The 56,897-nt window shown below is 59.5% G+C and carries 52 protein-coding genes and 1 tRNA gene; 35 read left to right on the top strand and 18 right to left on the bottom strand.

What is annotated here, in order from left to right:
- Nucleotides 1–41: 41 nt before the first annotated feature.
- Complete coding sequence (eat, locus tag VD17_RS05990; RefSeq protein ID WP_033055766.1) at nucleotides 42–1,406, bottom strand: ethanolamine permease; 1,365 nt, start codon at nucleotides 1,404–1,406, stop codon at nucleotides 42–44.
- A 405-nt stretch (nucleotides 1,407–1,811) separates the two neighbouring features.
- Between eat and kdpF the strand changes: the two genes are divergently transcribed.
- The 6 genes from kdpF (at nucleotide 1,812) to VD17_RS06015 (ending at nucleotide 10,014) form a co-directional block, all read left to right on the top strand.
- Complete coding sequence (kdpF, locus tag VD17_RS31465; protein ID WP_007899818.1) at nucleotides 1,812–1,901, top strand: K(+)-transporting ATPase subunit F; 90 nt, start codon at nucleotides 1,812–1,814, stop codon at nucleotides 1,899–1,901.
- 8 nt (nucleotides 1,902–1,909) lie between these two features.
- On the top strand, nucleotides 1,910–3,613 hold the full coding sequence (kdpA, locus tag VD17_RS05995) for a potassium-transporting ATPase subunit KdpA (protein ID WP_046053106.1): 1,704 nt from the start codon (nucleotides 1,910–1,912) through the stop codon (nucleotides 3,611–3,613).
- A gap of 18 nt (nucleotides 3,614–3,631) precedes the next feature.
- Nucleotides 3,632–5,689, top strand: coding sequence for a potassium-transporting ATPase subunit KdpB (gene kdpB / locus VD17_RS06000; protein ID WP_046053107.1), 2,058 nt, complete (start codon nucleotides 3,632–3,634; stop codon nucleotides 5,687–5,689).
- Nucleotides 5,690–5,915: 226 nt separating this feature from the next.
- Complete coding sequence (kdpC, locus tag VD17_RS06005) at nucleotides 5,916–6,461, top strand: potassium-transporting ATPase subunit KdpC (RefSeq protein ID WP_046053108.1); 546 nt, start codon at nucleotides 5,916–5,918, stop codon at nucleotides 6,459–6,461.
- Nucleotides 6,462–6,601: 140 nt separating this feature from the next.
- On the top strand, nucleotides 6,602–9,247 hold the full coding sequence (locus tag VD17_RS06010; protein WP_046053109.1) for a sensor histidine kinase: 2,646 nt from the start codon (nucleotides 6,602–6,604) through the stop codon (nucleotides 9,245–9,247).
- 68 nt (nucleotides 9,248–9,315) lie between these two features.
- The gene (locus VD17_RS06015; RefSeq protein ID WP_046053110.1) at nucleotides 9,316–10,014 is read left to right on the top strand and encodes a response regulator; all 699 of its coding nucleotides are present in this window, start codon (nucleotides 9,316–9,318) and stop codon (nucleotides 10,012–10,014) included.
- 217 nt (nucleotides 10,015–10,231) lie between these two features.
- Here the strand turns inward: VD17_RS06015 and VD17_RS06020 are convergent, their stop codons facing one another.
- Nucleotides 10,232–11,272 carry a patatin-like phospholipase family protein gene (locus VD17_RS06020; RefSeq protein ID WP_046053111.1) on the bottom strand — a complete coding sequence of 347 codons (1,041 nt, stop codon included), beginning with the start codon at nucleotides 11,270–11,272 and terminating at the stop codon, nucleotides 10,232–10,234.
- Nucleotides 11,273–11,494: 222 nt separating this feature from the next.
- Here VD17_RS06020 and VD17_RS06025 point away from each other — a divergent pair, with 222 nt between their 5' ends.
- The 3 genes from VD17_RS06025 to VD17_RS06035 all read left to right on the top strand — a co-directional run bounded on the left by VD17_RS06025 (nucleotide 11,495) and on the right by VD17_RS06035 (nucleotide 13,569).
- Complete coding sequence (locus VD17_RS06025; protein WP_033055755.1) at nucleotides 11,495–11,773, top strand: hypothetical protein; 279 nt, start codon at nucleotides 11,495–11,497, stop codon at nucleotides 11,771–11,773.
- Nucleotides 11,774–11,861: 88 nt separating this feature from the next.
- The gene (locus VD17_RS06030; RefSeq protein WP_046053112.1) at nucleotides 11,862–12,620 is read left to right on the top strand and encodes a CHAD domain-containing protein; all 759 of its coding nucleotides are present in this window, start codon (nucleotides 11,862–11,864) and stop codon (nucleotides 12,618–12,620) included.
- A 151-nt stretch (nucleotides 12,621–12,771) separates the two neighbouring features.
- Nucleotides 12,772–13,569 carry an acyl-CoA thioesterase gene (locus tag VD17_RS06035; RefSeq protein WP_046053113.1) on the top strand — a complete coding sequence of 266 codons (798 nt, stop codon included), beginning with the start codon at nucleotides 12,772–12,774 and terminating at the stop codon, nucleotides 13,567–13,569.
- Here the strand turns inward: VD17_RS06035 and VD17_RS06040 are convergent, their stop codons facing one another.
- Together VD17_RS06040 and VD17_RS06045 are read right to left on the bottom strand one after the other, a co-directional pair.
- Nucleotides 13,570–13,935 (bottom strand): Mpo1-like protein, encoded by a 366-nt coding sequence (locus VD17_RS06040; protein ID WP_046053114.1) that lies wholly within the window; start codon nucleotides 13,933–13,935, stop codon nucleotides 13,570–13,572.
- 357 nt (nucleotides 13,936–14,292) lie between these two features.
- Nucleotides 14,293–15,774 carry a methyl-accepting chemotaxis protein gene (locus tag VD17_RS06045; RefSeq protein ID WP_046053115.1) on the bottom strand — a complete coding sequence of 494 codons (1,482 nt, stop codon included), beginning with the start codon at nucleotides 15,772–15,774 and terminating at the stop codon, nucleotides 14,293–14,295.
- 177 nt (nucleotides 15,775–15,951) lie between these two features.
- On the opposite strand from VD17_RS06045, the gene VD17_RS06050 reads away from it, so the two are divergent.
- The 8 genes from VD17_RS06050 (at nucleotide 15,952) to VD17_RS06085 (ending at nucleotide 22,489) form a co-directional block, all read left to right on the top strand.
- Nucleotides 15,952–16,482 (top strand): hypothetical protein, encoded by a 531-nt coding sequence (locus VD17_RS06050; protein ID WP_046053116.1) that lies wholly within the window; start codon nucleotides 15,952–15,954, stop codon nucleotides 16,480–16,482.
- Between the two features lie 64 nt (nucleotides 16,483–16,546).
- Nucleotides 16,547–16,738 carry a PLDc N-terminal domain-containing protein gene (locus VD17_RS06055; protein ID WP_033055745.1) on the top strand — a complete coding sequence of 64 codons (192 nt, stop codon included), beginning with the start codon at nucleotides 16,547–16,549 and terminating at the stop codon, nucleotides 16,736–16,738.
- Nucleotides 16,739–17,013: 275 nt separating this feature from the next.
- A complete protein-coding gene (speE, locus tag VD17_RS06060; RefSeq protein WP_046053117.1) occupies nucleotides 17,014–17,889 on the top strand; it encodes a polyamine aminopropyltransferase in 876 nt (291 codons plus the stop codon).
- Between the two features lie 163 nt (nucleotides 17,890–18,052).
- Nucleotides 18,053–18,286, top strand: coding sequence for a hypothetical protein (locus tag VD17_RS06065; RefSeq protein ID WP_033055743.1), 234 nt, complete (start codon nucleotides 18,053–18,055; stop codon nucleotides 18,284–18,286).
- 214 nt (nucleotides 18,287–18,500) lie between these two features.
- Nucleotides 18,501–18,842, top strand: coding sequence for a ribonuclease E inhibitor RraB (locus VD17_RS06070; RefSeq protein WP_008148805.1), 342 nt, complete (start codon nucleotides 18,501–18,503; stop codon nucleotides 18,840–18,842).
- Between the two features lie 468 nt (nucleotides 18,843–19,310).
- Complete coding sequence (locus VD17_RS06075; protein WP_046053118.1) at nucleotides 19,311–20,720, top strand: circularly permuted type 2 ATP-grasp protein; 1,410 nt, start codon at nucleotides 19,311–19,313, stop codon at nucleotides 20,718–20,720.
- A 12-nt stretch (nucleotides 20,721–20,732) separates the two neighbouring features.
- Nucleotides 20,733–21,683 carry an alpha-E domain-containing protein gene (locus VD17_RS06080; RefSeq protein ID WP_008148807.1) on the top strand — a complete coding sequence of 317 codons (951 nt, stop codon included), beginning with the start codon at nucleotides 20,733–20,735 and terminating at the stop codon, nucleotides 21,681–21,683.
- Nucleotides 21,680–22,489, top strand: coding sequence for a transglutaminase family protein (locus VD17_RS06085; RefSeq protein WP_046053119.1), 810 nt, complete (start codon nucleotides 21,680–21,682; stop codon nucleotides 22,487–22,489). Before VD17_RS06080 ends, VD17_RS06085 begins: the two co-directional genes overlap by 4 nt.
- 123 nt (nucleotides 22,490–22,612) lie before the next feature.
- Here the strand turns inward: VD17_RS06085 and VD17_RS06090 are convergent, their stop codons facing one another.
- Nucleotides 22,613–23,434, bottom strand: a complete 822-nt coding sequence (locus tag VD17_RS06090) for a c-type cytochrome (protein WP_046053120.1) — start codon at nucleotides 23,432–23,434, stop codon at nucleotides 22,613–22,615.
- A 678-nt stretch (nucleotides 23,435–24,112) separates the two neighbouring features.
- Between VD17_RS06090 and VD17_RS06095 the strand changes: the two genes are divergently transcribed.
- The 3 genes from VD17_RS06095 (at nucleotide 24,113) to VD17_RS06105 (ending at nucleotide 28,320) form a co-directional block, all read left to right on the top strand.
- A complete protein-coding gene (locus tag VD17_RS06095; protein ID WP_046053121.1) occupies nucleotides 24,113–25,318 on the top strand; it encodes an acetyl-CoA C-acetyltransferase in 1,206 nt (401 codons plus the stop codon).
- Nucleotides 25,319–25,351: 33 nt separating this feature from the next.
- A complete protein-coding gene (locus tag VD17_RS06100) occupies nucleotides 25,352–27,496 on the top strand; it encodes a 3-hydroxyacyl-CoA dehydrogenase NAD-binding domain-containing protein (protein WP_046053122.1) in 2,145 nt (714 codons plus the stop codon).
- Between the two features lie 95 nt (nucleotides 27,497–27,591).
- Nucleotides 27,592–28,320 (top strand): amidotransferase, encoded by a 729-nt coding sequence (locus VD17_RS06105; RefSeq protein ID WP_046053123.1) that lies wholly within the window; start codon nucleotides 27,592–27,594, stop codon nucleotides 28,318–28,320.
- A gap of 133 nt (nucleotides 28,321–28,453) precedes the next feature.
- On the opposite strand, the gene VD17_RS06110 is transcribed toward VD17_RS06105, so the two are convergent.
- From VD17_RS06110 to VD17_RS06120, 3 genes are all read right to left on the bottom strand, one after another.
- The gene (locus VD17_RS06110; protein WP_046053124.1) at nucleotides 28,454–29,425 is read right to left on the bottom strand and encodes a magnesium and cobalt transport protein CorA; all 972 of its coding nucleotides are present in this window, start codon (nucleotides 29,423–29,425) and stop codon (nucleotides 28,454–28,456) included.
- Nucleotides 29,426–29,587: 162 nt separating this feature from the next.
- Nucleotides 29,588–30,310: a 1-acylglycerol-3-phosphate O-acyltransferase gene (locus tag VD17_RS06115; protein WP_046053125.1), complete on the bottom strand. Its 723-nt coding sequence runs from the start codon at nucleotides 30,308–30,310 to the stop codon at nucleotides 29,588–29,590.
- A gap of 212 nt (nucleotides 30,311–30,522) precedes the next feature.
- Complete coding sequence (locus VD17_RS06120) at nucleotides 30,523–31,212, bottom strand: crotonase/enoyl-CoA hydratase family protein (RefSeq protein WP_046053126.1); 690 nt, start codon at nucleotides 31,210–31,212, stop codon at nucleotides 30,523–30,525.
- Nucleotides 31,213–31,276: 64 nt separating this feature from the next.
- Between VD17_RS06120 and VD17_RS32125 the strand changes: the two genes are divergently transcribed.
- The 9 genes from VD17_RS32125 (at nucleotide 31,277) to VD17_RS06165 (ending at nucleotide 36,142) form a co-directional block, all read left to right on the top strand.
- Nucleotides 31,277–31,426, top strand: a complete 150-nt coding sequence (locus tag VD17_RS32125; protein ID WP_165353268.1) for a hypothetical protein — start codon at nucleotides 31,277–31,279, stop codon at nucleotides 31,424–31,426.
- Nucleotides 31,427–31,519: 93 nt separating this feature from the next.
- Nucleotides 31,520–31,609, top strand: a tRNA-Ser gene (locus VD17_RS06125).
- A 328-nt stretch (nucleotides 31,610–31,937) separates the two neighbouring features.
- Nucleotides 31,938–32,120: a hypothetical protein gene (locus tag VD17_RS06130; RefSeq protein ID WP_080931976.1), complete on the top strand. Its 183-nt coding sequence runs from the start codon at nucleotides 31,938–31,940 to the stop codon at nucleotides 32,118–32,120.
- Nucleotides 32,121–32,161: 41 nt separating this feature from the next.
- A complete protein-coding gene (locus tag VD17_RS06135) occupies nucleotides 32,162–33,499 on the top strand; it encodes a serine hydrolase domain-containing protein (RefSeq protein ID WP_046053128.1) in 1,338 nt (445 codons plus the stop codon).
- A gap of 34 nt (nucleotides 33,500–33,533) precedes the next feature.
- A complete protein-coding gene (locus VD17_RS06140) occupies nucleotides 33,534–33,854 on the top strand; it encodes a YbjQ family protein (protein WP_046053129.1) in 321 nt (106 codons plus the stop codon).
- A gap of 666 nt (nucleotides 33,855–34,520) precedes the next feature.
- Nucleotides 34,521–34,892 (top strand): hypothetical protein, encoded by a 372-nt coding sequence (locus tag VD17_RS06150; protein WP_046053131.1) that lies wholly within the window; start codon nucleotides 34,521–34,523, stop codon nucleotides 34,890–34,892.
- A 183-nt stretch (nucleotides 34,893–35,075) separates the two neighbouring features.
- A complete protein-coding gene (locus VD17_RS06155; RefSeq protein ID WP_046053132.1) occupies nucleotides 35,076–35,504 on the top strand; it encodes a glycine zipper domain-containing protein in 429 nt (142 codons plus the stop codon).
- Between the two features lie 128 nt (nucleotides 35,505–35,632).
- Complete coding sequence (locus VD17_RS06160; RefSeq protein ID WP_046047922.1) at nucleotides 35,633–35,821, top strand: hypothetical protein; 189 nt, start codon at nucleotides 35,633–35,635, stop codon at nucleotides 35,819–35,821.
- Nucleotides 35,822–35,929: 108 nt separating this feature from the next.
- Nucleotides 35,930–36,142: a hypothetical protein gene (locus VD17_RS06165; protein WP_046053133.1), complete on the top strand. Its 213-nt coding sequence runs from the start codon at nucleotides 35,930–35,932 to the stop codon at nucleotides 36,140–36,142.
- 130 nt (nucleotides 36,143–36,272) lie between these two features.
- Here the strand turns inward: VD17_RS06165 and VD17_RS06170 are convergent, their stop codons facing one another.
- Together VD17_RS06170 and VD17_RS06175 are read right to left on the bottom strand one after the other, a co-directional pair.
- Entirely contained in the window at nucleotides 36,273–36,665 is a 393-nt protein-coding gene (locus tag VD17_RS06170) for a hypothetical protein (protein ID WP_046053134.1), read from the bottom strand.
- A gap of 2 nt (nucleotides 36,666–36,667) precedes the next feature.
- Nucleotides 36,668–41,536 carry an RHS repeat-associated core domain-containing protein gene (locus tag VD17_RS06175; protein ID WP_046053135.1) on the bottom strand — a complete coding sequence of 1,623 codons (4,869 nt, stop codon included), beginning with the start codon at nucleotides 41,534–41,536 and terminating at the stop codon, nucleotides 36,668–36,670.
- A 263-nt stretch (nucleotides 41,537–41,799) separates the two neighbouring features.
- On the opposite strand from VD17_RS06175, the gene VD17_RS06180 reads away from it, so the two are divergent.
- Entirely contained in the window at nucleotides 41,800–42,495 is a 696-nt protein-coding gene (locus tag VD17_RS06180) for an HAD-IA family hydrolase (RefSeq protein WP_046053136.1), read from the top strand.
- A 125-nt stretch (nucleotides 42,496–42,620) separates the two neighbouring features.
- On the opposite strand, the gene VD17_RS06185 is transcribed toward VD17_RS06180, so the two are convergent.
- A complete protein-coding gene (locus tag VD17_RS06185) occupies nucleotides 42,621–43,367 on the bottom strand; it encodes a 3-oxoacyl-ACP reductase family protein (RefSeq protein ID WP_046053137.1) in 747 nt (248 codons plus the stop codon).
- Between the two features lie 125 nt (nucleotides 43,368–43,492).
- Here VD17_RS06185 and VD17_RS06190 point away from each other — a divergent pair, with 125 nt between their 5' ends.
- The gene (locus VD17_RS06190; RefSeq protein WP_046053138.1) at nucleotides 43,493–44,416 is read left to right on the top strand and encodes a LysR family transcriptional regulator; all 924 of its coding nucleotides are present in this window, start codon (nucleotides 43,493–43,495) and stop codon (nucleotides 44,414–44,416) included.
- Nucleotides 44,417–44,531: 115 nt separating this feature from the next.
- Here the strand turns inward: VD17_RS06190 and VD17_RS06195 are convergent, their stop codons facing one another.
- The 3 genes from VD17_RS06195 to VD17_RS06205 all read right to left on the bottom strand — a co-directional run bounded on the left by VD17_RS06195 (nucleotide 44,532) and on the right by VD17_RS06205 (nucleotide 48,105).
- Nucleotides 44,532–45,260, bottom strand: coding sequence for an aspartate/glutamate racemase family protein (locus VD17_RS06195; protein ID WP_033055712.1), 729 nt, complete (start codon nucleotides 45,258–45,260; stop codon nucleotides 44,532–44,534).
- A 56-nt stretch (nucleotides 45,261–45,316) separates the two neighbouring features.
- Nucleotides 45,317–46,858 (bottom strand): NCS1 family nucleobase:cation symporter-1, encoded by a 1,542-nt coding sequence (locus VD17_RS06200; protein WP_046053139.1) that lies wholly within the window; start codon nucleotides 46,856–46,858, stop codon nucleotides 45,317–45,319.
- A 506-nt stretch (nucleotides 46,859–47,364) separates the two neighbouring features.
- The gene (locus VD17_RS06205; protein WP_008027340.1) at nucleotides 47,365–48,105 is read right to left on the bottom strand and encodes a phosphoadenylyl-sulfate reductase; all 741 of its coding nucleotides are present in this window, start codon (nucleotides 48,103–48,105) and stop codon (nucleotides 47,365–47,367) included.
- A gap of 173 nt (nucleotides 48,106–48,278) precedes the next feature.
- Between VD17_RS06205 and thrH the strand changes: the two genes are divergently transcribed.
- Entirely contained in the window at nucleotides 48,279–48,896 is a 618-nt protein-coding gene (gene thrH, locus VD17_RS06210; protein ID WP_046053140.1) for a bifunctional phosphoserine phosphatase/homoserine phosphotransferase ThrH, read from the top strand.
- 87 nt (nucleotides 48,897–48,983) lie between these two features.
- Here thrH and pabB read toward each other — a convergent pair whose 3' ends face one another.
- From pabB to rloA, 4 genes are all read right to left on the bottom strand, one after another.
- Nucleotides 48,984–50,321 carry an aminodeoxychorismate synthase component I gene (gene pabB / locus VD17_RS06215; protein WP_046053141.1) on the bottom strand — a complete coding sequence of 446 codons (1,338 nt, stop codon included), beginning with the start codon at nucleotides 50,319–50,321 and terminating at the stop codon, nucleotides 48,984–48,986.
- 215 nt (nucleotides 50,322–50,536) lie between these two features.
- Nucleotides 50,537–51,523, bottom strand: a complete 987-nt coding sequence (locus VD17_RS06220; protein ID WP_046053142.1) for an alpha-L-glutamate ligase-like protein — start codon at nucleotides 51,521–51,523, stop codon at nucleotides 50,537–50,539.
- Nucleotides 51,523–53,058 (bottom strand): osmotic stress tolerance membrane protein RloB, encoded by a 1,536-nt coding sequence (rloB, locus tag VD17_RS06225; protein ID WP_046053143.1) that lies wholly within the window; start codon nucleotides 53,056–53,058, stop codon nucleotides 51,523–51,525. Before rloB ends, VD17_RS06220 begins: the two co-directional genes overlap by 1 nt.
- Before the next feature lie 5 nt (nucleotides 53,059–53,063).
- On the bottom strand, nucleotides 53,064–53,600 hold the full coding sequence (rloA, locus tag VD17_RS06230; protein WP_008146333.1) for a retropepsin-like aspartic peptidase RloA: 537 nt from the start codon (nucleotides 53,598–53,600) through the stop codon (nucleotides 53,064–53,066).
- Between the two features lie 302 nt (nucleotides 53,601–53,902).
- On the opposite strand from rloA, the gene VD17_RS06235 reads away from it, so the two are divergent.
- From VD17_RS06235 to prpC, 3 genes are all read left to right on the top strand, one after another.
- Nucleotides 53,903–54,622 carry a GntR family transcriptional regulator gene (locus VD17_RS06235; protein ID WP_176471555.1) on the top strand — a complete coding sequence of 240 codons (720 nt, stop codon included), beginning with the start codon at nucleotides 53,903–53,905 and terminating at the stop codon, nucleotides 54,620–54,622.
- On the top strand, nucleotides 54,619–55,509 hold the full coding sequence (prpB, locus tag VD17_RS06240; RefSeq protein ID WP_010456549.1) for a methylisocitrate lyase: 891 nt from the start codon (nucleotides 54,619–54,621) through the stop codon (nucleotides 55,507–55,509). Before VD17_RS06235 ends, prpB begins: the two co-directional genes overlap by 4 nt.
- Nucleotides 55,510–55,685: 176 nt before the next feature.
- Nucleotides 55,686–56,813, top strand: coding sequence for a bifunctional 2-methylcitrate synthase/citrate synthase (gene prpC / locus VD17_RS06245; protein WP_046053144.1), 1,128 nt, complete (start codon nucleotides 55,686–55,688; stop codon nucleotides 56,811–56,813).
- Nucleotides 56,814–56,897: the final 84 nt, after the last annotated feature.

The raw sequence follows: 56,897 nt of genomic DNA on the forward strand, positions 1-56,897 counted from the left end.
ATCGCAGCCTCGTTTCACTCGACAGCTCCTACAGGGGGAGGTTAGAGCCCGGTCAGCATCGCATCTGCCGGCGCATCGGCACGCAATTGCGCCGTGAGCATGAAGTACACGAACCCCACCGCCATAAAGCCCAGGAAGATCAACCCGATCAACGTGTTGAACCAGGCCATCGCCACCAGGCAGACCACCGCCAGCACCAGTGCAATGAATGGCACCAGCGGATAGCACGGCGCGCGAAAGGTGCGCTCCAGATTCGGTTCGGTTTTGCGCAGTTTGAACAAGCTGAGCATGCTCATGATGTACATCACGATCGCCCCGAAGACTGCCATCGTGATCATCGCTGCCGTCAGCGTCATGCCGCCCAGGTTGATCAAACCATCACTGTAGATCGCGGCAATGCCGATCACGCCGCCGGCAATGATTGCCCGATGCGGGGTCTGAAAGCGTGACAACTTGGCCAGGGACGCCGGCAGGTAACCGGCCCGGGCGAGGGCGAAGAACTGCCGCGAGTAGCCGAGAATGATCCCGTGGAAACTCGCCACCAGGCCGAACAGGCCGATCCACACCAGCATGTGCAGCCAGCCCGAACTTTCGCCCACCACGGTCTTCATCGCTTGCGGCAGCGGGTCGTTGATGTTCGACAGGGTGCGCCAGTCACCCACGCCGCCGGCAAAGAACATCACACCCATCGCCAGCAAAACCAACGTCAGAATGCCGCTGATGTAGGCCTTCGGAATGGTGCGTTTCGGATCCTTGGCTTCTTCGGCGGCCATGGCCGCGCCTTCGATGGCCAGGAAAAACCAGATGGCGAAGGGTATCGCCGCGAACATCCCGGCAATCGCCGGCGCGCCGAACACATCGGAACCGGCCCAGCCGTTCAGTGCGAAATTGCTGAAGCTGAAGGCCGGGGCGACCACGCCCATGAACACCAACAGTTCGGCCACTGCGAGAACGCAGACCACCAATTCGAAGGTCGCCGCCAGTTTCACCCCGAGGATGTTCAGGCCCATGAACACGATGTAGGCGCCGACCGCTGCATGTTTCGGATCAAGCGCTGGAAACTGCACGTTCAGATACGCGCCAATCGCCAGAGCAATGGCCGGCGGGGCAAAGACAAATTCAATCAGTGTCGCCAGCCCGGCGATCAATCCGCCTTTCTCGCCAAAGGCGCGGCGGCTGTAGGCAAAGGGTCCACCCGCGTGAGGAATCGCGGTGGTCAGCTCGGTGAAACTGAAGATGAAGCAGGTGTACATCGTGGCGACCATGAAGGACGTCACCAGAAAACCGAGTGTGCCTGCCACGCCCCAGCCGTAACTCCAGCCGAAGTATTCACCGGAAATCACCAGCCCGACCGCAATGCCCCACAGGTGCAGCGTGCCCAGCGTGGGTTTTAGTTGTGTGTTCATGCGTTGCTCCCTGAACGGTTTGGAAAGCTCGGGGGAGGGCGTTTGCAGTGGGCGTGCCAGTGTTGTGATGGCGGTCGTAAAGTGCAGAAAGGTGTCGTATCGGGGATGTTTGCCGCCGAATGACTGTTTTTTGTGCGCCAGTTGGGGGCAGTGGTGTCTGTTATGCCGCCATCGCGAGCAAGCTCGCTCCCACATTTGGAATGCGTTCGCCCAAACAACACTGATCCCCTGTGGGAGCGAGCTTGCTCGCGATGGCGCCCGCCCAGACACCGCTGTAACGCCGGCATAAACCCACTCTTTACGCTTTCTTTATGCACAGCCAACCCCCTCGATCTCGTTCCTTTACAGCCTCCCTGCCGACAATGACTCCACACGCGGCAATACGCCGTAACACGGAGAACTTCCATGAGCGTTCTGGACGGGGTGTCACTGCTACTGGCAGTGGGGCTGTTCATTTATCTGTTGGTTGCGCTGTTGCGCGCGGACCGGAACTAGGAGCGGCTATGCACAGTTATGACTATTGGCTGATCCTCGCCTTCTTCGCCCTGGTGCTGATCCCGGCGCCGTTTCTCGGGCGCTTCTACTACAAGGTAATGGAAGGTCAGCGCACGTGGCTGACGCCGATTCTCGGACCGGTGGAGCGCGGGTGTTATCGGGTGGCCGGCGTTGATCCGCAGGCCGAACAGAGCTGGCAGAAATACACCCTGGCCTTGCTCGCCTTCAACCTCGCGGGTTTTTTGCTGTTGTTCGCGATTCTGTTGTTCCAGGACCACTTGCCGCTGAACCCGCAAAACCTGCCGGGTCAGGAGTGGACGCTGGCGTTCAACACCGCCGTCAGCTTCATGACCAACACCAACTGGCAGGCCTACAGCGGTGAAGCGTCGCTCAGCTACCTGAGTCAGATGGTCGGCCTCACCGTGCAGAACTTCGTCAGCGCCGCCACCGGCCTGGCCGTGTTGGTTGCGCTGTGCCGTGGGATCGGTCGCAAGTCGACCAAGACCCTCGGCAACTTCTGGGTCGACATGACCCGCGCCACCCTCTACGGCCTGCTGCCGCTGTGCCTGCTGCTGGCGCTGTATCTGGTCTGGCAGGGCGTGCCGCAAACATTCGCCCAGTACGTGAATGCCGTGACCATGCAAGGCGTCGATCAGGTGATCCCGCTCGGCCCGGCCGCCAGCCAGATTGCGATCAAGCAACTGGGCACCAACGGCGGCGGCTTCTTCGGCGTCAACTCGGCGCACCCGTTCGAAAACCCGACGGCGTGGAGCAACCTGTTCGAGATGGCCTCGATCATTCTGATCCCGGTGGCCCTGGTGTTCACCTTCGGCCACTACGTGAAAGATCTGCGTCAGAGCCGCGCGATCATCGCCTGCATGCTGGCATTGTTCCTGATCGGCGGCGCGACGTCGTTGTGGGCTGAATACCAGCCGAACCCGACCCTGAACAATGTCGCTGTCGAACAGACCGCGCCGCTGGAAGGCAAGGAAGCACGCTTCGGCACCACGGCCACGGTGCTGTGGTCGGTGACCACCACTGCGGCGTCCAACGGTTCGGTCAACGGCATGCACGACAGCCTCAACCCGCTGAGCGGGATGGTCGCGCTGGTCAACATGATGGTTGGCGAAGTGATCTTCGGCGGCGTCGGTGCCGGGCTCTACGGCATGTTGCTCAACGTGTTGATCGCGGTGTTCCTCGCCGGCCTGATGATCGGCCGCACCCCGGAATACCTCGGCAAGAAACTGCAAGCCAAGGAAGTCCAGTTGCTAGTGGTGACCTTGCTGGTCATGCCGGTCGGCGTGCTGGTACTCGGCGCGATTGCCGCGAGCCTGCCAGGCCCCGTTGCAGCGGTGAGCAACCCCGGCGCCCACGGTTTCAGCCAGTTGCTGTACGCCTACACCTCAGCCAGTGCCAACAACGGTTCGGCGTTCGGCGGCTTCGGTGCCAACACCGCGTTCCACAACCTGATGCTGGGCCTTGGCATGTTGATCGGTCGCTTCGGTTACATCCTCCCGGTACTGGCGTTGGCCGGCAGCCTGGCGATGAAGAAAACCGCACCGATCGGCCAGAACAGCTTCCCGACCCATGGCCCGCTGTTCGTGACTTTGCTGACCGTGACCATTTTGCTGGTGGGTGGTTTGACCTTTCTGCCGACATTGGCACTGGGTCCGATTGCTGAACATCTGAGTATGGCTGCCCTTCCTAAATAAGGAGCTAAGGAATCCATCATGAATATGCCTGTAAGCAAAACCGTCGTCGCCAAGGCGCCGGAACAACCGAAAACCGCGATCTCGGCCCTCTGGCGTCCGGCGCTGGTGCAAGCCTTCGTCAAGCTCGACCCTCGGCAATTGCAACGCGCGCCGGTGATGCTGGTGGTCGAACTGACCGCGATCCTGACCACCGTGCTGTGCTTCATTCCCGACACGGCGGTGCCGACCTTTGTCGCCGCGCAAATTGCGCTGTGGCTGTGGTTCACCGTGCTGTTCGCCAACTTCGCCGAAGCGTTGGCCGAAGGTCGCGGCAAGGCCCGCGCCGACAGCCTCAAGGCCGGCAGCGAAGGCTTGAGCGCCCGGCGCAAAACCAGTAATGGCGCCTTTCAAGTGGTGCCGGCCACCAGCCTGCGCAAGGGTGATGTGGTGCGCGTTGAAGCCGGGGAAATGATCCCCGGTGACGGCGAGGTGATTGAAGGTATCGCAGCGGTCAACGAAGCGGCGATTACCGGTGAATCCGCGCCGGTGATTCGCGAATCCGGCGGCGACCGTTCGGCCGTCACCGGCAACACCCGACTGGTCTCCGACTGGCTGTTGGTGCGCATCACCGCCAACCCCGGCGAGTCGACACTCGATCGCATGATCGCCCTGGTCGAAGGCGCCAAACGCCAGAAAACCCCGAACGAAGTGGCGCTCGACATCCTGCTGATCGGTCTGACCCTGATCTTCCTGCTGGTGGTCGTCACCCTGCAACCGTTCGCCCACTTCGCCAACGGCAGCCTGCCGCTGGTGTTCCTGGTGGCGTTATTGGTCACGCTGATTCCGACCACCATTGGCGGTCTGCTGTCGGCCATCGGTATCGCCGGGATGGACCGTCTGGTGCGCCTGAACGTGATCGCCAAATCCGGTCGCGCCGTGGAAGCGGCGGGGGACGTACACGTCCTGCTGCTGGACAAGACCGGCACCATCACCTTCGGTAACCGTCGTTGCACCGCGGTTTACGCGGCGCCTGGCGTCACTGCCAAGGAACTCGCCGAGGGTGCCTTGTTCGCCTCGCTGGCCGATGACACGGCTGAAGGTAAATCCATCGTCGAGTACCTGCGCGGCACTCATCCACAACCTGAACCGGCCACTGAATTGCTCACCGCCGTACCGTTCAGCGCTGAGACGCGTCTGTCCGGTGTCGACTATCGGGGCCGCGTGTATCGCAAAGGCGCGGTGGATTCGTTGCTGGCCTTCGTTGGCCTGAAACGCGCCGATCTGGCCGCGCCGCTGTCCCGGGAAATCGACAAGATCGCCCAGAGCGGCGGCACCCCGTTGCTGGTCTGCGCCGACGGGAAATTGCTCGGCGCGATCCACCTCAAGGACGTGGTCAAACCCGGCATTCGCGAACGTTTCGCCGAGCTGCGCAAACTGGGCATCCGCACCGTGATGGTGACCGGCGACAACCCACTGACCGCTGCGGCGATTGCGGCCGAAGCGGGCGTCGATGACGTGCTGGCTGAAGCCACTCCAGAGAAAAAACTGGCGCGCATTCGCCACGAGCAGAACGACGGTCGCCTGGTCGCCATGTGCGGCGACGGGGCCAACGACGCCCCGGCCCTGGCCCAGGCGGACGTGGGCATGGCGATGAACGACGGCACGCAAGCGGCCCGCGAGGCGGCGAACATGGTCGACCTCGACAGCGATCCAACCAAACTGCTGGACGTGGTGCAGATTGGTAAAGAACTGCTGGTGACCCGCGGTGCGCTGACGACGTTTTCCATCGCCAACGACGTGGCCAAATACTTCGCGATTTTGCCGGCGCTGTTCGCCTCAATTTATCCGCAATTGGGCGTGTTGAACGTCATGCATCTGAGCAGTCCGCAGAGTGCGATTCTCTCGGCGATTGTGTTCAACGCCTTGATCATCGTGGTGCTGATTCCATTGGCATTGCGCGGTGTGCGGGTGCAGGCGGCGAGTGCGGCGGCGTTGCTGCGACGCAATCTGTTGATCTATGGATTGGGCGGGATTCTGGTGCCGTTTGTGGGGATCAAGGCGATCGACATGCTGTTGACGGCGTTGCATTTGGTTTGAGGCTGAAATCGCCCCCCTCACCCTAACCCTCTCCCAGGGGGAGAGGGGACTGACCGAGGTGTTCTTGGAGCTACATCGACCTGAAAAACCGAGTCGAACTCAGGTCTTGAGCAGCACAAAGATCGGCCCCCTTTCCCCCTCGCCCCCGTGGGGAGAGGGCTGGGGTGAGGGGGGGATCTCCATGGCACTCCACAGTTTTAAACTCCCCAAATTCGAGGATTCTGAAATGTCCACAATGATACGTCCGGCCCTGAGCCTGCTTGTCCTGATGACGCTGATTACCGGCGTCGCCTATCCACTGGTGGTTACCGGTGTCGCCCAGGTCGCATTCCCGGACCAGGCCAACGGCAGCCTGGTACACGACGCCGATGGCAAGGTCCGCGGTTCCTCGCTGATCGCCCAGGATTTCGTCGGCGACGCCTGGTTCCATCCACGGCCATCGGCCGGTGCATTTGCCACCGTGTCGAGCAGTGCCAGCAACCTTTCGCCGAGCAACCCGGCCCTGGCTACCCGGGTGATCGACGATGCCAACAAGTTGCGGGTGCCGGGCCAGGGTCCGGTGCCATTGGCGATGGTTACCACCTCCGGCAGCGGCCTCGATCCACACTTGCCACCGGCCGCGATTGCCTATCAACTGGCGCGTGTTGCGGCGGCGCGCAATCTGCCGGTGGCGACTCTTCAACAATTGATGGACGCGCACATCGAGCAGCCATTGGTGGGGCCGCCGGTGGTGAATGTGTTGGCGCTGAATATCGCGCTTGAAAACCTGTAGATCGGTGGCGCCGCTAATCGCGAGCAAGCTCGCTCCCACAGGGATCTTTAGCGCCCACAAATCCCCTGTGGGAGCGAGCTTGCTCGCGATGGCGGCCGAAAAATCACCACATCAACATCTGAATAAAGTGAGCTTCAACCATGAGTGACTCCGGCCGCGCCGACGCACTGTTAGCAGACCTACCCCGCGACGGCCGTGGCCGGCTCAAGGTTTTTCTTGGCGCGGCCCCAGGGGTTGGCAAGACCTACGCCATGCTGCAAGCGGCCCACACCCAATTGCGCCAGGGTGTGAAAGTCATCGCCGGCGTGGTCGAAACCCACGGTCGCGCCGAGACCGAAGCGCTGCTTGGCGGCTTGCCGCAGCAGCCGTTGGTGCGCTCGGAATACCGTGGCGTGATGCTCGAAGAAATGGACCTCGACGGCCTGCTCGCCGCCAAACCGAAACTGGTGCTGGTGGACGAACTGGCCCACAGCAACGCCCCCGGCAGTCGCCACACCAAACGCTGGCAAGACATTCAGGAATTGCTTGCGGCAGGCATCGACGTGTTCACCACGGTCAACGTCCAGCACCTGGAAAGCCTTAACGACAAAGTGCGTGGCATCACAGGTGTGCAGGTCCGCGAAACCCTGCCGGACTGGGTGCTGCAAGAAGCCTACGAGCTGCTGCTGATTGACCTGCCGCCGCGCGAGCTGCTCGAGCGTCTGCGCGATGGCAAGGTCTACGTGCCGGAGCAGGCGAGGGCGGCGATTGAAGCCTTCTTCACCCAGACCAACCTCACGGCCCTGCGGGAATTGGCGATGCAAACCGCCGCCGCTCAGGTCGATGATGATTTGGCCCAGGGCTATCGCCAACTCGGCCAAGCGGCGCCGGCGGTGCGCGGTCGCCTGTTGGTCGGCGTCGATGGCGATGCACAGGCCGAGCGTCTGGTGCGTCACGCCAGTCGCGTCGCCCAGCGTCGGCATTTGCCGTGGAGCCTGGTGCATGTGGATAACGGCAGCGTGCGTGACGAGCAGTCGCGCCTGCGTCTGCAAAGTGCCCAGCAATTGGCCGAACGCCTCGGCGGCGAAGTGGTGCTGTTGCGCGCCGGCGAGGTGGCAAAAACCTTGATCCAGCACGCCGCCGAACGCCGCGCGAGTCTGGTGTTGGTCGGCCAGTCCCGGCAGCGTTTGCGTCGACGGCTGTTCGGCGGCGGACTGGCGTCGCGTTTGCTGCGCGATGCGCGCGGGCTGGAAATCAACGTCCTTGACAGCGATCACGAACAGCATCAGCCGCGTCAGCGTTCGGCGCAGGCACTGGTGTGGTTCGACTACGCGCTGGCGCTGGTGGCGACGGTGCTCGCCAGTGCGTTGGCCTGGGCGGTGGCGAGTGTTTTGCCGCTGCCGAATATCTCGCTGGTGTTCCTCGCCGCGGTGTTGCTGGTGGCGGTGCGCAGCAGCCTCGGCCCGGCGCTGGCCTGTGCCGCGTTGTCGTTTCTGACTTATGACTTTCTGTTCATCCCGCCGAATTTCTCCTTCAGCATCCAGCGCGAAGAAGACGTCCTGACCTTGCTGTTCTTCCTGCTGATGGCGGCGCTCACCGGTAACCTCGCGGCCCGGCAGCGGCGCCAATTGCAGGCGCTGCGCGACACTCAGGAAGAGACCACCGAACTGCTCGACCTGTCGCGCAAACTCACCGCCGCCACCGACCGCCAGGCGGTGGTCAGCGCAGCGGCCCAGCACCTTAATGGCTGGAGTGATCTGCAACTCTGCCTGCTCAATCAAGACGGGCAGGGCGGCTGGAAAGTCGAAACCGGTGGCCCGCTGGAATTTTCCGAAGCCGAGCGCGCTGCCGCCGACTGGGCCTGGCAACACGATCAACCGGCCGGCGCGGGCACCGGCACGCTGCCGTTCGGGCGATGGTGGTGGTGGCCGTTGTCGGTGGAAGACGGGCCTCTGGCATTGCTCGGTGTGTGTGCCAAAGAGGGCCAGACCTTGAGCGGTCAGCGTCGGCGTTTGTTGACCGCGCTGAGCCAGCCGCTGGCTCAGGCGCTGGCCCGGGCGCAATTGGCCGAAGACCTCGAAGCTGCCAGGTTGCACGGCGAAACCGAGCAACTGCGCAGTGCCTTGCTGGCCTCGGTGTCCCATGATTTGCGCACGCCGCTGACCTCCATGCGCGGCAGCATCGACAGCCTGTTGGCCCTCGGTGAGGCGATCCCGCTGGAGGATCGCCGCGAACTGCTCGAAGGCACTCGCGATGAAGCCGAGCGCCTCGATCGCTACATCCAGAACCTGCTGGACATGACCCGCCTCGGGCACGGCGCCCTGAAGCTGGCGCGGGACTGGGTGTCGCCAGCCGACATCGTCGGCAGTTCGCTCAATCGTCTGCGCGCCGTGCTGGCGACGTTGCAAGTGACCACCGAAGTGCCGCCGCAATTGCCGCTGCTGTATGTCCACGCCGCGCTGATCGAACAGGCGCTGGTCAACGTGCTGGAAAACGCCGCGCGGTTTTCGCCGTCTCACGGTCGCCTGCAATTGCGCGCCGGGGCCGACGACAGCGAGCTGTTTTTTTCGGTGAGCGATGAAGGGCCGGGGATTCCGCTGGAAGAGCGGGCGAAGATTTTCGACATGTTTTACACCGCCGCGCGCGGTGATCGTGGCGGGCAAGGCACCGGGCTGGGGCTGGCGATCTGTCAGGGCATGGTCGGTGCTCACGGCGGGCGGATCAGCGTCGCCGATGGCATCGAAGGGCGCGGCACCTGCATCACCTTGCACCTGCCGTTGCAGGCTCAGCCGGCCTTTGAAAATTAAGAGCCGAAAGTGAAGCCTGATCGTGCTTGCGTTACTCTCTTGCCACTTCTTTGTGTTGATGTGAATTCATGAGCCAGACCGCGACCATTTTGGTCATCGACGACGAACCGCAGATCCGCAAATTCCTGCGCATCAGCCTCGCGTCCCAGGGTTACAAAGTGCTGGAGGCCGGCACCGGCACCGAAGGCCTGGCCCAGGCTGCACTGAATAAACCGGACCTGCTGGTACTCGACCTCGGCCTGCCGGACATGGACGGCCAGCAAGTGCTGCGCGAGTTTCGCGAGTGGTCGACGGTGCCGGTGCTGGTGCTCTCGGTGCGCGCCAGTGAAGGACAGAAAGTCGAAGCGCTCGACAACGGCGCCAACGACTACGTGACCAAGCCGTTTGGCATTCAGGAGTTTCTGGCTCGGGTGCGTGCGTTGTTGCGTCAGGCTCCGACGGGAGAAGCTCAGCAAGCGGCACTGACGTTCGGCCCGTTGACTGTGGATCTGGCGTATCGCCGGGTGTTGCTCGACGGCACCGAAGTCGCACTGACCCGCAAGGAATACGCGGTTCTGGCGCAACTGGCGCGGCATCCGGGACGGGTCATCACCCAGCAGCAATTACTCAAGGATATTTGGGGGCCGACCCATACCGAGGACACTCACTATTTGCGGATTGTGGTCGGGCACTTGCGGCAGAAACTGGCGGATGATCCGACTCAGCCGCGGTTTATCGTCACCGAGGCTGGAGTTGGGTATCGGTTGTTGAGTGAGGACAGCCTTTAGGTTTTGTATTGAGTGATCCGGCCCATCGTCGGAACGCCGCCCGGACCAAGCTCGCTCCCACATTTGATCGCATTTCAATGTGTGAGTGAGGGCAGCCTTTAGGTTTTGTGTTGGGTGATCTGGCCCCATCGCGAGCAAGCTCGCTCCCACATTGGAATGCATATCCCTGTGGGAGCGAGCTTGCTCGCGATGAGGCCTTTTCATTCACCCGAGAAATTCAGGAATCCCGCTCATTCTCATACCGATCCAGCGTATCCCGCGCAATCTCCCGCCCCAGCGCGATCAATTCCGGCGCCTTGTAGAACTCGAAAAACCGGCACACTCGTTTCGGCACGTTGATCAAAATATCCGGCGGATAACCGGCGATCTTGTACTGCGCCAACGACGTCTGCATCACCTCGAAACTCTGGTTGATCAGGTCCAGCAAAGACGCCGGGCCGACGTTGTCGATGATGAACGAACCGGTAGCGGACTTCGGTGCGCCCTCGCGTTCAGGGGCGGCGGCCGGTTGCTGGGCTTCGGGTTCGGCGGATTCGATCCAGGGGTTGATCTCGGCCGCTTCTGCCATCAACGCTTCCTTTTCCAGCAGCAGCAATTGTTCCGCCTGTTTGCGGCGGAAGGGCAATTTTGAACCCAGCGAGTTGATCAGGCTGTCGAAGCGGGTCTTGAACGCCGCCGGGCGCTGGATCACCGGCAGTTGATAGTGGCGCTGGTTGGTGGAGTTGAGGTTGACCGCGATGATCAGGTCGCAATGACTCGACACCACTGGCACGATCGGTAAAGGGTTGAGAATGCCGCCGTCCACCAGCATGCGGTTGCCCTGCATTACCGGGGTGAACAGGCTGGGAATCGCCGCCGAGGCGCGCATGGCCTGGTGCAGGCAGCCTTCCTGGAACCAGATTTCCTGTTGATTGGTCAGGTCGGTGGCTACCGCCGTGTAAGGGATGCGCAAGTCTTCAATATTGATCTCGCCGACGATCTTGCGTATCTGCCCGAAAACCTTCTCCCCGCGAATCGCGCCCAAACGAAAACTGACGTCCACCAGGCGCAAGACGTCGAGGTAATCCAGGCTTTCGATCCAGTTGCGATATTCGTCGAGTTTGCCGGCGGCATAGATCCCGCCGACCACTGCGCCCATGGAACATCCGGCGATGCAGGCGATGTCGTAGCCACGCCGTTCGATCTCTTCAATGACCCCGATATGGGCGTAGCCCCGGGCCCCACCTGAGCCCAGCACTAGCGCGACACGCTTTTTCATGAATCGCCCTCGTCTGACAAGGTTCAACAATGCACCCTTCGAGGGGCGCGCTTCAATCGCTAAGGTCGTTCCGCGAGGCGAGGGCGTCGTTTTTTCGACACTCTTTGGCGGCAGATGGGTATTCTCGCGGGCACTAGATTTTCCGAGACGGGGCCAAGGCACTTTTCACGCGCCAGACCGTCTTAACTGCACGATTGTTTACCTATCTTTGAGGTGTGATTAATGAAAGCCTGGATCTGTGTGCCTTTGCTTGCCCTGGCACTTGCCGGTTGCGCCGGAAAAACCGCTTACCGTGACAGCTGCGGTAGCGGGCTTGATGCGGCGTGGCATGAACTGGATCTGGCCAAGGCCGAAGGTTTCGCCGGGACCGTCAGCTACTCCAAGGCCCTGTCGCTGTTGACGGCGGCCAAGACTCAGCAGCAATTTGAAGGGTTCGAAGGCTGCGCCAAGAAGGCCGAGAAGGCGCGTTTTTATATTCGTGAATCGCGCGCGGGGCGCTGAAAGCAGCTCTAAGCTCTAAGCTGCAAGCAATAAGTCGGTCGCCCCGGATTTCGGCTGACGCCTTGCAGTTGTTTACGGAGTAAACCCCATGATTAACCGGTTGGTGGCTCATGTCCTGGGCCTGGAAGTCCGTTTGTTGGCCTGTCAGGCGCGCTTGAGTGCCCGTACCGACCCTGAAGCGCTGCACGATCTGCGTACCACGGTTCGCCGTTTACGCAGTCTGCTGCGGCCATTGCGCGGCTTGCCCGGAGTCGAACAGCTGGAAGCAGCGGCGTCCCGGGTCGGCGACCTGACCACGCCGTTGCGCGATCGCGAAGTGCTGGCGGCGTACCTGCTCGAGCATGATCAACCCGAGGCTGCGCATCGGCGTATGGCGCAGATGGCCGAGGCTTATCCGGCGGTCGCGACGAGTCCTGAAGTGGCGCAGTTACTGATGATCCTCGACGCGTTTCCGCGTTTTCTGCGGGCCTCCCAACGTCAGAGCTTGCTCAAAGGCTTGCGTCAGCGCATCGAAAAACGTTTGGCCAAACAGTGGAAAAAACTCGACAAAGCCCTGCACGATCCGGCGCATGATCGCCACCGTTTGCGCCTGCTGATCAAGCGCGTGCGTTACGGCATCGAAGCCTATCCCGAACTGGATCGACTGCCGAAAGCGGCGATGCCGCGCTTGAAATCCGCGCAAGGTGCCTTGGGCGATTGGCACGATTGCTGGCAATGGTTGGCCAGGGCCGAACAGGACGCCGATTTGCAGCCCTGCGTCGCGGCCTGGAAAACTGCCATGGCCAAAGCCGAAGGCCGCGCCGACCGCGTCCTCGACAAACTCAGCGCAACCTGTTTCAAATCCTGAAACCACCACATATCCCTGTGGGAGTTGGGCATGGAATATGTGTTCAAGCCAAGTGCGGCTCATCTGCCAGTCAATTTGGCCGGAATAGGCGCTGTGCCATCCCCGCAGGCTGGTTAAGATCCCTTCATCCTTTTCCCGCACCGAGGTTTCCATGCGTTTTTCCGATCTGCTCGACGCTGTCCGCAGCCAGCCGCTGGAGCTGTCTATTCCGGCCGAATGGGCTCAGGGGCGTGCCAGCTTCGGTGGCCTGGTGGCCGCCTTGCAGTACGAAGCCATGCGCGCGAAAGTCCCGGCGGATCGTCCGGTGCGCTCGTTGGCGATCACCTTTGTCGGCCCGGTCGAGCCTGAAGTGCCGGTCAGCTTTGAAGTCGATGTGTTACGCGAAGGGAAGGCTGTCAGCCAGGTGCTGGGTCGGGCGATGCAGAAGGGGCAGGTGGTGACGTTGATCCAGGGCAGCTTCGGCGCCTCGCGACCGTCGGAAGTGGCGGTAGTCGCCAAACCGGCACCCGAGATGAAGCACTGGGACGATTGTCAGGAACTGCCGTTCATCAAAGGGGTACTCCCGGAGTTCATGCAGCATCTGGCGATGCGCTGGAGTGTTGGCGGTCTGCCGTTCACGGGCAACAAATCCCGCGAGATGGGCGGCTGGGTGCGCTTGCGCGGGGACGTGAAGGAAGAAGCGGTCAGCGAAGCGCATATATTGGCGCTGGTCGATGCTTGGCCACCGGCCCTGATGCCGCACCTGAGTAAACCGGCGATGGGCAGCACGCTGACCTGGACCATTGAATTCGTCCAGCCTTTGCTTGAACTGAGCACGCTGGACTGGTGCAAATACCTCGTCGAGATCGAGCATGCCGCTGACGGCTATGGCCATGCGGCCGCGAAGCTGTGGAACGCGGACGGTCAGTTGATTGCCATGAGCCGGCAGACGGTGACGATTTTCGCCTGATCAGTGACGACGGTGGCGCTCACGCCAGGCGCGCCACCAGCCGCCGCTCAGGAAGAACCGTGGGAAGGTCAGAAACTGCTCGACCAGCAAGCGCGACATGGCATCTTTGCGATCACTGAACGGCTCGGAGGCTTGCGCCTCCAGGCTGTGACCGTGGCGTTGCAAGCCGAGGGCGGCGAGCAGGCCGATGACGCCAATCGCGACATTGGCGAAGCTCAGACTGAACACCCCCGAGACAATCAGCAGAAACGCCACGATGAACAGGGGCACGGCAATCAGGTGCAGCACCAGATTGGTCGGGTGCTGGTGATTGTTCGGGTACGCTCGCCATTGCCAGGCGGGAAGGTTGGGGTGACGTTTGCCCATGATGGTAATCCTTGGTTCGTTGAGGCTCTTGAACAAAGAATAGGCCGGGGCAAACCAGTCGGCGAATCAAGGCTGGCTATCGGAGTGATAGGTGTCATGTCCAAATTTGATGTTGGCCGGGCCGACGCTATCGCGAGCAAGCTCGCTCCCACAGGTAATGCGCAAATATTGAAATGGCGCTAACCCTGTGGGAGCGAGCTTGCTCGCGATGAGGCCCTTACAACTTGAGCTGCCCGATAGCCTTGCTCAATTCCCCCGCCAACACCGCCAGCTCATTGCTGGTGGTCGCCGAAACCACGGTCTCCCACATCGGAATGCAATTCAAATGTGGGAGCGAGCTTGCTCGCGATGAGGCCCTTACAGCTTGAGCTGCCCGATAGCCTTGCTCAACTCCCCGGCCAACGCCGCCAGCTCATTGCTGGTCGTCGCCGAAACCACGGTCTGCTGCACGGTGTTCTCGGTCACATCCCGGATGCTCACCACCGCCCGATTCATCTCTTCCGCCACGTGGCTCTGCTGCTCGGCCGCCACCGCGATCTGCGTGTTGCTTTCGCGCATCTGCGCCACCGCGCTGGTGATCTCCGCCAAGGCTGCGCCGGCCTCCTGAGCCTGCTGCACGCAGTCGTCGGCCTTGAACGAGCTTTCCTGCATGAAATCCACCGCGTCCCGAGTCCCGGCCTGCAACGCGGAAACCATGATGGTGATCTCGTCAGTGGAGGTCTGGACACGTTTGGCCAGGTTGCGCACTTCATCGGCAACCACCGCAAAACCGCGACCCATTTCACCGGCGCGGGCCGCTTCAATCGCAGCGTTCAGCGCAAGCAGATTGGTCTGCTCGGCGATGCTGTGAATCACACTGACCACGCCGTTGATCTTCTGACTGTCCTCGGCCAGGCGCTGAATCATCTCGGCAGTCTGCTGCACTCCGCTGGACAGGCCGGCAATTGACTTCTGCACCCGGCTGACCACTTCCTGCCCGCTGCCGGCCAGGGTGTCGGCGGTTTGCGAGAGGTCGCGGGTGGCGCCGGCGTGCTGGGCGATGTGATAGACCGTGGCGGTCATTTCGTTGATCGCTGTGGCGGCCTGATCGGTTTCGCTTTGTTGGCCGAGCATGCCGTGACGCACCTCGTTCATGCTCGACGCCAGCCGCGCCGCGCCGACATCCAGTTGCCGTGCGGTGCTGGCGACGGTGTTGACCACTCGCTGGTAACCGGCCTGCATGGCATTGAAGGCATTGGCCATCTGCCCGACTTCGTCAGTGCAGGCCAGCGGCACACGGGCCGACAGGTCACCGGTTTTCTCAACGTGGAGCATCACGTCCTTCAGCGTATTGAGCTGGCTGAGCAGGAAGCGGATCAACAATTGCGAAGCGCCGAGCATTGCCAGCATCAGGATCGCCACCGCCACCGCATAGTTGGCAAAGCGCTCGCCAAATACCTGGGTCAGGCTCGGGCCATGAGCAATTACTGCGACCTGATTGCCATCCGTGCGCGTAAACACTTCGGCGCCCATCAACGGGTTGTCGCCGAACAGCGGCATGGCATTGATTTCGACCCAGCCGTTGGTATCGGCCAGTTCCAGTACCGGCTGCCCGTTCAGCAACGGTGCCTGCCCGCGACTGAACGTCAGCACGTTATCGGCTTTGGGGAGCGGCTGCCCGGCTGGCCAGGCGCTGAGCAGCCGCGCCTGGGCTTGTGCCGATGCCTGATCAGCATGGCTGCGGGCCTGTTGTTCGAGCTGTACGGCGTACAACACCAGCAGTAAGGTCGTGACGAAGGCGACGGCGTTGACCGCCCAGAATTTGTATTTCAGCGAGATATTGCTAAGCCAGGCACCCATGGAGGTCTTCTCTGATAGCGGAAACAGTTTCGGCAAGGTGCCAGTATTGTGCCGCTACTCAGGGCGCCGGATCTTGATGTGGGTCAACAACCCGGCCATGCTCGCGCACAGGAATTGCGGGGCGTAATGCGCTATCCTTCGCGCCTTCAAATTTCCCTCGCTACAGGATTCCGCCCCATGAAAGCCGCACTCGTCGAACTCATCAGCAAAATCAGCTCCGGGTGCATGAGCGATGACGAAATCCTGAAAGTCGCTGACGAAGCGGCCCAGGCCTACGCCGATCCAGAGGCTTTTCTGACGGCCAATCCAGATATCAACTACGACGAAACGTTCCCGATTCCGCTGGGCGAGTGGGTCGTCGTCGGCAGTCTTCCAGAGACCGTGCTGTTCCAGGCCGACACCTATTTGGACCTGTTCGCCCAGATCGTTTCCTCGTTCGGCCCCGGCGTTGATTTCAATATCAAGCCCAAGCAACTGGCCAAGACTGAAGCCCTGACCGCGCTCAATCGCATTCAGGTGCAGATGGGCAGCATGAACAAGGAAAACGGCGGTTACACGCTGATGAACTTCAGTCAGTTGCTCGACGACGAACTGCAGGTGGTGCTGGTCTACGGTAACGACGTGCCGCGCGTGCTCGAGTTGTGCGCCAAAGTCGGCATCGCTGCCGCGCCCTCGCTGGAAGCCCTCAAAATCGCCGTCCACGTTTAAAAAGCGGAACCCTCGCAAGGCCCGGCTATCCTAAGAGTGCATATCACTCTTAGGGGGCGACACCATGGGTTCCACGTTCAACGGTCTGGTTGGCCTGATTATTCTTGCCCTGGATATCTGGGCAATCATCAACGTGCTCAAAAGTGGTGCCGACACAGGGATGAAAATCATCTGGGTGCTGCTGATCCTGCTGCTGCCGGTGCTGGGCCTGATCATCTGGGCCATCGCCGGGCCACGGGGCAACGTCCGGATCTGACTGCATCCTCAGACACACCGCATTTCTTGTGGGAGCGAGCTTGCTCGCGATGCAGACGCCGCGGTTTACCATCAAACCGCGTTATCGTTCATCGCGAGCAAGCTCGCTCCCACATTGTTCTGTGTATATTTGAATGATTTCGCCTTGACGAAGGTTCGACCTGTCATGTTCCGCAACATAGAATTCTCGCCTTTACCGGGGCAATCGAGCTGATCGATTGGCCATCATGGGTGGGTAACCGTCCGTTGCCACCCGCATTCATCGGAGCACTTCCCATGAGCAACACCCCGAACAGCGAGTACCTGGAAACCCTCTACGAAGGCTACGGCCAGCGTTTTCGCATGGAAAAACTGTTGCACGAAGTGCGCACCGAACACCAACACCTGGTGATTTTCGAAAACCCGCGCATGGGCCGCGTCATGGCGCTGGACGGCGTGATCCAGACCACCGAAGCCGACGAATTCATCTACCACGAGATGTTGACCCACGTGCCGATCCTGGCACATGGCACCGCCAAGCGCGTGCTGATCATCGGTGGCGGCGACGGCGGCATGCTGCGCGAAGTGGCCAAGCACCGCAGCATCGAGCACATCACCATGGTCGAGATCGACGGCACCGTGGTCGACATGTGCAAGAAATTCCTGCCGAACCACTCCAAGGGTGCGTTCGCTGATCCACGCCTGAACCTGGTGATCGACGACGGTATGCGTTTCGTCGCCACCACCACCGAAAAGTTCGACGTGATCATTTCCGACTCCACCGACCCGATCGGCCCGGGCGAAGTGCTGTTCTCGGAAAACTTCTACCAGGCCTGCCGTCGCTGCCTGAACGAAGGCGGCATCCTGGTGACCCAGAACGGCACGCCGTTCATGCAAATCGAAGAAGTCAAAACCACCGCCGGGCGTCTGCGCAGCCTGTTCCCGGACTGGCACTTCTATCAGGCGGCCGTGCCGACCTACATCGGCGGCGCCATGACCTTCGCTTGGGGCGCGACCGATACCGCCTATCGCAAATTGTCCCGCGCAACCTTGCAGCAACGCTTCGCCGGCAGCGGGATCATCACCCGCTACTACAACCCGGAAATCCACATCGGCGCGTTCGCCTTGCCGCAATACGTCCTGCAGGCTGTGAACAAGCCTAGCAACGACTGATATCGAGCAAGCCAGAAAGGGCCCTCTCAGGTTGTGTGAAAACACACCGCAGACGGCCCTTTTTTCATGCTTCACTTATAGAGGGACCGGTTGAACGATTGGCCGGGGTACAAGGTCGAGATAGTGGTAGGCCCATTCGCAGTTTTGATCGAGGAGGCACCTGATGCAAAAGTGGAAAGTCACTTTCGTTGATGATCACGGTGAACAAGTTGACGAGGTGTTCGAGAGCGATGAATGCCCGAACAACGAGCAAGCCGCGAAACTCATTCTTGCCCGGCGTCTGCCTGTGGCTGCCGAACTGGACCTCAACGATCTGGAAGGACGCACCGATGATCCGACTGTCAAAAGTCTGAAGACCCAGAACAGCATTGAAATCCTCGGCATCACGCCAATCTGAACATCTCCTGTCACATTCCTAACCAGGCCTTGGCAGCGGCTCTCTCTTGAGGCTACTCTGCAATCGAGATCAGCGAACGGATCGCTAAGGTCTGGTCTTGTCAGCTACATGCTTGCTTCCCACCGGCAACCTTGTTGCCGCATCGCTCGCCCCCATTGGGTTGCGAGTGCCGGGAATACGGAAAGTCTATCCATCAGTCTGAGGGGGACGTTTCATGAGCACAGCCTATCAAGAAGACATCAGCACCAGCGTACTGCGCCGCATGAAAGAAGGCGGTTTCGACTTTTCACGATTCCATCCCATCGAGTTCTACGCCATTTTCCCGGACGAGGAGCGGGCGCGCAGGGCGGCAGGGCATTACTGTGGTGAATCATTGAATGCACAAATCAGCGTGCGCGACGACGGCGCGTGGTACCTGGAACTGAGCAAAGTGATGTACGCAACCTATGACGGCATCGGCGATTTTGAGCAGGATTTCGAGGCGGTGGTCGAGCCTTTAGGCGGCATCATCGAAGGATGGGGCGTCAAGCAGGAGGTACGAGGGCGACTCGCATAACTTATGAACAGTGACAACACTCAGCAACGGCTGACCTTCGGGTTGGCCGTTTTCGTTTGTGGGGTTTGGAAAGATCAAAAGATCGCAGCCTCGTTTCGCATTCCAATGTAGGAGCTGTCGAGTGAAACGAGGCTGCGATCTCTTGATCGTGTTTTTGATTCACAACGTTTCAAAAACGCAAAAAAAAGCCGCCTAAACAGGCGGCTAAAAGGGAATAGCGATAAGTTTTCCAGCGAATGCGCGGATTATCCGCAGCGACTCCCGGGCAGTGAAATCAACTCTGGCTATGCTGGTGATAGGCGACAACATTGCTTCGCAATGAAGCGGGGGCGATCAGGTGGGGGCATTTACCGCACAGGATTGGTGCGGTGCGTGCAGTGCGATTATCCAACTGATTGATATCAAAGCGTTTATGCCGATGGCACGGGCTTTGCGAAGCCCAGATGTCCGGGTGACAAGGAGTACGGCATGATCCGCACCTATTTTGATGAGATGTACGATGCCGGCGGCCTGGTCCGCCCGCATTATCGGGAGTTTGCCCGTTGGCTGGCCGAAACGCCTGACGAGCTTTTGGCACAACGGCGACGCGAGGCCGATCTGTTATTTCATCGCGCCGGGATTACCTTCACGCTCTATGGTGATGAGCAAGGGACAGAGCGCCTGATTCCCTTCGACACCATCCCCCGCAGCATCCCCGCCAGTGAATGGCGAGTTGTCGAGCGCGGCTGCATTCAGCGGGTCAAGGCGTTGAACATGTTCCTCGCCGACCTCTATCACGAGCAGCGCATCATCAAGGCCGGCATCATTCCGGCCGAGCAAGTGCTGGCCAACGAGCAATACCAGTTGGCGATGCAAGGGCTGAATCTGCACCGCGATATCTATTCCCACATCTCCGGTGTCGATCTGGTGCGCGATGGCGACGGCACGTACTACGTGCTCGAAGACAATCTTCGTACACCGAGCGGCGTGAGCTACATGCTGGAAGACCGCAAGATGATGATGCGGTTGTTCCCCGAGTTGTTCGCGGCCCAGCGCATTGCCCCTATCGATCATTATCCGAACCTGTTACTCGACACCCTGAAAAGCTCCAGTCCGATTGATAACCCGAGTGTGGTGGTGCTGACGCCGGGCCGTTTCAACAGCGCGTTCTTTGAACATGCGTTTCTGGCGCGGGAAATGGGCGTTGAACTGGTGGAAGGCGCGGACCTGTTCGTGCGGGATGACAAGGTCTTCATGCGCACCACGGACGGGCCAAAAGCCGTCGACGTGATCTACCGTCGCCTCGACGATGCGTTCCTCGATCCGCTGGCGTTCAACCCGGACTCGATGCTTGGCGTTCCAGGGCTGCTGTCGTCGTATCGCTCCGGCAACGTCGTGCTGGCAAATGCCATCGGCACCGGGGTCGCGGACGACAAGTCGGTGTATCCCTTCGTCACGGACATGATCCGTTTCTACCTGGATGAAGAGCCGATCCTGAAGAATGTGCCGACGTGGCAGTGTCGTAATCCCTCCGAACTTTCCCACGTACTGGCCAATCTTCCAGAGCTGGTGGTCAAGGAAACCCAGGGCTCCGGCGGTTACGGAATGCTGGTCGGGCCGGCGGCGACGGCGGCGGAAATCGAGTCTTTCCGCGCGCGGATCAAAGCCAAGCCCCATGCGTACATCGCGCAACCGACGTTGTCCTTGTCGACCTGTCCGACCTTTGTCGAAAACGGCATCGCGCCACGCCACATCGACCTGCGTCCGTTTGTATTGTCTGGCCGCGAAACCCGGGTTGTGCCCGGCGGTTTGACCCGTGTTGCCCTGCGCGAAGGCTCTCTGGTGGTGAATTCATCCCAGGGCGGCGGAACCAAGGACACCTGGGTGGTCGAGGATTGAAGGAAGCCTGCCATGTTAAGTAGAACTGCCTCGGATTTGTATTGGATGTCGCGTTACCTGGAGCGGGCGGAAAACCTCGCACGGATGCTCGACATCAGTTATTCGCTGTCGCTGATGCCACAGGATGGTCGTGGTGATGGCCTGCATGAACTCGCCATGCCGTTGCTGATCACCGGCACCCTGGATGATTACCTGGAGCGCCACGGCGAATTGCACGCCGAACGGCTGCTGCATTTCTTCGCCCTGGATGCGGCCAACCCGGCGAGCATCTACAGCTGCCTCGGCGCCGCGCGAGCCAGTGCCCATGCGGTGCGTGGGCGAATCACCGCCGACATGTGGGAAAACATCAACGCCACCTGGCTGGAAATCCGCGGGATTGCCGATCAGGGCTTGAGCCGCTACGGCATGAGTCGATTCTGCGAGTGGATCAAGGAACGTTCCCACCTGTTCCGCGGCGCGTCCTACGGCACGATCATGCGTAACGATGCGTTCCGCTTCATTCGTCTGGGGACGTTTATCGAAAGGGCCGACAACACGTTGCGCCTGCTCGACGCCCGCTACGAAATGGCTGGCGATCAGGCAGAGGCGGTCAGTGATGGCACCGCTCACGCGTATTACCAGTGGAGTGCTTTGCTGCGGGCGTTGTCCTCGTTCGAGGCCTACACCGAGATCTACCGCGATGCGCCGGGCGCCCGGCATGTGGCCGAGTTGCTACTGCTGCGTGCTGACGTGCCGCGTTCATTGCGAGCCTGCACCGAAGAAATCGACCAGATCCTTGCCCAATTGCCGGGGGCCAACGGCCGTCCCGCGCAACGCCTGGCAGCGGAAATGGACGCACGCCTGCGCTACACCGGCATCACCGAAATTCTCGACGAAGGCCTGCACGCCTGGCTGACCGAGTTCATCCCGCTGGTGCGCCAGTTGGGTAACGCCATACACAGTTCCTACCTGGAGGCTGCATGAGACTTTCCATTAGCCACGAGACCACCTATCACTACGAAGATCAGGTGCGGGCGAGCATCCAGTACCTGCGACTGACACCCCACGACAGCGAGCGCCAGCATGTGCTCAGCTGGCAGCTCGACTTGCCGCGCCCGGTGCGCGCGCAACTCGATCCGTTCGGCAACATCCTGCACGTGCTGACCATGGACGAGCCCCACGAAGCGATCATCATCGGTGCCCGGGGGCAGGTGGACATCGACGAGTTACGCGAGGCGGAGCATGAAAGCCAGTCGGCGCTGCCGTTCTTGCGTTTCACGCGCCTGACCGAAGCCGACGAAGCCCTGCGTGCGTTCGCCGAGAAGGAATGCAAGCAACGCCGGGATCGCACGGCGTTGATCGACTTGATGCATGGCCTGAACCAGCACATGACCTACACGCCGGGCTCCACCGAAGTGGACACCAGCGCCGCGCAGGCCTTCGCCGGGCGTTCGGGCGTCTGCCAGGACCACACCCACGCGTTTCTCGCCTGCGCCCGCAGCCTGGGCATTCCGTCGCGTTATGTGTCGGGCTATTTGTACAGCGAGAACAGCGAACACCTGGCCAGTCACGCCTGGGCGGAAGCCTGGCTCGATGACGCCTGGTACAGCTTCGACGTGACCAATGAATTGGCGCGGCCTGAGCGTCATCTGAAACTGGCGGTGGGCCTGGATTACCTGGATGCCTGCCCGGTGCGTGGCATGCGCCGTGGCGGTGGTTGCGAGCAGATGCATGCGAAGGTGTTTGTTTCGCCGACACCGATGCCGGTTATCTCAGTCCAACAGCAATAAACCGCAACACCACAAAACCCCTGTAGGAGTGAGCCTGCTCGCGATAGCGGCTTATCAGTCACACATTAATTGACTGGAAGTCCGCCATCGCGAGCAGGCTCACTCCTACATGGGGGATGGGTGTCAGGGTTTAACCTTGCGCCCAGCCATGTGCTTCAAATACCCCACCAACCTCTCCAGATCCCCGTCCGGCAACACCGTCGCCGAGAACCCGGGCATCTTCGCCTGAGGCCACTGGCGCAAGCTCTGCGGATCACGAATGTAGCGCCTGAGGAAATCCGCGCCGAAGTACTCGGTCGGGTTAAACGGAATATTCAGGTCCGGCCCAAACTGCGCATCCCCGGCGCCGTTCAATCGATGGCACGCCAGGCAATTCTTCTGAAACAGCGCAAAGCCCTTGTTCACCGGATCGTCAGCTTTCAACGCCGGATCGGGCAGCAGGGCAGGGAAGCGTTCGGCCACCGGAGCCATGCGCTTGATGCTCGCCACTTGAAAGGGCCATTGCTCGGGGCTGATATCGCCCGCCTGCGGATCGGTCCAGACCAGATAGAACGGCCCCGCGCCGGGTTTGCCTTCCGACAGCGCTGGCCACGGCTTGGCGGGTTCTTCAATCGCCAACCATGCGCGCGCACCCTGGGTATTGAGCAACGGCGCGGCCGACAGTTCTGCGGCAAAACCATCCAGGGCTACCGCCTGTAAGTGGTCTTCAGGCTTGATGCCCGTCAACAACGCAGCCACCGGAACAGCGCGATAGCTCATGTCCCGTTTGTAGGAAACGTCGTTGCTGATGGTGATGGTCTGAACCTGAGGATGCTTGAGTAGCTCCTCGGTTTGCCAGGTGCGACTGCTCGCGCCGAGCTCAAGGTTCAGCTGTGCGGCAGACAGAGGCGTGCTGAGCAGCAAGGCCCCGAACAGAATGAGCGTTTTCAAGTGATCGCCGTCCATGTCGTGGAAGTGCCGCAAAGGTTGGCACACCCACGCTGGCCCGGGTAGCGAGCCAGTCACATTTTTAGAGGGCGATATAAAACCTGGCGCCGTATTTTTTATAGACCGACTAGCCGATCACCTTGGTCAGGTTCGGCAAAATCAACAACAGCGTAGTGGCAAAAAGAATGAGCCCGGCTTGACGTACTTTCGATTGTTTGAACATGGCTTGACCGCCTTTATTGTTATTTCCTGATGCCTGCCTGCATTTCTCCATGACGGCAGAGCGTTGCACTTCCTGTTTGACGAGCGCCTCGGCAAAACCCGACGACAACTTCGTACAAGTTCACCTTAGAGCCCGCGTCACGCTTGGTTTAGATCCATTTCGTATGGATTTCACATAAACGGCTCTTAAAAAGACATGAGGCCTATTGCCAGCTTCTTGGGCGCCCTTTTGCTAGACAGCTTGGTGTCCTGAATCGGTTAATCCGGTGGTTGCCTACCGTCCGTCTGAGCGTGACCGTCAACGTCTGTGAGCACTGCGGTCATTGAATCCAGGGCCGCTCGGCCTAAGGTAAGCGTGAAGTTCAAAAGATCGCAGCCTTCGGCAGCTCCTACCGAGGATGCGGTCGGGTAGGAGCTGCCGAAGGCTGCGATCTTTTGATTTTTATACCTACCCACCGTCGGTTCGAGGACGTCATGACCCAAGCTTTGATTTTCGACGCGTTACGCACGCCCCGCGGCAAAGGCAAGGCCAATGGCGCCTTGCACAGCGTCAAACCGGTGAACCTGGTAGCCGGGCTGCTCACCGCGCTGCAGCAGCGCACGTCTCTCGATACCAGTCAGGTCGACGATGTGGTACTTGGCTGCGTGACGCCCATCGGCGACCAGGGTTCCGACATCGCCAAAACCGCGACCCAGGTGGCGGATTGGGACGTCAGCGTGGCGGGTTTGCAGATCAACCGCTTCTGCGCCTCGGGGCTGGAGGCGGTGAACCTCGGTGCGATGAAGGTGCGTTCCGGCTTCGAAGACCTGGTGGTGGTCGGTGGCGTCGAGTCCATGTCCCGCGTGCCGATGGGCAGCGATGGAGGCGCCTGGGCACAGGACCCGGAAACCAGTTTTCACAGCCATTTCGCCCCTCAAGGTGTGGGCGCTGATCTGATCGCCACGATTGAAGGTTTCAGCCGTCAGGACGTCGATGCCTATGCGCTGCACTCCCAACAAAAGGCTGCGCGGGCAAGGGCCGACGGTTCGTTCAACAAATCGCTGGTGCCGGTGCAGGACCAGAACGGCATTATCCTGCTCGATCACGATGAATTCATCCGCGCCGGATCGACCCTGGAAGGCTTGGGCCAGCTCAAGCCGAGCTTCGAGATGATCGGGCAAATGGGCTTCGATGCCACCGCGCTTCGGGTCTACAGCCATGTTGAGCGGATCAACCACGTGCACACGGCGGGTAACAGTTCCGGGATCGTCGATGGCGCGGCGCTGATGCTCATCGGCTCCGAGGCCAAGGGCCGGGCACTGGGTTTGCAACCGCGGGCGCGGATCGTCGCCACCGCCGTCACCAGCACCGACCCGACCATCATGCTCACCGGCCCCGCGCCGGCCACCCGCAAGGCACTGGCCGAGGCCGGGCTGCGGGTTGAAGACATCGACCTGTTCGAAGTCAACGAAGCCTTTGCCTCGGTGGTGCTGAAATTCATCAAGGACATGGCGATCGACCCGGACAAGGTCAACGTCAACGGCGGCTCCATCGCCATGGGTCACCCGCTGGGCGCCACCGGATGCGCGATCCTCGGCACGCTGCTCGATGAACTGGAAACCCGGCGCCTGCGCTATGGCCTCGCGACGCTGTGTGTCGGCGGCGGCATGGGCATTGCCACCATCATCGAACGCCTCTGAGCCCCCGACCGACTTCAAGGAAGCACTTTCATCATGACTGAAGCCATTCGTTACGAAAAAGGTCAGGACCAGATCGTCGTCCTGACCATCGACATGCCGGGCCAGAGCGCCAACACCATGAACGCGGTCTACCGCGAAGCCATGGCCGCGTGTGTTGCCAGACTGGTTGCCGACAAAGACACCATCGCCGGCGTGATCATCACCTCGGCCAAGAAAACCTTCTTTGCCGGCGGCGACCTCAATGAACTGATCAAGGTCGGCAAGCCTGAAGCCAAAGCCTTCTATGACAGGGTGCTGACGCTCAAAGGGCAGCTGCGTACCCTAGAAACCCTCGGCAAACCGGTGGTCGCCGCGATCAACGGTGCCGCGTTGGGCGGTGGTTGGGAAATCTGCCTGGCGTGCCATCACCGGGTGGCGCTGGACAACCCATCGGTGCAACTCGGCCTGCCGGAAGTGACCCTCGGCCTGTTGCCGGGCGGCGGCGGGGTAGTGCGCATGGTGCGCATGCTCGGTATTGAAAAAGCCTTGCCCTATCTGCTCGAAGGCAAAAAAGTCCGGCCGCAGCAGGCGTTGCGGGCAGGTTTGATTGATGAGTTGGCGGCGGATCGTGATGAACTGCTGGCCAAGGCGCGCGCCTGGATTATCGCCCATCCTTCAGCGGTGCAGCGCTGGGACGTGAAGGGTTACCAGATTCCGGGGGGCACGCCGTCGAACCCGATAGTCGCGCAAATGCTGGCCATCGCGCCGTCTATCCTGCGCAGCAAAACCCAGGGCTGCCTGCCCGCGCCTGAGAAAATCCTCTGCGCCGTGGTGGAAGGTGCCCAAGTGGATTTCGACACCGCGCACCTGATCGAAACCCGATACTTCACCGAATTGACCACCGGCCAGGTGTCGAAAAATCTGATCGGCACGTTCTGGTTCCAGCTCAACGAAATCAATGCCGGCAGCTCGCGGCCTCATGGCTTTGCGCCCTACGTGACGCGTCGGGTGGGTGTGTTGGGCGCTGGCATGATGGGCGCCGGAATTGCCTTTGTCAGCGCGTCAGCCGGCATCGACGTGGTGCTCAAGGACATCAATCTTGCGGCGGCACAAAAGGGCAAGGCTCACTCGGCGGCGCTGCTGGACAAGAAGGTTGCGCGTGGCCAATTGAGTGCCGATCAGCGCGATGCAACGCTGGCGCGAATTCACCCCACTGAAAGCGATGCCGATCTGGCCGGTTGTGATCTGATCATTGAAGCGGTGTTTGAAGATCGCGACCTGAAAGCAAAGGTCTCTTCGGCGGCGCAAAAAGTCGTTGGCCCGGATGCGGTGATTGCTTCCAACACATCGACCTTGCCAATCAGCGGCCTCGCGACCGCCGTGCCGGATCAGAGCAAGTTCATCGGCCTGCATTTCTTCAGCCCCGTGGAGAAAATGCCTTTGGTGGAAATCATCAAAGGCGCCCACACCAGCGACGAAACCCTGGCTCGCGGTTTCGATTTCGTCCTGCAAATCAAGAAAACCCCGATTGTGGTCAACGACAGTCGCGGTTTCTTCACCTCGCGGGTTTTCGGCACATTCACCAACGAAGGCATCGCCATGCTGGGCGAAGGCGTGAGCGCGCCGATGATCGAGACCGAAGCGCGCAAGGCCGGCATGCCGATCGGACCTCTGGCAATCTCCGACGAAGTTTCCCTCAGCTTGATGAGCCATATCCGCCAGCAAACTGCCAAAGACCTGCAAGCAGAAGGGAAACCGCTGATTGAGCACCCGGCGTTCGCCGTGATTGACTTGCTGCTCAACGAATACAAGCGTCCGGGCAAGGCTGCAGGTGGGGGTTTCTACGATTATCCGGCCCGAGGGCAAAAGCATCTGTGGCCAGAGTTGAAAAGCCGTTTCGAGAAGGCTGACGGGCAGATTTCGCCGAAGGACGTGCGTGATCGGCTGCTGTTCGTGCAAGCCATCGAAACCGTGCGCTGTGTGGAGGAGGGTGTGTTGACCTCGACGGCGGACGCCAACGTCGGCTCGATCTTCGGCATCGGCTTCGCCGCCTGGACCGGTGGCGCGCTGCAATTCATCAATCAGTACGGCGTGAAAGATTTCGTCGCCCGCGCCCAGTACCTGGCGGAGCAGTATGGCGAACGATTCGCTCCGCCCGCGCTATTGCTGGAGAAAGCGGCTAAAGGGGAGGCGTTCTAGGGGACGGGTGACGCATTCCGGGGCTTGCCTTGCCACTGTGTTTCAAGGCAGGCTCAGGGGTGTGCATTATTCCCATCAAGTGTCAGGTATTTTTTATGTCGTTACGCATCTGCATTCTGGAAACCGACATCCTGCGTCCGGAACTGGTCGATCAATATCAGGGTTACGGGCAGATGTTCCAGCGTCTGTTTTCGCAGCAACCCATCGCTGCCGAGTTCACTGTGTACAACGTGATGCAGGGCGAGTATCCCGGCGATGAACTGACCTTCGACGCCTATCTGGTCACTGGCAGTAAGGCGGACTCCTTCGGCACCGACCCGTGGATTGAAACCCTCAAGGCTTACCTGCTGACCCGCTACGAGCGCGGCGACAAACTGCTGGGCGTGTGCTTCGGCCATCAACTGCTTGCGCTGCTGCTGGGCGGCAAGAGTGAACGTGCGACCCAAGGCTGGGGCGTTGGCACCCACAAATACAAACTCGCCGCCAAGGCGCCGTGGATGAGCCCGGTGAGGGAAGAACTGACCTTATTGATCAGCCATCAGGATCAGGTCACCGCGCTCCCGGCAAACGCCACGGTCATTGCTTCCAGCGATTTCTGCCCGTTTGCCGCGTACCACATCAACGATCAGGTGCTGTGCTTCCAGGGGCATCCGGAGTTCATTCACGATTACTCGCGCGCGCTGTTGGATATCCGTCAGGAAGCGCTGGGCGAGCAGATTTATTCGAAAGGTATGGCGAGCCTTGAGCACGAGCATCACGGCACTACCGTTGCGGAGTGGATGATGCGGTTTGTGGCGCACAAGCCAGCATCCGAGTCGGTTTAAAGGGCTGACAAAGAACCTGTGGCGAGGGGGCTTGCCTCCGTTGGGTCGCGTAGCGGCCCCCGGCATTCTTCCTGACAGGCCACATCCACGACTGCTACGCAGCCGAGCGGGGGCAAGCCCCCTCGCCACAGGGTCACAACCACCCGGATTTCTTGAAGCTCGCCCACAAACTCACACAACCCACGGTAATAAACCCCAACACCCCGAAATACCCGTAATGCCAACTCAACTCCGGCATGTTCTGGAAGTTCATCCCGTAAATCCCCGCCACCGCCGTCGGGAACGCCAGAATTGCCGCCCAGGCCGCAAACTTGCGCTGCACCACGCTTTGGCGTGACGCCTCCAGCAACACTCCAACCTCAATGGTCTGGCTGGCAATGTCCGCCAGGGTCGTCAGGTCTTCCATCTGTCGTGTCACATGGATCTGCACATCGCGAAAGTACGGGCGCATGTTCTTGTCGATAAACGGGAAACTCAGCTTCTGCAATTCTTCACCGATCTCCACCATCGGCGCCGCAAACCGGCGCAAACGCAGTACATCGCGGCGCAGACTGTGGAGTTTTTGAATGTCGCGCTCGTTCAGGGAGCTACACATGACATTGCGTTCCAGCTCATCGATCTCTGCGTGGATCGCTTCGCCCATGGGCTGGTAGTTTTCGATCACGAAGTCGAGGATGGCATAGAGTACGAAATCTTCCCCGTGCTCCAGCAACAGCGGACGCGCCTCACAGCGCTGTCGGACATGGGCGTAGGACGCCGAGTGACCGTTGCGTGCGGTAATGATGTAACCATTGCCGGCAAAGATATGAGTTTCGATGAACTGCAGCTTGCCTTCATGCCGGATCGGCGAATACGTGACGATGAACAGCGCGTCGCCGAAGGTTTCCAGTTTCGGTCGACTGTGTTTTTCCAGGGCGTCTTCGATGGCCAGTTCGTGCAGGTTGAACTGGCGTTGCAGATTGAACAGCTCCTGGGCGTTCGGCTCTTCAAGGCCGATCCAGACAAAGTGGCCAGGCTTCGCCGCCCAGGCAGCGCCTTCGTCAAGGGTGATATTGGTGACTTTCTTACCAGCGCTATAAACCGCAGCAGCAACAACTCTACCCATGATAGTGATTCACTTCTTATTGGCAGCTTTCTATTAGCAAAGATGGCAGTGGCAGGCAGTCTCCAGCTTAGCCCTGTCTACTGCTTGAGAGTCAGTGAAATCTGCGGGGTTCGTAGGCAAAAACTCGCAGGCAAAAGAAAACCCGCACAAGGCGGGTTTCTTCTACGCGGCTTGCAGTTGCCGATCCATCGAAGCGATGCACTCGCGCATCTGCTCGCGGCACTGTGCAATCAGTAGCGGCATGTCATCCAGGCTCAATCCAGCCGTAGGAATCGCCGGTAACGAGCGGATCAGAATCTTCCCACTGCGCCAACGGTTCAATCGCATGTGTTTAACGTAACTGCTGACACACACCGGAACAATCGGCACGCCGGCGGCAATGGCCATTTGAAAGGCGCCTTTCTTGAACGGCAGCAACTCTTCGCCCAGGTTGCGCGTGCCTTCCGGGAAGACCCAGATCGAAGTGTCTTCATTCTGCAGCGTGTGGGTAGTGGTCAGCATCGACTGGCGCGCTCTCTGCGCATTGCCGCGATCGATCAGCACATTGCCCGCCAGCCAGAACAACTGACCAAACAGCGGCACCCACTTCAGACTCTTCTTGCCGATACACACGGTGCGGCGGGGCACCACGTTGCCGAACACAAACAGGTCGTAGTTGGACTGGTGGTTGGCGATGATCACGCAGCTGTCAGGTTTATCCATCAGCGGTCCGACTTCAGCCTTTACCCGCAGACGCAAAATGCACATCGCCGGCCATGCATAAAGACGCGCGCACAATCGGCTGTTGTCCGGATTGAACGGTCGGCACAGGCCGAGCATCACCCCAAGCACACCGGCCAGAATAAAGTGCAGGCCCATCAATAACATACGAAACACAAACAGCATTTACAGGCCCACCGGGACAAAAGGTGGCGCAGTGTACGGATGTGCACTGTTTTCGGCAATTGCCGCTATAGAGGTGGGAGATAGGCGATGTTTGAGCGCATGTTTCCGACTTATGGGTCAGATGCGATCTAGAGCGGTTGTAGGCTTTTCAACGGAGCGCGAAAGAAAAAGCCCGACACGACGGTCGGGCTTTCGGTGCGGCACGTTTGGGTTTAAACCGAAAAGTCCTGATCCTGGATGATCGCGTTATCCAGCCTATCCAGCAGCGCCTTGCGCACTTTGAGCTTGGTGTTCTTGTGAGCGGTCATGTTGATCTTCTTCAACTGACGAGCCGCCGCCAGCGCCGCGCCTTGCAGCTCTTCGGCCGACACCACCAGGTCGAGGAAACCGGCATCCACGGCACTTTGCGGATTGAACATCTCGGCGTTGATCACAGAGCGGTGGAACGCCGACTTACGCAGACGATCACGGGCCAGTTCGATACCGGCGTGGTGCATGGTCATGCCGATCTGCACTTCGTTCAGGCCAATGGTGAACGGGCCGTCGACACCAATGCGGTAATCCACCGACAACAACAGGAACGCGCCCTTGGCCACCGCATGCCCAGGGCACGCCACGATCACCGGGAACGGGTGCGCCAACAGACGGCGGGCCAGCGTCGAACCGGCAGTCACTAGCGCCACGGCTTCTTTAGGGCCGGAGGTCATCACTTTCAAGTCATAACCGCCCGACAGCATCCCGGGCGTACCGGTAATGATCACCACCGCACGATCAGTCACTGCTTGATCCAGCGCGGCGTTAAATGCAGCAATCACGTCCGGAGAGATGGCATTGACCTTGCCATTGCTCAAGGTCAGGGTCGCGATACCGTCTTCGAGATGGTAAGAAATCAACTCACTCATGACGCTATTCCTTTCAATAAAGTAGCGCAGACGTTACCCACCGCCGCAGGCCAGGTAAAGCGCCGTGACTGACCGCCCAGTCACCCTTTCCCCGCCCGGCAAGCGTCGCCCGCCACGCCAGCCGCGCATTCCCTTCTATATAGAGGAGGGCGCGAAGCCGGAGATTGGCGGGTTTGCCATGGACTGGAACCTGCTCGAACGACTGAAACGCTAAGCGCATGAAAATTCTGCAAAAAAAGTTTGCCATCGGAAAAGCTTTCGACTACATTAGCGCGCCTCGACAGACAGAACTTGTTTGACGAGATACGGTGAAGTGTCCGAGTGGCTTAAGGAGCACGCCTGGAAAGTGTGTATACAAGAAATTGTATCGAGAGTTCGAATCTCTCCTTCACCGCCAAATTCGATGTAACCAAAACCCCTGATTTCGAGAGAAGTCAGGGGTTTTGTGGTTTCTGGCGTCTGGATTTTGTGGATGGCAATGTTATTGACCCAAGCCCATCGGCGAAGACGCTTCTGAAATTCATGTAGGACGGCTGACAGGCATGTGGGAAGTAATGCTGGAAAGCCAGGTAGCTGGGTGCTTTCATAGGTTTCGGCACCTGACACGAGCCGTTTCGTGAGGGGTATTCGCGTTGCGCCTTTAGGGTACAAAATGAATCAACAGCAAGGCACATGACGCGGCCTATTATCTGGAAGGACGAACGCACGTTATGCAGGAATTCACCATGGAACAGGCCGAACTGGAAAAGGTTCACGTGGAGATCGTCAAGCTGATGGCCGAGCAGCGCAAGCTGAACGCCGAGGCCGGGAAGATGACCCGTGAAACTTTTTGGTATCCGGTGGCTGTAGCGACTGGGTTGATTGGCACGGTGGCCATTGTCACTGCAGTGTTGATCAAGCTGCTCTAACCTGTTGGACTGCCCAAACCCCCTCGAATGGAATCGACACTATGTCTCACCCTCGCGCCGCTTTCCGCCGCATCGCTATTTCCCTCACCGCAGCGCTGATAAGCACCGTCTCCTTATTCGCCACTGCATCCACGAATAAAACTTTCCCGGATGCCATAGCCAGCGACCCCGCAAAACTAGGCTGGATGGTCGGCTCGCCACCACCTGCAGATCGTACTGTGCGTTTCGAAGATGGCAGCTATTTCCAGTTCCCGGCGATGCGCTGGAGTGTCTCGAACTTCCGCCAACTGATGCCTACGATCAATGTTTCACGGGGGGGCGGTGCGCCGGTTCCATTGGTATCTGCGCTGCGCAAAGACATCGATGCGATCAGCTTCGTCCCGCTTGGGGCGAAGGCTCCGATGAACTGGGAGCAATCCCTCGCGGCCACCTACACCGACGGGATTGTGGTGATGCATCGCGGGAAAGTTGTCTACGAGCGTTACTTTGGCGTGCTGAAGCCTGAAGGCCAGCACGCGGCAATGTCTGTGACCAAGTCCGTGGTCGGCACATTAGGGGCGATGTTGGTGGCGGAAGGGCGAATCGATGCGAACAAGCGAGTGACCGAATACGTCCCCGAACTGGCGGCTTCCGGGTTTGGCAGCGCCACGGTGCGCCAGGTCCTCGATATGACGACCGCCCTCAAGTACAGCGAGGACTACGCCGACCCGAACGCTGAGGTCTGGGCTCATGCAAAGGCTGGCAGCCCTCTGCCCAAGCCAAAGGACTACAGCGGTCCGCGAAGCTACTACGAGTTTTTGCAGACGGTTCAACCGCAAGGCAAACACGGCAGCGCGTTCGGCTACAAGACCGTCAATACCGATGTATTGGGCTGGATCATCGCTCGAGCGACCGGTCGCAACGTCGCACAGTTGTTGTCGGAGCGGATCTGGAGCCGTTTGGGGGGCGAGCAGGACGCCTATTTCACGGTGGATTCCATTGGCACCCCGTTTGCTGGCGGCGGCTTGAACACGGGCTTGCGTGACCTGGCACGGTTTGGCGAGATGTTGCGTAATGACGGCCAGTTCAACGGTCAGCAAATCGTGCCCAAAGCGGTGGTTGACGACATCCGTGGCGGCGGCGACAAGCAGGCATTCGCCCAGGCGGGGTACGATTTGTTGAAGGGTTGGAGCTACCGTTCAATGTGGTGGGTGACCAACAAAGAGGGCGGAGCCTTCATGGCGCGCGGGGTCCATGGGCAACGCATTTATGTCGACCCGAAAGCCGAAATGGTGATTGTTCGCTACGCCTCCCATCCGGTCGCCAGTAACTCGGCTAATGATCCGGTCACCTTGCCGGCGTTTGATGCGTTGGCTCAACACCTGTCCAGGCTGCCTTGAGTCATTATCCCCGGGCCATGAAGAAGGAAATTTAATGATCACCACCACAACCCACACCCTCGAAGGCCGACAAATCACCGCCTATCTGGACATCGTCAGTGCCGAGTCGGTGCAGGGGGTCAACGTTGTTCGCGATATGTTCGCCGGGATGCGGGATTTTTTCGGTGGGCGCTCTCAGACATTGGAGCGGGCGTTGAAGGAAGCACGGATTCAGGCAACCGACGAGTTGAAGGAGCGGGCGCGGGCACTTCAGGCTGATGCGGTGGTGGGGCTTGATTATGAGATCAGCATGCCGGCCGGGAAGGGCGGGATGGTGGTGGTATTTGTGACCGGGACGGCGGTCAAGTTGAGGTGAATGTGGTCACTAGGCCGTTCGTCGGGGATGCAACATTCTGAACTACAAGTCCAGTCATGACTGACTAGTCTCAAAAGCGTTGAAGGTCGATATTTTTCGGGCAAATAGGGCTTGCCGGTGTCGACCCTTTTTTGAGAGGGGAAAGGTATGGCTGATTCGTATATCGAAGACGACGGGTCTGAGTTTCCGATCAACAATTGCGTGCAGTGTGGTCAAGCGGAGTATGTGTCGGGCTTTGGTGAAGACCGGACCCAGGTCGCCAAATTGAAATCCAAGGCGCCCCGAACCGAAAAGGCGAAATTCTTGCCCAAGAGGATGCCGTCTTCCAGGAAGTAACCGTCAACCGGACACCCCCGCCATTGAGCGGGGTTTTTATTTTCACAAGGTCGGCTGTTGGGATTTGGACTACAGATGCACAACTCACTGTGGGTGTTTTTTTTCACAAACTTTTCACACCTGCCTACGTAGGCTCAACTCATCCGTTAGAAAGCAATACCTGGCCCGTTCCCCAGCGGGCTTTTTTTTGCCTGTCATAAAACCTTTTCCAAAATCGCTGTCCAACCGTCGCCTATTGCGAGGTTGTGCCCGTGCGTGTCTGGACTTTGTCTCCTCTAAAGCATTCAATCTCGTCCCTTTCGGTTACCCCCTTTTTTTGAGGTTCTTGTCATGCGTTTAACACTGCCTGCTCTGGTTATGGGGCTTTTGGTTGCTCAAGGTGCGATGGCTGCGGGTGATGGCACTGCCGCCATCGGTGGTGGTTTGGGTGGCGCGCTGGGTAATGTGGTCGGCCAGAGCATGGGCGGCAGCACCGGTGCAGCGATTGGTGCTGGTGTAGCGGGCGCGGCCGGCAGTGCGGTTGCAGCACGCAAAGGCAGCCGCACTAAAGCAGCCATTGGCGGTGGTGTCGGCGCGGCCGGCGGTTCGATCATCGGCAACAGCCTGGGCGGCAGGACCGGTTCCACAATCGGCGCAGGCTTGGGCGGCGCATTGGGCGGCGGCGTGGGCAGCAACCTGGCCAAAGGTCACAAGCGTCACTGATCCTTATTGATCAGCTCAAAAAGCCCGGCTTGATGCCGGGCTTTTTGTATCTGGATATTTCTTCTTCACGCTCTTTGCCTCTACCGTTGTCCAACAATCAGCGCTGGTGTGATGAAAAAGCTAGACTCACGCCATCCGTAACGCGTTCTCTTACCCCCGATACGGAATTTAGAGGTTCATATCATGCGTTTGACATTGTCCACGTTGTTTCTGGGACTTTTGGTCGCTCAAGGTGCAATGGCCGCCGGTGACGGCACCGCTGCAGTTGGCGGTGGTATTGGCGGTGCGCTAGGTAACGTGGTCGGCCAGCAAATGGGCGGCAGCACAGGTGCCGCGATTGGCGCCGGCGTAGGCGGCGCGGCAGGTAGCGCGGTCGGCGCGAACAAAGGCAGTCGCACAGAAGCGGCTATTGGCGGTGGTCTGGGGTCGGCCGGTGGCTCGGTGATCGGCAACAGCCTGGGCGGCAAGACCGGTTCCACCATCGGTGCAGGCCTGGGCGGCGCGGCCGGTGGGGCAGTAGGCAACAACTTGGGTAACGATAGCGGCAGTTCGCACTCCGGTAGCGGCCACAATCATAAGCATAAAAATAAGCACAGAAACAAACATCACTGATTCGTCATTGAGTCACAGCAGAAACCCGGCCTAGCGCCGGGTTTTTTCGTTTCTGGACCAGGACTCTGGAACGTTTGGTCGTGGGCCGCCTCGAACTTCATACACCCCAGAATGTTGTGAGGCATGCCATGACTCCTGAAACCGAAGGCAAGGAAGAAAAAGGCCCGAGCGGGCTTCCGTTCATTAACGATCCGGGAAACGAAGACCCAGGCTCACTGATGGATGACGCAACGGTACCGCTCAATGATTCCGATGATGCAGGCGATGTCGGAAATATAGAGTTCGAAGACGAGGAAGAGGATGAGGACGAAGATTGACCCTGCTGTGCGACGGACTCGACCGATCGTCTCTCTGATCGAACGCATTGCAGAGCCCAATCCTCGAAACTTCAGGGCCTGCTTTTCAGGCCCCTCGAGAGGTGCTTTATGAACGCTGATCCGAAAGACTCCGACATCGACGATACCCCCGAATATCCGCTGCCTTCACCGACCAATCCCCTGAGTCGTGATCAACGTCCGCCTGATGACGACACTGCTGTGGAGCAGTTGCCGTCTGAAGAAGTGACGCGTGGGGATGTTGAAACTCACCCCGATGACCCGGACATTGCCGGAGAAGACGGCTCAAACGAACCGAGCTGAACATACGCTGTGACGTAGCGACGCTCGTCGATTGTGCAGCACCTTTAAAAAGCGCTTTTTCATCACTTGCCATTGAACGCCATCAATGACTTTTATGTCTTGGGTAATTTTAGGCAGATATAAGTCGGACTTATTCTGTGAGCGACTCAATCCATCGCTTGTAGTAATCCCTTTGTTCTTGAATATCCTGTGTGATGTCGTTTTCTTCATAATCGAAAATATTTACGATATCTTCCGATTCGGCGGGTTTACCCATGTGTAGTTCATACGCCACTACCCCTGCAGACATTTGCGATGACATGCGTGAGGGGTAAACGTTGAGTTTGGCCCCTTTGCAAAAAAATTTTGTTTCTGGAAAATCGGCTCGTAACAATCCGAGGCATACGTAAAGATCATGGGCTGTATATGTTTTTCTTAAGCCGTTTTCTAATATGTAAGTTAAGGTCCGGTTTTGTCGATCGCATTCGATAGCGACCTTTTGAGTGACTTCGCGGGTGTTGATAGATATTTCTATTATTTTCATGACTACTTCCTGTGCGGGTTAGGGGTTGAGTAGCCCTTATAGCTGCCATCGGCGTTGACGGGGGTAACGCCGAGGATGTCGTGGCTGTCTATTCCTCCTGGGAACGCGATTTCAACCTCCTTGCGGTGAGGCGAAATCATACCGAGCCTTTTATTCACATCTATTCCGCGAATGTTTTTTATTACATAGACGAAGCCATCATCAAAACCGTATCCCGTTGCAAACTTTATGGCCTCCTTTTCCGAGGTCGAAGTGCTGACAAAAAAACTGGGAGGGCTCCGGTTGTCCAAGGCATGTAAGTAGAGATCCATGCTGTCTCCGAGGGGCTCAAACCCCGCTTCAAAAATCTCCCAGTCTTCTCGGGAGTCTCCGCGGTATAAGTACCGATTATTTGGTTTTGTGGATGGAGCGCCGGGCTCCCCCTCATCAACCCTAACCTTTCCCGCCGGATCCTCATCCCCAAACGCCGGCCGCTTACACCCATCCCCACCCGGACACTCACTCAACCCCAGCGGATCAACCCACCCCGTCGGGTTCCGCGTGTACTGATACCCGTTTAACCCGCCCGCCAACTTGCTCGGATCCGGCGTCAAATACCGCCCGACATCTGGATTGTAGTAGCGATGCCGGTTGTAATGCAGGCCAGTCTCCGCATCGAAATACTGCCCCTGAAACCTCAACGGCTGATCAAGTACCTGATGGGTGTCGCGGTTGAGGCGAGTCAGGCGGCCATAGGCTGTGTATCGGGCGGCCCAGATGATGTCGCCGCTGTAATCGGTGAGTTCTTGCGGTGTGCCGAGGTGGTCGAGTTGGTAGTAGAACGGGCAGGCCTGGTGTGGGCCTTTGCCGTCGAGCATGGCGAGCGGGCGAAAAGTACCGGGTTCGTAAACGTAGCTGCGGTGGTGATCCTGGCTGTGTTCGGCGACGAGGTGGTCGCCCTGCCAGAAAAACTCGGTGGTTTGGCCGTCGACGGTTTTTCTGATGCGGCGGCCGAAGGCGTCGTAGCTGTAGGTCGCCTGGCTGCCGTTGGGCAGTGTGACGCCGATAAGCCGGTGTTGGCAGTCGTAGCGGTATTCGGTGACGAGTTTTTGCGCGGTGCCACGGCGCTCGCGGATCAGGTTGCCAAAGGCGTCGTAGTCGTAATGGCGGTCGCCTTGCATGAGCAGGCGATTGCCTTTGACGGTGGTCGGGCCAGGACGATCCTGCATTAGCAGGTTGCCCGCCGGGTCGTGCGCGAAGCTTTCCGGTTGTTGATCGCGGGAGTGGCGGACGCGGATCAGGCGGTCGAGTGGATCGTATTGGTAGCTGCGCTGGCCGTGTCGGGTGTCGGCAATGTAGTCGAGGTTGCCGTTGGCGCTGTAGGCATAGTCGCGACGATACAGCGCTTGGTGCTGTTGACTGACAGCGTGGGCCTCCAATCGGCCCTGATCGTCGTAGGCATATTCGCTGAGCAGTTGCCCCTGTTGGCGTTGCTGTTCGCGGCCGAAGGCGAATTGGTGGGTGGTGATTCGCGCGCCGTTGAGGTCGATGGCCGTCAGCGCGCCGCCCTTGGCGTGGTGGTAGTCGAGTTTGCTGTTGTCCGGCAGGCGCAGGCGATTCAGTTGGCCGCAGGCGTCGTAGCCATAACGTAGCGAGCCCCAGCCTTGGTGCTCGGTAATCAGCCGGTCTTGCTGGTCGTACTCGAATTCCAGCGGGTGATCGTGGCCATCGTCGACGCTGATCAGTCGGCCGAGGCTGTCGTAGCGGTATTCAACCTTAATGCCGTCGGGTAGGGTTTTGACCAGCAGGCGCCCGGCCGAATCCCGCTGATACGCCGTTACCAGCTGTGAACCGTCCTCGCCGAACTCGGTTTTTTCCAGCAACTGGCCGTTGAGGTCGTAGGCGTACGCCGTGCGTTGGCCGTCGAAGCCGGTTTCCTGTCGGATCAAGCCATTGGGCGTGTAGTCCAGGAGATATTTTTCGCCGGATTCGTTTTCGATCTCTGTGAGCAACAGCTGGGCGTTGTCGTAGCGGTACTTCAGCTGGGTGCCGTCGGCATTGATCCGACGACTGACCAGGTGCAGGTCGTCGACGTATTCGTAGCGGGTGACACGGCCCTGCTCATCGCGCTCGGCGGTGATCTTGCCGTAGGCGTTGTAGCTGAAGGCGCGGCTGGCGCCTGTGGGAAGCGTCGTCTGGATCAGTCGGCCGACGGCATCCCATTGGTACTGGGTAACGGCGCCGTGTTCGTCCTGACGGGTAATCTGCCGCCCCAATGCATCGTAGGAAAACCGCCGCTGACCGCCGTCCGGCAAGGTCTCTTCGAGCAGTTGTCCCAAGGCGTTCCAGACGAAGACCTGCCGGCTGGTGTCCGGGTAACGGATCGACAGCAGCTGACCTTTTTCGTTGTAGTGATAGTGGGTGACATGACCGTCAGGATCGGTCGCTTCGGTGACGTCGCCTTGCGCATTGCGCTGATATTTCCACAGCGCTTTGCCGCGAAACCGTGCGTGCAGGAAACCGTGGCGATACTCGTAGGTCGTCGGTTCGTCTTCCGGCGGAATCAGCGCAACCAGCCGTCCGATCTCGTCATAACGGTATTCGGTGACGGCGCCGAGCGGATCCAGCTCGGTAATCAACCGCCCCTGGTCGTCGTAGGCCTTGAGGTGCTCGCCGCCGTCCAGCGCGACCTTGCGCACCAGCCGTGCGCGGTCGTCGTGGACATAAACCTCTTCACTGCCATCGATGTTCTGGACTGTGACACTGCCCTCGTCATCCCAGACGTAACGCGCATCCATCTGCGAAAACGACGCCCAATGCCGCACGCACCGGGCCGCTTTACCGGCACGCTCCCACTCCCAGTAGAAACTCGCTCCGCCGGCCAACTGCCGCTGCAGAATCACGTGCTGATCGTCGTAGTCGTAGCGTTCGCTTTCGCCGGCGGCATTGGTCGCTTCAATCAGGCGATGACGAGCGTCGTAGCGGTAGGCAACCAGTGTTTGCTCGGTGCACCAAGGGTCTTCCAGGGTGTCGGCCGGCTGAAAACGCTGATACTCGACGGCGACCATGTGCCGGCGCTCATAGCGCAATAGAAGGGAGCGCCCTGCGCCGTTATCGAGGCGCTTGATCCTGTCAGAAGAGTCCCGCTGCACTGTCAGCCGATTACCGTAGGCATCGCTGATGGCCGTCAGACGTCCTGCACGAAAGTGGAAAAAACGCGATTTTTCGCCAGCCAGGGCGAGGATCAGTTCTTCCGGCTCGTCACCTAGATAAATCGCCGCGCGCGACAGGCTGTTGTGAATCGTCGGGCGCTCGATATTCGGTAGCGGAAAGGTCGTACGACGGTTTTCGTGGTCGATCCAGATGACGGTGTCGCGATCGATTTCCAGGCGATGCGCGAGGGAGTGACTCCAGCCGAATCCGAGCCCGCAATCGATCTCCACCGCACTGGTGCGATAGAACCGGGTGAAGTCGAACGGCAAAATCCCGTCCAGCGCACCGTCGGTCAGGGTCAGCAGTTCTTCGCCCGTGACCATCGATACCGGACAGCCATTGGTACAGGTCAACGGTCCGCAATCGGCGCTGTCACCGTTGGGGTTTTTTGCCTGGTCCGGGGCATCGTCGCGATGTTCCTGTCTGCCAATCCTGGTCATGGCTTCAGACTTGTCGCGAGCAATGGCCACCGGATTCTTCACCAACAAAGCCGGCGCAACACCCGCGGTAATTTGCAACGACACGGCAGGCGCAGGTTTGATCGGTGCATTACGGACTTTGACCATCAGCGGTTTGAGCGCGCCAGCATGGGCTGTCAGGTCGGACCTGGCCGTGAGCTCAGCCAATCGCGAACTGGCGGCCGTCAGCCATTGCCGGGTCTGCGGGGACTTGATCCTGGACAGCACCTTCTCACTCAGGCGCAACTCCAGTCCCGCAGGACTGGTAAGGCACATGAGCAGGAAACTGATCAATATCTCCGTACGAATTTCCGCCACGACCTCGGCGATGTACTGCGGCGGCAGCATCCTCAGCCAACTGGTGAACGCCGCGAGATGAATGAACATCAACGGCTCGTCGCTCAGCATCAGCAACACCTTGGCAATGGACTCCGCCGAGGCGTTCAGCAGCGTTTCAAGCTCCGATTGGCTCAGGTATTCAAGAAGTTTTTCGCTGTTGACCTGCAGGTCCGCGATCAGGGCGTAAATTTGCTTCACGTCATCCCACAAACCATTCAGCGAGTTCTCGAAGCCGCGCCAGTCAGCCTGCTGCAACATGCCGTAGCGTTTGATGAAACCAGCCTGGGAGAACCCAGCCCACGCTGGTTCGAACTCGGTCGTCCACTCGTTGCGCAACCAGTGTTCCAGCTCGCCGATGACACCCTGATAGGAGGCGTAAAGTGCTTTGACGTGATCAGCGGATACATCGGGAAAGAAAGTGATGCGATAACGCTGGCCGCGCGGGCAATCGGGGATTTCGAGGATTCCGCTGGGGCCGATCTTGTCGTAGATCGGCTTGCCAAACGTCTGCTCACCCGCCACCTCGGAAAGCAAAGGTTCAAGCATCACCGGCGTATTGCCGATCGGCACGAAACGCGCAGCCTCAAACATATGCACCAGGGTCAACGGACCGCTGGCCGGGCACGCGGCGACTGTCGCACTGACAGGCGTAGTCGAATGCTTCGGCGCGCTTAGACGGACTTCGTTGCCGACCCTGAACACTTGCTCGATATCCAGTGCACTACCGGTCCAGAAGCTTTCCGCCCAGGTGTCGTAGTCATTGAGGCAGAGCCGAAAGTCATCGAGCAGCGCTTCGACATTCGGCTGGTCAGGGTCCATGGCGGCGACCACCAGCAGCCCGATGGTGTTGTTCAAGGCCAGGAGGTTGTCAGGTATGAACATTCGCAGTCCCTCGCGCGGATCAATTCAGAGCGCGAGACTTTGCGGGGGATCGGCGGGGAAAGAAGTCGGGAAAGTAAGTGTTTGGTGTAGGAGAAATCGCTAAATGACGGAGAGCACGTCGGCGCAGGTTTTAGTACCGATCAGGCATTGCCCGTTGCCCTATGCCCGTCGCGCTCGCTATGCTGCTGAATCCTTTAATCGATCGCGGACCCGGCCGTACCTGAGCCGCCTCTGGGATGTCATTAGAAAACGGATCAGATGCGATGAATGCACCGCTGAATGAATTCGGCCCGATCAAGGCCGTGATATTCGATATGGACGGCTTGTTGCTGGACACCGAGGGCATTTACACCGAAGTCACGTCCATGATTGCTGCGCGTTACGGTCGGGTCTTCGACTGGAGCATCAAACAGAACATCATTGGCCGTGGCGCGGGTGATCTGGCGCGTTATGTGGTCGAGGCGCTGGACCTGCCGATCACCGCCGAAGAGTTCCTGGTGATCCGCGAACCGCTGATGCGCGAGCGTTTTCCTACAGCGCTGGCGATGCCTGGCGCACAGGAGCTGGTTCGGCATCTGAAGGCCAACAACATTCCGATCGCGGTGGGCACCAGTTCTTCGCGTCAGTCGTTCGGCCAGAAAACCACCTTGCACCGCGACTGGTTCGCGCTGTTCGATTTCATCGTGACGGCCGATGACCCGGAAGTCGGCGCGGCCAAACCGGCGCCGGACATCTTCCTCACAGCCGCGCGGCGCCTGGGTGTCGCGCCTGAGGATTGCCTGGTGTTCGAGGATTCGCCGTTCGGTGTCACGGCGGCGAAAGCGGCGGGAATGACCGCGATTGCGATCCCGGATGCGGCGATGGCTGATGAAAAATACGCACACGCCGATGGCATTCTTCGTACGCTGAAAGCGTTCAAACCGAGCGCTTGCGGTTTGCCAGCGCTCGAATGGGCCTGACGACGGGAAATGTGGGAGCGAGCTTGCTCGCGATGACGGCGGCACATCCAGCAATGATGTGACTGACAGACTGCCATCGCGAGCAAGCTCGCTCCCACATTTGATTTGCGTTCGACTGACCCGTATCAGGCGCCGAAACCACCGTCGATGGTCAGGCTGGCACCGGTGATGTAGCCGGCTTCGGGACCGACGAGGTAAGCGACGAAGCTGGCGATTTCTTCCGCTTTGCCGTAACGACCCACCGCCATCAACGGGATCAGGCTTTCGGCGAAGTCACCGCTGGCCGGGTTCATGTCAGTGTCGACCGGGCCCGGTTGCACGTTGTTGATGGTGATGCCGCGCGGGCCGAGGTCGCGAGCCAGGCCTTTGGTCAGGCCGACCAGCGCCGATTTGCTCATGGCGTACGGGCCACCACCGGCGAAGGGCATGCGGTCGGCGTTGGTGCTGCCGATGTTGATGATGCGACCACCTTCGGTCATGTGTTTGGCGGCGGCCTGGGTGGCGATGAATACGCTGCGCACGTTGATCGCGAGGGTCTGGTCGAAGTCTTCGAGTTTGAAATCTTCCAGCGGTGCAACGGCCAGCACGCCAGCGTTGTTGACCAGAATGTCCAGTCGACCAAAGGCGTTTACGGTGGCGGTCACGGCGTTGCGGATGGCCTCGGCGTCGGCGCTGTCAGCCTTGATGGCAAGGGCTTTGCCGCCGTTACCGGTGATGCTGTTTTGCAACTCTTCGGCTTTGGCCGTAGAGCTGACGTAGGTGAAGGCCACTGTCGCGCCTTCAGCGGCCAGGCGTTTGACAATGGCGGCGCCGATACCGCGGGAACCGCCTTGAATCAAAGCAACTTTGCCGCTGAGGTTCTGAGTAGTCATATCGATCTCCAAAGTCCCGAGGCGAGATGTCTCGGTTGATGGAGCCTAGTATCGATTCAGGATTACCGGCTGTGTAGACGGTAATTGCGATAGTCTGTGTAAACCAAAAGTTTATAGTGGCGCTTATGGAAACCTTCAGCAGTATCGAATGCTTCGTGCGCAGTGCCGAGGTCGGCAGCTTCGCCGAAGCCGCGCGCCGCCTGAGTCTGACCCCGGCGGCGGTGGGCAAGAGCGTCGCCAAACTTGAGGCGCGGCTGGGTGTGCGGCTGTTTCAGCGCAGCACCCGCAGCCTGACGCTCACTGAAGCGGGTCATCGGTTTCTAGGAGAAGTGAGTTCCAGCCTTCACACGATCCAGAATGCCGTGGCCAATCTGGCCAGTGCCGAAGGACGACCGGCAGGAACGCTGAAGGTCAGCATGGGTACGGTGTTTGGGCGGTTGTATGTCGTGCCGTTGCTCGGGGAGTTTCTGCGGCGCTTTCCGGCGATCAACCCGGACTGGCATTTCGATAATCGTCAGGTTGATCTGATTGCTCAGGGTTTCGATGCGGCGATTGGTGGGGGATTCGAGCTGCCGCAGGGGGTGGTGGCGCGCAAGCTTACACCGGCCCATCGGGTGTTGGTGGCTTCAGCTGAGTATCTGGCGGGACGTGAGGCGATTGTCGAGCCGGATGATCTGAAGTATCACGATGGCATCCTGATTCGATCGCCGCAGACGGGACGTGTGCGTTCTTGGCAATTGACCAGTCGCACCCAGCAACACAGCCCGCTGACACTCAAGGCGCGGATGACCATGAGCGATTCGGAGGCGGCCTGCGCCACGGCCGCCCAAGGGTTGGGTATTGCGCTGGTGAGCATGCCGTTCGCCGTGGGCTATCTGGCGGCCGGGACCTTGCAGCGGGTGCTGCCGGATTGGTATGTCGACGATGGCAACATTTCGATCTATTACGCGGAGCACAAACTGCTGCCGGGCAAGACCCGGGCGTTTGTGGATTTCATCATTGAGCAGTTTGCGGAGCAGGGGTTGGGGCAGCGGTTTAGTGCGGTTTGAGTTGGCTTGAGACCGAGTAATCGTTCATCGCGAGCAGGCTCGCTCCCACATTGGATTTGTGTCGTTCACAAATTCCCTGTGGGAGCGAGCCTGCTCGCGATGGCCGCACCTCGGTCTACCGTCCGAACCGCCCCGGCCAACCAATAATCTTCTTCGGCCGCGGCGTCGCGTAAGTCCGCACCTTGGACGTCGACAACCCCAATCGCACCAACGACTCGGCAATCGTCACCGCCGCCGTCACGCCATCCACCACCGGCACGCCGGTGCGCCGACGAATCTGTTCATCAAGCCCGGCCATGCCGCCGCAGCCCAGGCAAATCACCTCGGCCTTGTCTTCAAGCACGGCCAATTCCGCCTGGCGAATAATTGCCTCCAGCGCACGTTCAGGATCGGATTCCAGTTCCAGCACCGCCAAACCACTGGCCCGCACTGACGCGCAGCGGTCCCAGAGTCCGGACAGTTTGAGGCGATCCTCGATCAGCGGCACTGTGCGGTCCAGCGTAGTGACCACCGAGTAGGCATGGCCGAGGAACATGGCGGTGCTGGCCGCCGCATCGGTGATGTCCACCACCGGCACATTGAGCAATTCCTGCAAGCCTTCGCGGCCGTGTTCGCCGTAACCGGCCTGGATCACGGCATCGAAAGGTTGGTCGTAAGCCATCACTCGATCCATCACCGCGATGGCGGCCAGATAACTTTCGAAATTGCCTTCGATGGAGTCGGCACCGAAGTAGGGCGTCAGTCCGATGATTTCGGTGCCCGGCGCGGCCACGGATTGAGCCGAACGCGCGATGGCCTGGGTGATGGACTCGGTGGTGTTGACGTTGACCACGAGAATTCGCATGGGAAGTCCTTATAGCGGGTGGTTCTGCGGCCCAACGGTGCCGGGCCGCCAAGGGATTAATGACTGACGTTATCGACGGCGATGGCTTCACCGCTGACGTCTGCGTAATGAGGCTGCCGTTTGGCGATGATCAGGTAGAGCATCCCGGCAATCCCGGCACCAATCAGCCAGGAGAAGGGCGATACGCTGTCGAAGCCCGGTACCAGCGCCAGGACGATGGCGATCAGCGCGGCAGGAATGAACGCCGCGACTGCGCGTAAATTGACTCCGCGGCTGTAGTAATAAGCGCCGTTGGGGTCTTCGCTGTACAACTGCGGCACGTTGACCTGACCTTTTCGTACGAGCCAGTAGTCGACCATGATCACGCCATACAACGGGCCGAGCAGGGCGCCGAGGCCGGACAGGAAATACACGATCACCAGCGGGCTGTTGTAGAGGTTCCACGGCAGGATCAGCACCGCGATGGTCGCGCTGATCAGTCCGGCGCGGCGGAATGTCAGGTATTTGGGCGCCAGGTTGCTCAGCACGAAGGCCGGGGCGACGAAGTTGGCCATGATGTTCACCGCCACGGTGACGATCAGGAACGCCAGGCAGCCGAGCACCAGAAAGAAGGTGTTGGGAATCGACGCGATGATTTCCGTCGGGCTTTCGATGATCCGTCCATTGATCTGAAATTGCGCGCCGCAGAGCAGGACGGTAATGCTGGCGAACACCAGAATATTCACCGGCAGGCCCCAGAAATTGCCGACCTTGATGGTCTTGCGGCACGGTGACGAGCGGGCGAAGTCGCAGAAGTTGAGGATCAGCGTGCCGTAGATCGACAGCCACAACGCACCACCGGCAAAGATGTTGCGCCACATCTCACCGCCGGTCAGCGGCTCGCGGATCGACCAGGCGATGGTCGCGTTGGCCTGAAAGTACATCCACGCGGCGAGGGCGGCGACGGTCAGCAGAATCACTGGCCCGGCGAACGCCTCGTAGCGCCGCACCATCTCCATGCCATAGGCGAGGATCGCCAGTTGCACGAACCAGATCGCTACGAAACACACCCAGCCAAGGCTCGATAGACCGAGGATCGAGTTGTGGTCGTAGTCAGCGAATCCGGGATGCACCGCTGTCAGCAGTACGCGAAAGACCACCGAGGCCAGGTAGGTCTGAATTCCGAACCAGGCGATGGCGATAACGGCACGGATCAATGCAGGAATCTGCGCTCCGTGAATGCCGAAACTGATCCGGCTGATGACAGGAAACGGCACGCCGGTCTTTTGTCCCATGTAACCGGAGAGGTTCATGAAGCTATACACCAACGCTGCACCGATCCCCAAGGACAGCAGGATTTGCCAGCCGCCCAGTCCGAGGGCATACAGCCCGATGGCGAATGAGTAATTGGCGATGTTGTGAACGTCGTTAGTCCACAGAGCGAAAATGCTGTAGCGGCCCCAGCGTCGACCTTCGGCCTTGGTCGGCGCCAGGTCCTTGTTGTGCAGGCGAGGGCTGAGTACGACGGGTTCTTGAAACGTTTGGTCGTGAGGGGTTGAAGTGGGTGGGAAGGAGGGCAGATCCAGTGCGATGTTGTTATTGGAGAGGCTAGTACGCATTCCGGCAGGCTCCGAGCTTGGCGTCGCGATGACTGTGCATGAGCGTTGGCTCGACAAATCTTCGTCGCGGGCAGTCAGCATCATTGGTTACGGGGCATCTGCAGCCTGTACGGGATAGGGCGCTTCAGGCTTGCGGATCTAAAGTGTGTGTATGTTTTGATATAATTGTATACAAAACATGTATGCACTTAAGCCAGATCCATGCCAGTCAGCGATCTATGAATTCTTCCTCTAATTTCGTTTTGTTATCTGCTTGCGGTAAGTGGCTGAAATCAAGGCGATATAAATTGACTGTTTGAACAGGTATTTATTTTTCAGCGGGATTTGCAGGAAACGTCGACTGAGGAAGTCAGGGCGAGGGGGTGTAACTTTTTGGGGCGCTGAAATGAAAAGTGCACACACAAATGGCACCTATGGTGACATTCGTGTGTACACATTTCGTAAGCTGGTCACAGAACCTGTGGGAGCGAGCTCGCTCCCACAGGGGATCTCCACAAGGCAGGAGGTTAAGCCTTGGATTTGCTGATGATGTTGCCTGCATGCAGGCCGCATTCTTTCTGCGTCGCTTCTTCCCACCACCAACGACCTTCGCGCTCGTGCTGGTTCGGCAACACCGGACGGGTGCAGGGTTCGCAGCCGATGCTGATGAATCCGCGTTCGTGCAAGCTGTTGTACGGCAGCTCCAGCATGCGGATGTAACCCCAGATCTCTTCACTGGTCATTTGTGCCAGCGGGTTGAATTTGTACAGGGTGCGTTCCGGGGTGGAGAACGCGGTGTCGATTTCCAGCACCGCGACGGCGCTGCGAGTGCCAGGGCTCTGATCCCGACGCTGACCGGTAGCCCAGGCTGTCACACCGGAGAGCTTGCGACGCAGCGGCTCGATCTTGCGGATGCCGCAGCATTCGCCGTGGCCGTCCTTGTAGAAACTGAACAGGCCTTTTTCCTTCACGAAAGGTTCGAGCTTGGTGTAGTCCGGCGACACCAGTTCGATGTCGATCTTGTAGTGCTCGCGCACCTGATCGATGAAGCGGTAGGTCTCGGGGTGCAAGCGGCCAGTGTCGAGGCTGAACACTTTGACGTTCTTGTTCAGCTTCCAGGCCATGTCCACCAGCACCACGTCTTCGGCGCCGCTGAAAGATATCCACAGGTCATCGCCAAACTCGGCGAACGCGAGTTTCAGGATGTCCTGGGCGGATTTGTTGGCATAGGTCGTGGCGAGTTCCACGACGTCGAACGTTGGGCTCATCAGGGCGGCTTCCTACAGGTCGGTGGCGCTGGGCGCTCTATATGGGTCTGATGGTAACAAAAACCTACGGCGGCTGGCGCGTCCTATGCGTTGCACCGGCCAGCCTGAGTCGCTAGAGTTCGGCAGTCTTTTGGCTCGCTCGACTCAATAATCAATACAAATGGGAGTGTCTTGTGGAAATTGCCTGTCTGGATCTTGAAGGTGTACTGGTCCCGGAAATCTGGATTGCCTTCGCCGAAAAAACCGGGATCGAATCCCTCAGGGCTACCACCCGGGACATCCCCGACTACGACGTGCTGATGAAGCAGCGCCTGCGGATTCTCGACGAGCACGGCTTGAAACTCACTGACATCCAGGAAGTGATCGCCACGCTGAAGCCGCTGGATGGCGCCATCGAGTTCGTCAACTGGCTGCGTGAGCGCTTTCAGGTGGTGATTCTGTCGGACACGTTCTACGAGTTCTCCCAGCCGTTGATGCGTCAACTGGGCTTCCCGACCTTGCTCTGCCATCGTCTGATTACTGACGATTCCGGGCGGGTGACGAGCTATCAGCTGCGTCAGAAAGATCCCAAGCGCCAGTCGGTTTTGGCCTTCAAGAGCCTTTACTACCGGGTGATCGCGGCGGGGGATTCCTACAACGACACCACGATGCTGGGCGAGGCGGATGCAGGGATTCTGTTCCATGCGCCGGACAATGTGATTCGCGAGTTTCCGCAGTTCCCGGCGGTGCACAGCTTTAAAGAGCTGAAGCAGGAATTCATCAAGGCTTCGAATCGGGCGTTGAGCCTGTAAACACATTCATGTAGGAGCTGCCGCAGGCTGCGATCTTTTGACTTTGCTTTAAAGGCAAGATCAAAAGATCGCAGCCTGCGGCAGCTCCTACAGGTTTTGCAGGGTATCGAGCAGTACTTTTACCTTGGTAATCGATTCCTGATACTCGGCCTGCCACTCGGAGTCCGCGACGATCCCGCCACCGCCCCAGCAACACACCTGCCCATCCTTGACCAGCAAACTGCGAATCGCGATGGAGCTGTCCATCTCGCCGCGCACGTCCAGATAGAGCAAGGAGCCGCAGTACAACCCACGACGCGTCGGCTCCAGTTCGTCGATGATCTGCATCGCGCGAATTTTCGGTGCACCGGTAATCGAGCCGCCAGGGAAGCTGCCGGCGATCAGGTCCAGTGCGTCCCGGTCATCCGCCAGTTCTCCGGTCACGCTGCTCACCAGGTGATGCACGTTCGGGTAGCTTTCCAGGCTGAATAACTCTGGCACCCGCACCGACCCAATACGGCACGTGCGGCCGAGGTCATTGCGCAGCAAATCGACGATCATCAGGTTTTCCGCGCGGTCCTTGGGGCTGGCCAGCAGTTCGGCGGCGTTTGCCGCATCTTCGGCAGCGGTCAGTCCGCGAGGGCGGGTGCCTTTGATCGGGCGGGTTTCCACATGGCGTTCGCTGACTTTGACGAAACGTTCTGGCGACAGGCTCAACACCGCGCCGCCGTCGGGCAGGCTCTGAAAACCGGAAAATGGCGTCGGGCAAGCCGCCCGCAGCGCGCAATACGCGGCCCATGGATCGCCCTGGCACTGAGCGCGGAAACGCTGGGCGAAATTGACCTGATAGCAGTCGCCGGCCTGGATGTAATGCTGAATGCGTTCTAAGGCGTGGCGATACTCGTCAGCGCTCAGGTCGGCCTTCATCGGGGCTTTCAACGTGAAAGGCTCGACCGCTTCAGCCATAGGTTCACTGAATAGTGCGATCAGACGCTGACGTTCGCTGTCGATCAGCGACGGGTGGAAGACCAGCTGACTTGTACTCAGTTGGTGATCGCTGATCAGCGCCCAGTCGTACAGTCCGAAACGTGCGTCGGGCAATTGCAGATCGTCCAGCGCCTGACTGGGCAGGTTTTCCAGATGCCGACCGAAGTCGTAGCTCAGGTAACCGATCAGGCCTCCGGCGAAGGGCAAGTCGCACGGAACAGCCGCTTCACCGAGTCGTGTCAGATTGTCGCGAAGGCGTTGCAGGAAATCGCTGCCACTTTCGTCAGGCAATACTGCTATTTGCTCCAGCGGCCAGGCACTGAGCAGGTCATAACGCCCACGCTCGGCACTCGGCCGGCCACTGTCGAGCAGCACGGCACCGGGGGCGTGACGAATCGCCGCGAAGTACTCGGCGGGGTTGGCGCGATAGGGGAGCGGGTGTACGGAACAGGTCAACATGGGCGGGGCAGATCAGCCATCGAGGCGGGGGTGGCGATTGTAGTCTCCTCGGGGAATTGCTCCTAGAGGGGATGTCGGGGATTGGTAGATTGGGGGCAGGGTTGAAGGTGTTGCTGACTGTCAGGCCGCCATCGCGAGCAAGCTCGCTCCCACAGGGTTTAGCGCAATCCTTGTGGGAGCGAGCTTGCTCGCGATGGCCGCGACTCGGTCTCGGATCAGCCCTCGACAGACTGAATATGCCCAAACATCTCCTGCACAAATTCCACTCGCTCGCGCACCGTTTCGGTAACCCCACGAGCCTTCAACTCTTCCAGCCGCGCTTCAACCGCATGCGTGCGCAACGTCAGCCCGCAATCATTGGCAATCTGAATGTTCAACCCAGGCCGGGCATTGAGCTCAAGAATAAGCGGCCCTTTCTCCTGGTCCAGCACCATGTCGACACCGATGTAACCCAGCCCGCACAGCTCATAGCAGCCCGCGGCAAGTTTCATGAAACCGTCCCAGTAGGGCAGTTGCACGCCATCCACTGCGTTGGTGGTGTCCGGGTGTTTGGCGATGATGTTGTTCAGCCAGGTGCCGCGCAACGTCTGCCCGGTCGCGAGGTCGACACCGACGCCGATGGCGCCCTGGTGCAGGTTGGCCTTGCCGCCGGACTGGCGCGTCGGCAAGCGCAGCATGGCCATCACCGGGTAACCCAACAGCACGATGATGCGGATGTCCGGCACGCCTTCATAGCTGATGCTTTTGAAAATCTGGTCCGGGATCACCCGGTATTCGATCAGCGCGCGGTCGCGGTGTCCGCCCAGGGAATACAGGCCGGTGAGGATGCTCGAGATATGGTGCTCGAGTTCCTCATGGTCGAGGATCTTGCCGGACACTGTGCGATAGCGCCCCTCGAACCGGTCGGCAACCACAATGATGCCGTCACCACCGGCGCCCTGGGCCGGTTTGATCACGAAATCGCTGCGCCCGCCGATGATCTCGTCGAGGTCGTCGATTTCCTTCTCGGTGGAGATCACGCCATACAGTTCCGGCACATGAATGCCGGCGGCGATGGCGCGTTCCTTGGTGATGATCTTGTCATCGACAATCGGGTACAGACTGCGCTTGTTGTACTTGAGCACGTAGTCCGCGTTACGCCGATTGATCCCCATGATGCCCCGGGCTTCCAGGGCCTTCCAGGTCTTCCAGAAGCCGAACATCAGGCGTCAGCCTTCTTCAGGAAAGCCTTGAATCGCACCAGTTCGGTCAGGCGGTAGCCGCGATAGCGACCCATCGCCAGCATGAAGCCCACCAGGATCAACAGGATCGCCGGGAAGGTGAACACGAAGTAAATCAGCTCTGGCACGGTCATGATCAGGTGCGCCAGAGACGCCGCGAACAGCGTACCGATCGCCACTTTCATGGCATGGCCGGAACCGCGTTCTTCCCAGGTAATCGACAAGCGTTCGATGGTCATGGTCAGAATCACCATCGGGAACAGCGCCACCGACAACCCGCGCTCCAGGCCGAGTTTATGGCTGAACAGGCTGATCGCCGCGATCAGCACCACCACGAAAGTCAGCACCACGGACAGCCTCGGCAGCATTTGCAGTTTCAAGTGTTCAAGGTAGGAGCGCAGCGACAGGCCCAACGCCGTGATGATCGTAAACAGCACGATACCGAAGCCGAGCTGGGTTTCCCGGAACGCCAGCGCGATCAGCACCGGAGTAAAGGTGCCGAGGGTCTGAATGCCGATCAGGTTGCGCAGGATCAAAATCACCAGCACACCGATCGGGATCATCACCATGATCATGAAGGTCTGCTGGGTTTGCAGCGGCAGGCCGTACAGCGAGTATTCGAGGAAGTTGGCGTCGGTGTTTTCGTCGGTCAGCTTGGCCAGGCGAATCGCGTTCATTTCGCTGTTGTTCAGGCTGAAGGTCACGTTGGCCTTCTTGCCGCCATCGACGGTGATCAGGTTTTCGTCGCCGGTCCACCACAGCAGGCGGTCGGTCGGCAGGCCTTGTTCGCCGGTTTCCGGGTTGAAGTACAGCCAGTCGGTGCCGTTGAAACTGCGCAGCCAGAGTTCAGGCAGTTGCGGTTGATCGGCCACCAGCCGAATGGTGTGGACCTTTTCCACCGGCACGTGCGCGATGGACAGCACCAATTCGACGATTTTCGCCTTGTTCCCGGGGGACGGATCGCCGCCCAGCAACAGCTTCACATTGTCGTCGTTGAGATTGTTGACACGCTTGATGGCTTCGCCGATGAAGGTTTCAACGTCGGCCGAGTGCTGGCGGATCGGTGCGAGCAAGGCTTCGGCGGCGACTTTTTCCGCGCCTTCGACGGCGATGCTGTCGCGGAAGGTCGGGCCTTTGACCTTGGATTTTTCACCGGTGTAGCGCTTGGTCAGCACCAGGCGGTAATAAAGCGTTTGATTGCCCTTGGCCCGGCGTGCCGACCAGGTGACTTTGCGGTTGCCGTCGGCGCGGTTCACAGCCACGCCGTAGTTATTGGAAATGAAGCTCTCGTTGAGGCTGACGTAATCGCGGCTCAGCGGCGGCACGAACATCTGGATCTTGACCGGGTCCTTGGTACTGGCGACGAACTCGACTTTGGCGTCGATGTTCCACAAGTCGTCGGTAGCGTCTTCGGTCACGGGGATGCCGAGCACGAAGATCTGATAGGCCGTGACTGAAATACCCAGCACCACCAGGATGGCGATCAGGAATTTCAGGTGAAGGGTAAGAGAGCGCATTGGAATTACTCTGCGGTATGAGCGTCGGTGGCGCAGGCGGGTTTGCCAGCAGCGTATTTAAGACTGGGGTCGACCAGCGCATCGAAGCGTTTCAGCGCTTCGGAGCCGATCAGGAGCGGGTATTGGAAGGCGCTGCGGTCGGTCAAGTTCACTTCGATGCTGCGTAAAGCCGAACCCATGCAGATATTCAGCTCGATCACCGGACGGGCGGTGTACTTCTTGCCTTCTTCCGGGTCGTAATCGCCTGCCCGTCGCTTGATCTTGCTGACGCGGGCCAGTGGCCGTTCGATCGGGTGCGAGTGCGCAGCGTCGATCGCCAGATAAAAGCGCACCCAGGATTCGCCATTGCGTTTGAAGCGTTTGATGTCACGGGCACTCAGGGAAGCGGTTTTCGCCCCGGTGTCGAGTTTGGCGGCGACTTCCAGGTCGATGCCGTCCAGGGAGGCGTACTCGTTGAGGCCGTAAACAGTCTTTTCCCCCGCCGCGGCAAAACCGGGCAGGCAAAGAAGATAAAGGAAGGTGGGGAAGGGCTTGAGTCTCATAAATCCTGGTGCGCAGCGGTCCGTACTTCGATTCAAGGCCCTGGCATCGCTGCGCAAGCTCCCTCGTATGCCTATCAACTGTTTATGACAAGCAGTGCAGATGTCACAAACAAATGCGGCCGGCATTCTAGCACGGTGGTTTTATGGCGCCAGCGCCGGGGGGCGGCTATAAACAGAGGGGATGCGTCGTTCTGGTGCAGTCGGTTATTAGACGATTGTCGACAATACCTATTTATCCTTTGACTAAAAGGTCTGTATTCGCTAGTTTTTGCGGCATCAGCTTTCAAGGTGTCGACAATATGCTGGATCAACTCGATCCCCCGGTCATTGCCCAAGACGATTCAGAGACACTTTCCGAGAACGTCTTCCGGCGCATTCAGGCGGCCATCGTCAAGGGCGAGATCGCCCCGGGCAGCAAGATCTCCGAGCCGGAACTGGCGCGCACCTATGGCATCAGCCGCGGGCCGCTGCGCGAGGCGATCCACCGTCTGGAAGGCCAGCGCCTGCTGGTTCGCGTACCGCACGTCGGGGCGCGGGTGGTTTCGCTAAGCCATGCCGAGCTGCTGGAACTCTACGAAATCCGCGAATCCCTCGAAGGCATGGCCTGCCGTCTGGCGGCCGAGCGCATGACGCTCGAAGAAATCGACGAACTGCGCCGGGTTCTCGAAACCCATGAGCGCGATGCGGCGTTTCAGGCCGGTGTCGGCTACTACCAGCAGGAAGGCGATTTCGACTTCCATTACCGAATCATCCAGGGCAGCGGCAACCGCACCCTGACGCAGATGCTCTGCGGCGAGCTCTATCAACTGGTGCGCATGTACCGCATCCAGTTTTCCACCACGCCCAATCGCCCGCGTCAGGCCTTTGCCGAGCACCACCGAATTCTCGACGCCATCGCCGACCGTGACGGTGAGCTAGCCGAGTTGTTGATGCGCCGCCATATCGGCGCCTCCAAACGCAATATCGCCCGTCACTACCAGGACGGCACACACCAGACAGCCACTGAACGAGGTGAGTCATGAGTTCCAACAAGAGCACTCCAGGCCAGCGTTTCCGCGATGCGGTCGCCAGCGAGCATCCTTTGCAAGTGGTCGGCGCGATCAACGCCAATCACGCGCTGCTGGCCAAGCGCGCCGGTTTCAAGGCGATTTATCTGTCGGGTGGCGGGGTGGCTGCCGGCTCCCTCGGCGTGCCGGACCTGGGTATCACCGGTCTGGACGACGTGCTGACCGACGTGCGCCGCATCACTGACGTCTGCGACCTGCCGCTGTTGGTGGACGTGGACACCGGTTTCGGTTCCTCGGCGTTCAACGTGGCGCGTACCGTCAAGTCGATGATCAAGTTCGGCGCGGCGGCGATTCACATCGAAGACCAGGTCGGCGCCAAGCGCTGCGGTCACCGCCCTAATAAAGAGATCGTGTCCTTGCAGGAAATGGTCGATCGGATCAAGGCTGCTGTTGATGCGCGTACCGATGACAGCTTCGTGATCATGGCCCGTACCGACGCCCTGGCAGTGGAAGGTCTGGAATCCGCTTTGGATCGCGCCGCGGCGTGCATCGAGGCTGGCGCCGACATGATCTTCCCGGAAGCCATCACCGAACTGGACATGTACAAGCTGTTCGCCAACCGCGTGAAAGCGCCGATCCTGGCCAACATCACCGAATTCGGCGCGACCCCGCTGTACACCACCGAGCAACTCGCCGCTGCTGATGTGTCGCTGGTGCTGTACCCGTTGTCGGCGTTCCGCGCGATGAACAAAGCCGCGGAAAACGTCTACACCGCCATCCGTCGCGACGGCACGCAACAGAACGTTATCGACACCATGCAGACCCGCATGGAGCTTTACGATCGCATCGACTACCACACCTTCGAGCAGAAGCTCGATGCGTTGTTTGCGGCGAAGAAATAAAGATCAAAAGATCGCAGCCTCGCTCCGCTCGACAGCTCCTACAGGAATGTTGCCGAACGCGGTCAATGTAGGAGCTGTCGAGCTCAAGCGAGGCTGCGATCTTTTCGGCATCACCGAAATACCTGATGAAACAAAATTTGCCGATTCCCTAACAAATTCAAAAACTGGAGACAGCAATGGCCGAAGCAAAAGTACTCAGTGGCGCCGGGCTCCGTGGCCAGGTTGCCGGGCAAACTGCACTGTCCACCGTGGGCCAGTCGGGCGCAGGCCTGACCTATCGTGGCTACGACGTTCGCGAACTGGCGGCTGACGCACAATTCGAAGAAGTGGCCTACCTGCTGCTTTACGGTGAATTGCCGACCCAAACACAACTCGCCGCTTACATCAGTAAACTGAGCAAGCTGCGCGACCTGCCGCAAGCGCTGAAAGAAGTGCTGGAACGCATCCCCGCCGACGCCCACCCGATGGACGTGATGCGCACCGGTTGCTCGTTCCTGGGCAACATCGAACCGGAGAAAGACTTCTCCGAACAACACGACGTGACCGACCGTCTGCTGGCCGCGTTCCCGGCGATCATGTGCTACTGGTATCGCTTCAGCCACGACGGCAAACGCATCAGCTGCGTGAGCGACGAACAATCCATCGGCGGTCACTTCCTGCACCTGCTGCACGACAAGAAGCCGAGCGAGTTGCACGTCAAAGTGATGAACGTTTCGCTGATCCTCTACGCGGAACACGAGTTCAACGCCTCGACGTTCACCGCACGGGTTTGCGCCTCGACCCTGTCGGACATGTTCTCCTGCATCACCGCCGCCATCGGTTCGCTGCGCGGTCCGCTGCACGGCGGCGCCAACGAAGCGGCGATGGAAATGATCGAACGCTTCAGCTCGCCGGAAGAGGCGATCAAAGGCACCCTCGGCATGCTCGAGCGCAAGGACAAGATCATGGGCTTCGGCCACGCGATCTATAAGGACAACGATCCGCGCAACGAGGTGATCAAGGGCTGGTCGAAAAAACTCGCTGACGAAGTGGGCGACACCGTGTTGTTCCCGGTCTCCGAAGCCATCGACAAGACCATGTGGGAGCAGAAGAAACTGTTCCCGAACGCCGACTTCTACCACGCGTCGACGTACCACTTCATGGGCATCCCGACCAAGTTGTTCACACCGATTTTCGTCTGCTCGCGCCTGACCGGCTGGGCGGCGCACGTGTTCGAACAACGTGCCAACAACCGCATCATCCGCCCGAGCGCCGAGTACGTCGGCGTCGAACAGCGCAAGTTCGTGCCAATCGAACAACGCTGAATGGTGAAGGCCTGCACAGGGATCTGAATTCAACACAGGTCCCTGTGGGAGCGAGCTTGCTCGCGATAGTGGTGGGTCAGTCGA

The organism is Pseudomonas fluorescens (assembly GCF_000968015.1).
GTDB classification, from domain to species: domain Bacteria; phylum Pseudomonadota; class Gammaproteobacteria; order Pseudomonadales; family Pseudomonadaceae; genus Aquipseudomonas; species Aquipseudomonas fluorescens_W.

Coding starts and splice junctions, on each gene's coding strand:
- prpC (WP_046053144.1), top strand. CDS start 55,686: ATGGCCGAAGCAAAAGTACTCAGTGGCGCCGGGCTCCGTGGCCAGGTT.
- VD17_RS06130 (WP_080931976.1), top strand. CDS start 31,938: ATGGAACAGGCCGAACTGGAAAAGGTTCACGTGGAGATCGTCAAGCTG.
- VD17_RS06220 (WP_046053142.1), bottom strand. CDS start 51,523: ATGTTCGGCTTCTGGAAGACCTGGAAGGCCCTGGAAGCCCGGGGCATC.
- kdpA (WP_046053106.1), top strand. CDS start 1,910: ATGCACAGTTATGACTATTGGCTGATCCTCGCCTTCTTCGCCCTGGTG.
- VD17_RS06185 (WP_046053137.1), bottom strand. CDS start 43,367: ATGACTACTCAGAACCTCAGCGGCAAAGTTGCTTTGATTCAAGGCGGT.
- VD17_RS06030 (WP_046053112.1), top strand. CDS start 11,862: ATGATTAACCGGTTGGTGGCTCATGTCCTGGGCCTGGAAGTCCGTTTG.
- VD17_RS06070 (WP_008148805.1), top strand. CDS start 18,501: ATGAGCACAGCCTATCAAGAAGACATCAGCACCAGCGTACTGCGCCGC.
- VD17_RS06045 (WP_046053115.1), bottom strand. CDS start 15,774: ATGGGTGCCTGGCTTAGCAATATCTCGCTGAAATACAAATTCTGGGCG.
- VD17_RS06160 (WP_046047922.1), top strand. CDS start 35,633: ATGACTCCTGAAACCGAAGGCAAGGAAGAAAAAGGCCCGAGCGGGCTT.
- VD17_RS06050 (WP_046053116.1), top strand. CDS start 15,952: ATGAAAGCCGCACTCGTCGAACTCATCAGCAAAATCAGCTCCGGGTGC.
- VD17_RS06190 (WP_046053138.1), top strand. CDS start 43,493: ATGGAAACCTTCAGCAGTATCGAATGCTTCGTGCGCAGTGCCGAGGTC.
- VD17_RS06095 (WP_046053121.1), top strand. CDS start 24,113: ATGACCCAAGCTTTGATTTTCGACGCGTTACGCACGCCCCGCGGCAAA.
- VD17_RS06080 (WP_008148807.1), top strand. CDS start 20,733: ATGTTAAGTAGAACTGCCTCGGATTTGTATTGGATGTCGCGTTACCTG.
- VD17_RS06010 (WP_046053109.1), top strand. CDS start 6,602: ATGAGTGACTCCGGCCGCGCCGACGCACTGTTAGCAGACCTACCCCGC.
- VD17_RS06150 (WP_046053131.1), top strand. CDS start 34,521: ATGCGTTTAACACTGCCTGCTCTGGTTATGGGGCTTTTGGTTGCTCAA.
- kdpB (WP_046053107.1), top strand. CDS start 3,632: ATGAATATGCCTGTAAGCAAAACCGTCGTCGCCAAGGCGCCGGAACAA.
- kdpC (WP_046053108.1), top strand. CDS start 5,916: ATGTCCACAATGATACGTCCGGCCCTGAGCCTGCTTGTCCTGATGACG.
- VD17_RS06115 (WP_046053125.1), bottom strand. CDS start 30,310: ATGCTGTTTGTGTTTCGTATGTTATTGATGGGCCTGCACTTTATTCTG.
- rloA (WP_008146333.1), bottom strand. CDS start 53,600: ATGAGACTCAAGCCCTTCCCCACCTTCCTTTATCTTCTTTGCCTGCCC.
- VD17_RS06200 (WP_046053139.1), bottom strand. CDS start 46,858: ATGCGTACTAGCCTCTCCAATAACAACATCGCACTGGATCTGCCCTCC.
- eat (WP_033055766.1), bottom strand. CDS start 1,406: ATGAACACACAACTAAAACCCACGCTGGGCACGCTGCACCTGTGGGGC.
- speE (WP_046053117.1), top strand. CDS start 17,014: ATGAGCAACACCCCGAACAGCGAGTACCTGGAAACCCTCTACGAAGGC.
- VD17_RS06100 (WP_046053122.1), top strand. CDS start 25,352: ATGACTGAAGCCATTCGTTACGAAAAAGGTCAGGACCAGATCGTCGTC.
- pabB (WP_046053141.1), bottom strand. CDS start 50,321: ATGTTGACCTGTTCCGTACACCCGCTCCCCTATCGCGCCAACCCCGCC.
- VD17_RS06040 (WP_046053114.1), bottom strand. CDS start 13,935: ATGGGCAAACGTCACCCCAACCTTCCCGCCTGGCAATGGCGAGCGTAC.
- VD17_RS06020 (WP_046053111.1), bottom strand. CDS start 11,272: ATGAAAAAGCGTGTCGCGCTAGTGCTGGGCTCAGGTGGGGCCCGGGGC.
- VD17_RS06140 (WP_046053129.1), top strand. CDS start 33,534: ATGATCACCACCACAACCCACACCCTCGAAGGCCGACAAATCACCGCC.
- VD17_RS06180 (WP_046053136.1), top strand. CDS start 41,800: ATGAATGCACCGCTGAATGAATTCGGCCCGATCAAGGCCGTGATATTC.
- VD17_RS06055 (WP_033055745.1), top strand. CDS start 16,547: ATGGGTTCCACGTTCAACGGTCTGGTTGGCCTGATTATTCTTGCCCTG.
- VD17_RS06110 (WP_046053124.1), bottom strand. CDS start 29,425: ATGGGTAGAGTTGTTGCTGCTGCGGTTTATAGCGCTGGTAAGAAAGTC.
- VD17_RS06025 (WP_033055755.1), top strand. CDS start 11,495: ATGAAAGCCTGGATCTGTGTGCCTTTGCTTGCCCTGGCACTTGCCGGT.
- VD17_RS06175 (WP_046053135.1), bottom strand. CDS start 41,536: ATGTTCATACCTGACAACCTCCTGGCCTTGAACAACACCATCGGGCTG.
- VD17_RS06120 (WP_046053126.1), bottom strand. CDS start 31,212: ATGAGTGAGTTGATTTCTTACCATCTCGAAGACGGTATCGCGACCCTG.
- VD17_RS06135 (WP_046053128.1), top strand. CDS start 32,162: ATGTCTCACCCTCGCGCCGCTTTCCGCCGCATCGCTATTTCCCTCACC.
- rloB (WP_046053143.1), bottom strand. CDS start 53,058: ATGCGCTCTCTTACCCTTCACCTGAAATTCCTGATCGCCATCCTGGTG.
- VD17_RS06015 (WP_046053110.1), top strand. CDS start 9,316: ATGAGCCAGACCGCGACCATTTTGGTCATCGACGACGAACCGCAGATC.
- VD17_RS06105 (WP_046053123.1), top strand. CDS start 27,592: ATGTCGTTACGCATCTGCATTCTGGAAACCGACATCCTGCGTCCGGAA.
- prpB (WP_010456549.1), top strand. CDS start 54,619: ATGAGTTCCAACAAGAGCACTCCAGGCCAGCGTTTCCGCGATGCGGTC.
- VD17_RS06085 (WP_046053119.1), top strand. CDS start 21,680: ATGAGACTTTCCATTAGCCACGAGACCACCTATCACTACGAAGATCAG.
- VD17_RS06065 (WP_033055743.1), top strand. CDS start 18,053: ATGCAAAAGTGGAAAGTCACTTTCGTTGATGATCACGGTGAACAAGTT.
- VD17_RS06090 (WP_046053120.1), bottom strand. CDS start 23,434: ATGGACGGCGATCACTTGAAAACGCTCATTCTGTTCGGGGCCTTGCTG.
- kdpF (WP_007899818.1), top strand. CDS start 1,812: ATGAGCGTTCTGGACGGGGTGTCACTGCTACTGGCAGTGGGGCTGTTC.
- VD17_RS06075 (WP_046053118.1), top strand. CDS start 19,311: ATGATCCGCACCTATTTTGATGAGATGTACGATGCCGGCGGCCTGGTC.
- VD17_RS06165 (WP_046053133.1), top strand. CDS start 35,930: ATGAACGCTGATCCGAAAGACTCCGACATCGACGATACCCCCGAATAT.
- VD17_RS06170 (WP_046053134.1), bottom strand. CDS start 36,665: ATGAAAATAATAGAAATATCTATCAACACCCGCGAAGTCACTCAAAAG.
- VD17_RS06035 (WP_046053113.1), top strand. CDS start 12,772: ATGCGTTTTTCCGATCTGCTCGACGCTGTCCGCAGCCAGCCGCTGGAG.
- VD17_RS06205 (WP_008027340.1), bottom strand. CDS start 48,105: ATGAGCCCAACGTTCGACGTCGTGGAACTCGCCACGACCTATGCCAAC.
- VD17_RS06195 (WP_033055712.1), bottom strand. CDS start 45,260: ATGCGAATTCTCGTGGTCAACGTCAACACCACCGAGTCCATCACCCAG.
- VD17_RS06155 (WP_046053132.1), top strand. CDS start 35,076: ATGCGTTTGACATTGTCCACGTTGTTTCTGGGACTTTTGGTCGCTCAA.